The organism is Desulfovirgula thermocuniculi DSM 16036, assembly GCF_000429345.1.
Lineage (GTDB): Bacteria > Bacillota > Desulfotomaculia > Desulfotomaculales > Desulfovirgulaceae > Desulfovirgula > Desulfovirgula thermocuniculi.
Genome location: NZ_AUBR01000031.1, coordinates 1 through 40,907 on the forward strand (window position 1 = coordinate 1; position 40,907 = coordinate 40,907).

Sequence of the window (40,907 nt, forward strand, 5' to 3'; positions counted from 1 at the left end):
TAGCGGTGTCCACTCTGACTCCCGGGGAGAGGGTGGTCATTCCTCTGGCGGGGGTGCACGCGGTGGAGGGGAACCTGCGAGTGGTGCTCCTGCCCGACGAGCGGGCGGTGGAGGTCCACATAAGCTTTGAGCCGGCAGTCTTTCCCGCCGGGGATGGAGAGGCGGGCATAGACCTTGGCGTGACGGAGGTGTTCACCGACGACACGGGCAGGAAGTACCGGGCTGAGTACGGTAAAGCCCTTCAGAAAATGTCGGACTACATCCTGGACAAGGGCAGGAAGCGCCAGAAGCTCTGGGCGCTGTACCGCAGGAACCTGGAGCGGGACCCCGCCAGGGCGCGGCGCATAAGGAGGCACAACCTGGGCCTGGCCAAGCAGCGGAAGCGGCACCTGAGGTTCCGGCGCAGGTGCGAGAACGAAATCAACCGTGCTTTCAACGAATTTCTGAAGGCGCGCAGGCCCAGGGTGGTGGCCTATGAGGACCTATCGCGCCTGCGCGGTAAGGCCGGGAGCAGGGGGCTTTCCAGGATAGTGAGCCTCTGGATGCGGCGCATTACCGGGGAGAGATGGGAGTACAAAAGCTACGTCTATTCCGTGGAGGACCCCGGACCGGTGAACGCGGCCTACTCCAGCCTGACCTGCCCTGTGTGCGGGTGGGTGGACCCGCAAAATCGTGAGGGGGACACCTTCAGGTGCCGGAAGTGCGGGTTTACCGCTGGTGCCGACCAGGTGGCCGCGATGAACCTGAAGGCCAGGCTGCACGATGAGGAGATAACGCGGTACACGCCCAAGAACAGGGTGAAAGAGATTTTGTTGCGGCGCTATTACGGAAACAACGCGGTCTAGTTTTTGGGGTCCTAGTTTTTTTGGGGGCCGTAGTTGTTTTGCCCCGGGTGTCCCGGGGCGTGGGGGCCGGGAAGCGGCCCGGCGGGAGAAAGCGCCGCTGGAACGTGCGCTGGCTGGCTTGGGGCGCACGCGAAGGCGGGCTTTGACGATGAAGGACTGAAAGTCCCGAGCACCGCCGGGTGGCCCTTCTGGGGCGCGCGGCAAACGCCGCCCTGGGGATCTGGCAAGCAGTTCCCGGTCTTCCGGGTGGGAGCCTTTGCAGGCCGGGCGCTAGAACCACCCCGCCGTTTGGAAGCTTTTGGGCTCGCATGGAAAGACGGTGGCCTTTGTGTTGCCGGATGAAGTCTTTGCAGTCTGGGGTGACTGTTTCGGGCGGGACTCCAGAAGCCCGTGGTCCGCCTGCCCTGCCGGCCGGGCAGGCGGGAAATACCCGGCCTCTCGGAGAGCGTGAACTTTCAGGCCTGCTTTGCTATCAAGGTGCTACTGCCTGATAGAACCTGATAGCAAAAATGAAACAGAGAAGAGAGAGGAAGGTTAGAGTGGAACTGACCAGGAACGCAAACGACCCCTTGGAAATCCAGGTCGGCATTGCCGACTGCAAGGTGGCCAGGGAACCGGCGCGGCTGATCACCCTGGGGCTGGGCTCCTGCGTGGGGGTCAGCCTCTACGACCCCGTGGCCAAGATCGGGGGCCTCCTGCATTTCATGCTCCCCGACAGCACCCAGTTCAACAACGTCACCAAGCCGGCCAAGTTTGCCGACCTGGGCATACCGTACCTCATTGAAGAGCTCAGGAAGACGGGGGCGCTCCTGCCCAGGCTTCAGGCCAAACTGGTGGGGGGGGCGCAGATGTTTTCCGGGCTGGACAACAAGATGGTCCTCAACATCGGCCAGCGCAATGTGGAAAAGGCGCGGGAAATGCTAAAAAAATTTAACGTGCCCATCCTGGCCGAAGAGGTGGGAGGTAACCGCGGGCGCACCATGATCTTTGACACCGCCACCGGCCTGGTGAGCATACGCATGCTAGGGAGCAAGCTAAAGGTGATTTGAAAAATGGACTTCGCCCGCTTTAAAGAAGAGGTGGCCCGGGGTTTTCGCCTCGACCTCTCCAGCTACAAGGAAAACCAGCTGAAAAGGCGCCTCGACGCCTACCTCCTGCGCCTCGGCCTGCGCGACTACGGGGCGCTCTGGCAGAGGATCACGGAGGACCGCCGGGCCTACGAGGACTTTTTGGACTACCTGACCATCAACGTCTCGGAGTTCTTCCGCGACCCGGAAAAGTTCCGGGAGCTGGAAACCATCTACCTGCCGGAGCTTTTAAAGGAAAAGCAACAGCTGAAGATATGGAGCGCCGCCTGCGCCAACGGGGCCGAGCCGTACTCCGTGGCCATCATTTTAGACGAGCTCACCCCCGGCAGGGCACACCGCATCGAGGCCACGGACATCGACCCCTACATCCTGGACAAGGCCAGGGAAGGGCGCTACCCGCCGGAGGCCGTGCGCCATGTGGAGCCCCGTCGCCTGGCCCGCTACTTTACCCGGGAAGGTGGCACCTATGTTTTAAGCGAGGGCGTGCGCCGCCGGGTGCTCTTCCGCCGCCACGACCTGCTGGTCGACCCCTTCGGGCAGGGCTACGACCTCATTTTGTGCCGCAACGTGAGCATATACTTCACCCGGGAGGCCCAGGACAGGCTCAACGCCAGGCTGGCGCAGGCCCTGGCACCCAGGGGGATACTCTTCATCGGCGCCACGGAGATGATCTTCAACTACCAGCAGCTGGGGCTGGAAAGGTTACGCCCCTGCTTTTACCGGAAGACCGCAAGGGAGGGAGTTCGTTGAGCTACCGCCAGCTGGCCACACTGGAGCTGGACGCGCTGCGCGAGATCAGCAACGTGGGCCTGGGCAACGCGGTAACCTCTCTGGCCCAGCTGATTAACCGGCGGGTGAACATGCACGTACCCCGCAGCTACTTCTTGCCCCTGGAGGAGATGATCGCCCTGGTGGGGGGCTACGAGGAACTGGTGGGCTGCGTCAGCCTGCGGGTCCTGGGCGATGCCCCGGGGCTGGTGCTTTTTGTTTTTGACGAGGAGAGCACCTACAACCTGGTGGACATGCTCATGGGGCAGCCCGCGGGCACGACCAGGGTGCTGGACGAGATGGCCGAGTCGGCGGTGCGGGAAGTGGGCAACGTGCTCACGGGCTCCTTCATCAGCGCCATCAGCATGATGACCGGCCTCTACATGGTCACCACCGTGCCCATCTTTGCCTTTGACATGCTGGGGGCGGTGCTGAGTTCGCTCATGGTGGCCGCGGGAAGGGTGGAGGACCAGGTGCTGGTAATCGAGACGGAGCTTTTCCACGAAGAGGAAACGCCCGTCAGGGGGCACTTCTTCCTGCTCACCGAGCCGGGAGCCATAGACCGCTTGATGGCCGCCCTGGGCATTACCGTGGAAGAACAGACGGGGGGGAAATAACGTTGGGTAAAAGGGTTTTAGTAGTGGACGACGCCGCCTTTATGCGCATGATGATCAAGAACATCATCACCAAAAACGGCTACGAAGTGGCCGGGGAAGCGGAAAACGGCAAGCAGGCCGTGCAGCTTTACGCCGAGCTCAAGCCCGACGTGGTCACCATGGACATCACCATGCCGGAAATGAACGGCATCGAGGCGGTAAAGGCCATCCGGGCGCTGGACCCCAACGCCAACATCGTCATGGTCAGCGCCATGGGCCAGCAGGCCATGGTCATGGACGCCATCCAGGCCGGTGCCAAGGACTTTATCGTCAAGCCCTTCCAGCAGGACCGCCTCCTGCAGGCCTTAGAAAGAGTGCTCGCCCGCTCCCGCAAGGCCTGAGAAGGGGGCATGAACCTTGCAGGAAATTTTAAGCCAGGGGGAAATAGACGCGCTCCTGGCCGCCCTTTCGGCGGGCGAGCTTTCCCTGGTGGAGGCGGCGCCGAAAACGCCCGCGGCAAGGGTGAGGCCTTACGACTTCCGCCGGCCCAACAAGTTTTCGCGGGAGCACCTGCGCACCCTGGAGATGCTGCACCAGCAGTTTGCCCGGCTCCTCTCCACCTTCCTCTCCGGTTACCTGCGGGCGGCGGTGAACGTGGAGCTGGCCTCCGTAGGGCAGATGATCTTCGAGGAGTTCTCCCGCTCCATCCCCACCCCCACCGCCCTGACCATTTTCAGCTTGAAGCCTCTAGAGGGGTCGGCGCTGCTGGAAGCCGGCCCGCCGGTGGTCTTTGCCATGCTCGACCTCCTCTTTGGCGGCCCGGGAACTTCGGGGGAGCAGATGCGGGAATTCACCGACATCGAGCTTACCGTGGTGAAAAAGCTGGCCGGCTACATCCTGGACCACCTCGCCCAGGCCTGGCAGGATTTCCAGCCCGTGGAGCCCGAGGTGCAGGCCATCGAGACCAACCCCCGCATGCTCAGGCTCTACTCGCCCAACGAGGTGATGGCCCTGCTCACCTTTAACGTCTCCATCAACGAGGAGGACCGGGGCCTTTTAAACCTCTGCCTGCCCTACATCCTCATGGAGCCGGTGGTTTCCCAGCTCTCCATCCGCCAGCAGTTCAGCCGCCGCATGCCCGCGCCGCGCCCCGAGGACAAGCAGCGTTTGGGCTACTGGCTGGGCTTTTCCCGCGTGGAGCTAAAAGTCGTCCTGGGCGAGACGGTGATTACGCTAAACGAGCTGCTGCAGCTGCAGGAAGGGGACGTGCTGGTGCTGGAGCGCACCGTAAACCAGGATCTGGACATGTTCGTGGAGGACGAGCTCAAGTTCCGCGTGCAGGCCGGGCGGGTGGGGGACGCCCTGGCCGTGCAGGTGGTGGCGCTGGTCGGGGAGGAGGAAGAAGGTGCCTGAAAACGGTTTCTTAAGCCAGGAAGAAATAGACGCCCTCCTGCGCATGCGGGAGGAGCAGGGCGGGGAGCCGGTGGCGCCCGGAGGCGAAGCAGCCGCGACGGAGGCGGCGGCGCCGGGAGGGGAGGCGCCCCCGCTTCCGGAAGGAGAGCCCTGGGGGCTGACCGCCGGCTGCCGTCCGGCAGAAGACCTCACGCCGGAGGAAAAGGACGCCCTCGGAGAGATCGGCAACATCACCATGGGCTCGGCGGCCACCACGCTCTCCGAATTGCTCAACCAGCGGGTGACCATCACCAGCCCGCGGGTGATGACCTGCACGCAGGAAAACCTATTTGCCGCTTTCAAGGTGCCCTACGTTCTCATCCAGGTGGAGTTTACGGAGGGCTTAGAGGGCCTAAACGTGCTGGTCATCCAGTTAAAGGACGCCGCCATCATTGCCGACCTCATGATGGGCGGCGACGGCACGAAGGTTGCCGAGCAAATCACGGAGCTCGAGCTTTCGGCGGCCTCGGAGGCCATGAACCAGATGATCGGCACGGCCTCCACCTCGCTGGCCACCATGTTCGGGCGCGTGATCAACATCTCCCCGCCCAAGACGGTGGTACTGGAGGCCGAGGACGGCGCCAGGGGCTACCGCCTGCCCATCGGCGACCCCATCGTGGTCACGTCCTTTAAGATGACCATCGGGGAGCTGGTGGACACGGAAATCATGCAGATCATGAGCCTCAAGACGGCCAAAGAGGAGGCCGCCATGCTTTTGGGGCAGGTGGCCCCGGCGGGACCGCCGCCCGCAGCAGAAGAAGAGCCCGCCCCCGCGCCGGCGGCAGCCGCTCCTCCGCCGCAGGAGGAGGCGCCGGCAGCCGCGCCGGCTGCTGCGCCCGCGGCGGCGCGCCTAGCCTTAAGCGAGGAGGAGCTGAAAAAGCTCGAGCTTTTGCTGGACGTGCCGCTGAAGGTAAGCGTGGTCCTGGGGCGCACGCGGCGGCCCATCAAGGAGGTGCTGGGCCTCACCCCCGGGGCCATCGTGGAGCTTTCTTCCCTGGTGGACGAGCCGGTGGAGGTGCTGGTCAACGGCGTGCCGGTGGCCAAAGGGGAAGTGGTGGTGGTCAACGAGAACTTCGGCGTGCGCATCACCAGCATCATCAGCCCCGCCGAGCGCCTGGGGCAACTGGGCATGAGGCATTAGGTGGACATTTCAGGCGCATCAACGGGCTCGAAGTTCTGGGGGCCTGAAAAATTGCCGGTTTGCCGTGGAAAGGCCCTACCTCATGGAAAGGGGTTAGGATGAAAGCGGTAGCCGGGTGTGCTAAAATAAAGGCGTAATGGGTGGTTTGCTTAAAGAGGTGCTGGAACATGGCTGCCCTGCCGGAAATCAAGAAAAAGTTCCAAGAGGTCTTCCCCGAAAAGCAGGCCCAGGTACTATCGGAATTTGCGGACTTATACAACGACCTGGTAAAGGCCAGCGATTTTGTCGAGCTAAAGCAAATTGTCAAAGAGCTGGCCGAGGCGCAAAAGCAAAGCGAAGTAAGGCTGGGTCGCCTGGAAACGGCGGTAGCCGAGCTGGCCGAGGCGCAGAAGCGCACCGAACAGCGCGTTGAGGAGCTTGCCGAGGCCCAGAAGCGCACGGAGGAGCGCGTGGGTGGACTTGAGCGCGCTCTACAGGAGCTTGCCGAGGCCCAGAGGCTTGCCGACCAGCGCATGGCCGAGCTGGCTGAAGCCCAGAGGCTCGCCGACCAGCGCATGGCTGAGCTTGTCGAGGTGCAGAAGCGCACGGAGGAGCGCGTGGGGGGTCTCGAGCGCGCCCTGCAAGAGCTTGCCGAGGCTCAAAAGCGCACGGAGGAAGAGTTGCAAAAGCTTACTGCCGAGCACGCCGAAACCAGGCGCCAGCTGGGCGGTCTGGCCATGACCGTGGGGTACACCCTGGAAAATGAGGCCTACAAAGCCCTGCCCGCCCTTTTGCAGCAGGACTACGGTCTGGTGGTAGAAGGCCGCCTGAAGAGGGCCCATGTGCCCCTGGGCAACGGCGATTACCTGGAGGTAAACATCCTGGGCGACGGTACCCTGGGTGGGCGCAAAGTAAAGATCGTTGGGGAAAGCAAAGCCCAGCTCTCCAAAAACGATGTGGACCGCTTCCTTAAGCGCAAGCTGGGCAAGCTAAAAGGCGCCTTTCCGGAGGTTTTTCCCGTGCTGGTCACCCACATGACCACCTCCCCCGAGGTGGAAGAATATGCAAAGGAAAAGGGCATCGCCGTGTATTACTCCTACGAGTTTTAAGGTGTGGCAAAGTACAGAGAAAACCATAGCCTGGCGGGAAGGGAATTCGACCCCGAGGGCTTTGATCTGGAAGCAACCAACAGAGCGCTCGAGCCTTATAGGCGAAGAGATTTCTCTGAGAGGGGAAACCTTAAAGTGCCAAAATATGCCTATCACAGACCAAATCGCAACGATCCTTGCCTATGCGGCAGCGGTCTTAAGTTCAAGAAGTGTTGCTTTAAGCGCGTTGAGGAAGAAACGAACTCCCTCCGCATGGCTGCCGGCAAAGGTGCGCAAGGCTTTCCGCACTTGGTGGAAGCGTTGGGGCTGGCCCTTGGTACACGAAGCAGCGAGGTCCGCACTTCTTCAGTTACCGCCCAGGAGGTAGGCCAAGTTATTGAGAAACTTTACCGCAAGGTTGCCCAGGAGAGCGAAGAAAACTGCGCCGCCTACTTCCACTTTTGCGAGAAAACTTTTACTGAAATGCTTCGCCGTTACAGGTCCCTGCAATTTCTACGCTTTTCGGTCAAAGAAGTAAACGAGCTTTTACGTAATAAAGAAGTAAACGAGCTTTTACGTAATGAGGAGAATGAAAAAAACTCCTTTCTGGACGCCGCTGCGCAGAAGCTCTTTACCCGTAGTTTTGCCGAGGCAGCCGCTGACGCGCTCCTCTATGCTTTGCGCTGCGAGAAGTTGAGTAAAGAGGAAGCAGAACCGCTCATTGGCGTGCTTTACTTTATCCTCGAACTGGGAGATGTAAGGACTGTAGGCGAGGCGGTACTGCGCGCCACCCTTTCTGATGCGCAGGAATTTGCTGCAGGAATGGAAAGATTTTTCAAGGCGGAGGGCATTAAAGAAAAACAGGAAATCTTAACTGAGCTTGCCGCAAAAGTTCCCTTTGTGCTGCAGGAAGTCTCCCACTCCTTCTTGCAAAAGATAAGGCCGTATCTAAAGCAGCTTGCCGAAGGGAAAATTCCTTTTCCTCTGCCCCCCTACGGCTACCTTCACGCTATTCTCACCTTAAGAAAACTATACCGAATTCCCAGTGCCATTGTTAGGGGAAAAGAGATAAAGAAAAATATAGCCAGGGAAATGATGGTAAACCTAGAAAGCACTATGAGCGCAAGAACTCTTGAAAAAGATGCCAGGTGTTTTATGGATGCGCTGGGGGATACAATTGCAGCGTGGGTAAGTGATCCCGCCTTCAGTGGCGCACATAGTGAATTTCTCAGCGCCCTCTTATTCATCATCTTCATACCGGACTCGATTGTAAGTGACGCTCTTCTTAAATCACTTTATTTGTGTGCCATTAGCCAGTTGGTAGGTAGAGGTACTTTGTACCTGGAAGGCCTGGAGGAAAAGAAAGAAATCCCGCTTGCCGAGCTTTCACCCCACGATCTTGAGCAGTATGCCCTTTACCTGGAAAGTAAAGGAAACAAAGAAGCGGCAGCCTGCGTGCGGGAAGCTAAAGCGGCCCTCGAGGCAGAAGGATAAGGAATGCCTTGACTTCCCGAGAAAAAGCAGGTTCACACAAGGTATTACCAGAACCGGGGGTTTTACTTATGGCCAAAAAAGCAGCCGCCGCCCGAGCGGCGGCGCGTGCCGCCAAAACCGCCGCCACAACAAAGGCGCCTGCAAAGACCAAAGAAACCGCTGCCTACCCCTGGGCCTACCATGCCGCTTTCTGGAGCTTGGTGGCTCTTCTACTCTTCCCGCCCTTTTTCCGGGGGCTGTTTTTCCCCTTTGAGCAGGAGCTGGCCCTCATGGGTGCAGCAACAGTGTGCTGGTTAGCCTGGCTGTACAAGCACGAGCAGCGGGACTACCGCTTTTTATCCCACCCGCTAGATTATTTTACTCTCTTATTGCCACTGGCCTACCTTTTAGCTGCTTTCGGTGCAGTAAATACCGGCCTGGCCTTAGACGAGGTAACCAAGAACCTCCTCTACTTTCTCGCCTACTGGACCGCCGCGCAGCTGGTGCGGGACGAGCGCACCGCCGCGCAGCTCCTGCACGCAGTTTACCTTGCGGCCCTGGGCGTAGCCCTGGCCGGGCTCTTCACCGCTACTGGGATCATCTACATAAAAGACGGTTTTCTGGGAGGCCGCATTTATTCCTCCTTCCAGTACCCCAACGCCCTGGCCAGCTACCTGGCCCTGGCGGCTTTCCTGGGGCTCTTCTTCTGGGCGGAGTACGGGGACCGCGCCGTTAAGGAAGGCATCCGCGAGCGGGCTCTACTCAAAGCGCTGCCCCGCAGAATTCTGGACCTGCGGCCCTACGGGTACCTCTACGCACCGGCCAACTTCCTCCTTCTTGCCGTGCTCTTCGGCACCAAATCCCGCGGGGGCCTGCTCATCACCGGAGCAGTTTTTATCCTCTACGTGATCGGGCTTTCCTGGGAAAAGCGCCTGCCCGTGGTGCTCCACGCCCTGGTGGTCGGGGGCCTGGGTTACCTTTCTGTGCACAAGTTCATACTGGCCGCCGAAGCTAAGCAGTATGGCTTGGCGTGGCTCTGGGTCCTCGGCGGCCTGGTGCTGTCCCTGGTCTGGCAGTGGTTGTACGCTTTTCTTTCAGCGCGCTGCCTCAACACATGGCTTGTGGACAAGAAGCGCTCCGCTTTACTCCTACTGTCTTTGATGCTGGGCGGGCTTATTGCTTTCGCAGCGGTCCTGGCCACCCACCCGCAGGTCCTCCAAAAAGTCTTCAGCTTTGCCTACCTGCGCAACGCCTTTGAGCGCACTTACTTCATTAAAGATGCCCTGGCCATGTTTAAAGCGCGCCCCCTTTTGGGCTGGGGCGGCGGCGGCTGGGAAGAGGCCTACCGCGCCTACCAGGGGTACCTTTACAATTCCAACGAGGTGCACAGCCACTACTTCCAGGTGGCCGTAGAAACGGGTATGGTAGGACTTTTGGCCATCCTGGGCATATGGGTCTGTTTCCTTTTAACCGCCCACCGGGCCTACTGGGCCGCACCGGCCGGCAGCCTCCGCCGCGCCCTGGTCTGGTCCCTGACCGCCGGGGCTCTAGCGGTGGGCCTGCATGCCGCTGTGGACTTTGATCTTTCCCTTTCCGCCCTCACCCTGGCCCTGTGGGTTTCCTTTGCCTGCGTGAGGAACCTTGCGCCCGGGCAGCACGACGTCCCGGGCAAGGCGGAGCGCCGTTCGCCCCGTCCCGCCGTCTTAGCTGGTGCCTCGGCTGCCTGCGCGCTCATCTTTGCCTTTGCCTTTCTCCTGGCCTCCGCCAACAGCTACGCCCAAACGGCTGCGGAGCACTTCCGCCAGGAAAAATTTGCCGAGGGCCTTTCCGCCCTGCAAAAAGCGGCGGCCTACAACCCCTTTAACGCCGACCTGCACACCAATCTGGTCAGGGCATACCTCTCTGCAGGGCAGGTCGGGCCGGCCCTGGAGGAAGCCAAGAGGGCGGTTGAGCTAAGCCAGTACAGCGCCGCCCGCCGGGCGGACCTGGCGCGGGCTTACCTGGCCGCGGGGGATTACCGGCCCGCCGTTGAAGAAGCCCGCCGCGCCGTGGAACTGGCCCCCTGGCAGATCCGCTGGTACGAAAACCTGGCCCTGGTGCTGGCCGCAACGGGCCACGGTGAGCTGGAGGCAGGCAATAAAGAGGCGGCGCGCCAGTACCTGGAGGAGGCCCTCAAAGTGCCGCAGGCAATTGAGGCAAAAGTGGCGGCGCTGGGCGAGGAGGAAAAGAGGCTCTGGAAGGACTCCCCCATGCTTTCCGTTACCCCCGGCGTGCAGCTGGGTGTGGGCCAGGCCCAGTACCTGCTGGGCAGGTTTGCGGAGGCAGAAAAAAGCCTCTCTACCGCCCTGCAGGAGGAGCAGCTTAAAGGCGAAGCCACCCTCTGGCTGGCCCTGGTAAAAGAAAAGCAGGGCAGGTCCGAAGAAGCGCAAAAGTTCTTGCAGGAGGCGGAAAAAACAAACCGCGAGGCCAAGGCTATCTTTGCCAAGCTGCAAAAGATACCAACCTTGCCGTAAGTACTGTCGCACTCTTATGCCTTTTTGTGGTATACTCTTGCAAAAGCGGTTTGCTTAAGAGGTGCTAGAACATGGCTGCCCTACCGGAAATCAAGAAAAAGTTCCAGGAGGTCTTCCCCGAAAAAAGGCCGGCGATTATCTGGAGGTAAACATCCTGGGCGACGGTACCCTGGGCGGGCGCAGGGTAAAGATCGTCGGGGAAAGCAAAGCCCAGCTCTCCAAAAATGATGTGGATCGCTTCCTCAAGCGCAAGCTGGGCAAGCTAAAAGGCACCTTTCCGGAGGTTTTTGGGGCAAAGTGTGGCAACAGCTAAAGGAAATCTACGCCTACCGCGAAATGCTGCGTAACCTGGTGGCCAAGGAACTCCGGGCACGCTACAAGGGTTCAGTGCTCGGTTTTTTGTGGACTTTTTTTAACCCTCTTTTGATGCTCATTGTCTACAGCGTGGTTTTCTCCTTCGTCATGCGGGCGCAGATAGAAAACTACGCCATGTTTCTTTTTGTGGCCTTACTTCCCTGGAACTACCTCTCCGCTTCTGTCCTTCAGGGAGCGGCCAGCCTAGTGCAAAACGGCGCGCTGATAAAAAAAATTTACTTCCCGCGGGAGGTCCTGCCCCTTTCCATCGTGCTGACTAATTTGGTCAACTACTTATTGAGCCTCCTCATCCTCATCCCGGCGCTGCTGGCCTTTAAAATCAGGCTTACGGCAGCGCTCCTTGCCCTGCCGGCAGTGCTCCTGGTGCAGACCATGCTGGTGGCCTCGCTGGCTTTCCTGGTCGCGGTGGCCAACGTTTACTTCCGGGACCTGGAGCACATCGTGGGCATCCTCATGACCGTCTGGTTCTTTCTTACTCCCGTGCTCTACCCGGTAGACGTCATCCCGCCGGAAGCAAGGCCTTTTTTCAACCTCAACCCGGCAACTCCGTTAATGGAAGCCTACCGGGCTATTTTCTTTTACGGGCACTGGCCCGACTGGGTGGCCCTGGGAAAGCTGGCGGTGGCCCTGGCAATCCTGCTGGTGGCAAGCCTGTGGGTTTTCGATAAATTCAAGCGCAATATAGCCGAGGAAATATAGAAAGGGAGCACTAAATGATTGCCGTCGAAGTGGTGGACCTCTGGAAGAAATTCCGCATTTATCACGAGCGGGTTCTTTCTTTAAAAGAACGGGTCATTTTCTGGGGTCGGCAAAAAACCGAAGACTTCTGGGCCTTAAAAGGCGTGAACCTCACCGTGCCCAAGGGCACCACCGTGGGCCTCATCGGCCGGAACGGCTCCGGCAAGAGCACCCTTTTAAAAATCATCAGCCGTATCCTCTACCCCACAAAGGGGGAGGTGAGGGTAAACGGTAGGGTATCCACCCTCTTGGAGCTGGGCGCCGGCTTTCACCCGGACTTTACCGGCCGGGAAAACATCTTCTTAAACGCCTCCATTTTGGGCCTTACCCGCAAGGAGATAAAAGAGCGCCTGGACGAGATCATTGCCTTTGCGGAACTGGGCGACTTCATCGATAACCCCGTGCGCAACTACTCCTCCGGCATGTACATGAGATTGGGCTTTGCCGTGGCCGTGCACGTAAACCCGGACATCCTCCTCATTGACGAAGTGCTTGCGGTAGGCGACCTGGCCTTCCAGGAAAAGTGCCTGGCCAAGATCAGGGAACTGCAACACCGGGGGGCCACCATCATTCTGGTCACCCACGCCCCCAAACAGGTGGAGGAGCTGTGCGATTTGGCGATGTGGCTGGACCGGGGGGAAGTAAGGATGCAGGGGCCGGCCAAAGAGGTGGCGCGGGCGTATGCGGAGTTTGTGGGCGGTGCGGCGGGGTAATGTTACCTTTGTTGACGGCAAAAATAACGCTGCTATACGATAGTAACAACAGTAACAACCGTTCGTGGAGCTAGAAACAGCTTTCCCGGTACTAACAATCAGTCAACAGACCTATTGCTAAAAGACGCCACCTGATATAACCTAATATCAGGTGGTGTTTTTATGAAACTCTACACTATCAGGGAATTTGCCGAAAAGCTTGGTGTGAGCATCTCTACGCTCCGTGCGTGGGACCGGGAGGGCAAACTGGTTGCCCTGAGGACGCCCACCGGCAAGCGCAGGTACACCGAAGAGATGCTTTACCGCGCTCTGGGCCTGAAGAACCGCGAAGAGCCCAAGAAAGTCGTGCTATACGCCAGGGTATCTTCGGCTGGGCAAAAGCCGGACCTGGAGAACCAGTTGAACTACCTGAAGGAGTTTGCCGCGGGCAGAGGGATAACGGTGGACGAAATCCTCACCGACGTGGGTTCCGCCCTCAATTACCGGCGGAAAAACTTCCTGAAGCTCTGCGGCATGGTCACGCGCGGGGGAAGTCAAGACAGTGATCGTGGCCCACAAAGACCGCCTGGTGCGGTTCGGGTTCGAGTTTTTCGCGGAACTGTTTGCCAAGTTCGGCTGTGAGATACTGGTGGTCAACCGTGCGGAGGACGCGTCTCCGGCGCAGGAGCTGGCCGAAGACCTGGTGAGCATCGTGCAGCACTTTGCGGCCAGGCTTTACGGCCAGCGGACGTACAGGGCGCGAAAGCTGGTAAAAAAGGTCCGGGAGGCGCTTTTTGATGCAGCGGACGGTGAGGCAGAAAAGCCTGCCGCTGAACGACAGAAAGTGGGCCAGGCTGGTCGAAACCGCTGAGGCTTACGCCCGGCAGAAGGATGCCTTCCTGGTGGAGTACGCCCACATTAAGTACCTGCACTACCTGGGCGACAAGCGTACCCTGCGGGACGAGTTGGTCTCTGCCAGCTTTGCGAGCCCCTTCGGGTTGCAGGCCCGCATGTGGAAGCTGGCCTTGGAAGATGCCCTTTTCACCCTGGAGAGGCAGTGGGAGGCGGCCATAGAAACTGCAAGGGGCTTGGTTGCCCGCCACGAGGAACTCACCGATGAAGAAAAGCACTATGCCTTCTGGCTGTTGTACAGGCCTCGGAAGGGTGGCCGCGACTGGAAACGCATCCAGTCCATCTTCACCGGCGAGGATGTCACCGGTGAGCAGGTAAAGCTGGACGGAGCCGGGCGGCGCAGGGTAAGGAACTATTTGAGGCGCGTGCTCCGCCGCGTTCTCGGCAGGAGACCTAGGGTGAAGAAGGCCCGCAGCTTCGTGGTGGACCAGCAGATGTACCGGGTGTTTTTCACGGAGAAGCGGCAGTACATAGCGGTGTCCACTCTGACTCCCGGGGAGAGGGTGGTCATTCCTCTGGCGGGGGCGCATGCGGTGGAGGGGAACCTGCGGGTGGTGCTCCTGCCCGACGAGCGGGCGGTGGAAGTTCATATAAGCTGTGAGCCGGTAGTCTTTCCCGCCGGGAGTGAAGAGGCAGGCATAGACCTTGGCGTGACGGAGGTGTTCACCGACGACACGGGCAGGAAGTACCGGGCTGAGTACGGTGAAGCCCTTCAGGAAATGTCGGACTACATCCTGGACAAGGGCAGGAAGCGCCAGAAGCTCTGGGCGCTTTATCGCAGGAACCTGGAGCGGGACCCCGCCAGGGCGCGGCGCATGAGGAGGCACAACCTGGGCCTGGCCAAGCAGCGGAAGCGGCACCGGAGGCTCCGGCGCAGGTGCGAAAACGAAATCAACCGCGCCTTCAACGAGTTTCTGAAGGCGCGCAGGCCCAGGGTAGTGGCCTACGAGGATCTATCGCACTTGCAGGGCAAAGCGAAGAGCAAAGAATTGGCCCGGAAAATTTCCGGGTGGCGGAGGCACATCATTAAGGAACGCAGAGAGTATAAGTGGTTCGTGTTTTCCGTGGAGGACCCCGGTCCGGTGAACGCGGCCTATTCCAGCCAGACCTGCCCCGTGTGCGGGTGGGTGGACCCGCAGAACCGGAAGGGAGACATTTTTGAGTGCCGGGAGTGCGGATTTACCGCCGATGCCGACCAGGTGGCCGCGATGAACCTGAAGGCCAGGCTGCACGATGAGGAGATAACGCGGTACACGCCCAGGAGCAAGGTGAAGGAGATTTTGTTGCGTCGCTATTCCGAGAACAGCGCGGTCTAGTTTTTGGGGCCGCAGTTGTTTTGCTCCGGGTGTCCCGGAGCATGTGGGCCGGGAACCGACCCGGCGGGAGAAAGCACCGCTGGAACGTGCGCTGGCTGGCTGAGAGTGCACGCGAAGGCGGGCTTTGACGATGAAGGGTAGGAAACCCTGAGCACCGCCGGGTGGCTCTTCTGGGGTGCGCGGCAAACGCCGCTCTGGGGGGCTGGCAAGCGGTTTCCGGCCTTCCGGGTGGGAGCCCTTGCAGGCGGGGCGTCAGAACCACTCCGCCGTTTGGAAGCTCCGGGCTTGCATGGAAAGACGGTGGCCTTCGTGTTGCTGGATGAAGTCTTTGCGGTTCGGGGTGACTGTTTCGGGCGGGACTCCAGAAGCCCGCGGTCCGCTCATCCTGCCAGCCGGATGGGCGGGTTCAACCCGGCCTCTCGGAGAGCGTGAACTTTCGGCCTGCTTTGCTATCAAGGCACCATCATCTGATAGAACTTGATAGCAAAAATGAAACAGCTGTGCCACTATCCCGTGTGGTTGGACCGGGGGGAAGTGAGGATGCAGGAGCCGGCCAAAGAGGTGGCGCAAGCCTACGCGGCCTTTGTGGGTGGGATGGCGGGGTAACTCCAGAGATGTTGCCAGCTTACCGTTCAGAGAGAAGCAGCTTCAGCCTAAAGCCAAACCCTGCAAAACATGGAGGAATTTTCACAAGGAATGTCGAACGTTTCTAACGAAAAGCAAATAAAGAAGCTTTTGCGTACACGAATGGAGGAAGAGACTTGAACAGAAAAGCTTTAATTACAGGTATAACCGGCCAGGATGGAGCTTATCTAGCACAGTTTCTTTTAAGCAAGGGTTACAAGGTTTTTGGTTCCTTTCGGCGCGCCAGCACTTTAAACCTGGAGCGCTTGGATTATCTGGGCATTAGGGAGGAAGTGGAGCTTATTCCCCTTGACCTCCTCGATTTGGGGAACATCATTCGCGTCCTGGAAAAGGTGCAGCCCGACGAGGTATACAATTTGGCCGCGCAGAGTTTCGTCGCCGTATCGTTCGACCAGCCAGTGGCTACGGGAGAGGTAACAGGACTTGGAGCGGCCAGAATGCTTGAGGCGATCCGTATCGTCAACCCTAAAATAAAATTCTATCAAGCCTCTTCCAGCGAAATGTTTGGCAAGGTGCAGTCTGTGCCTCAGAATGAAAAAACTCCCTTTTACCCGCGTAGCCCGTATGCCGCAGCTAAGCTTTATGCGCACTGGATGACGGTAAACTACCGGGAAGCGTACGGCATTTTTGCCTGCTCAGGGATCCTTTTTAACCATGAGTCCCCTTTACGGGGGCTTGAGTTCGTGACCAGGAAGATTACGTATACAGTTGCCAGAATCAAACACGGGTTGGCCAATGAATTGCGCCTGGGAAACCTGAAGGCCAGGCGAGATTGGGGCTATGCTCCTGAATATGTAGAGGCTATGTGGCTGATGCTGCAGCAACCCGAGCCCGATGATTATGTAATTGCTACTGGTGAAACTCACAGCGTGCAAGAGTTCGCCCAAGAAGCCTTTGCCTGTGTTGGTTTGGACTGGAGGGACTACGTGGTGGAGGATCCTGCCTTTTACCGTCCGGCCGACGTGGAGCTTTTAGTGGGTGATGCAAACAAGGCGCGGGAAAAGCTCGGCTGGCGGCCGCGCACCACTTTTAAGGAGCTAGTGCGCTTGATGGTTGAAGCAGACTTGAAGAGGGTAGAAGACCAATGCGGGCGTTAATTACTGGCGCCGCCGGTTTTGCGGGTTATTATCTTGTAAAGCTCCTCTTGGAAAAAGGCTACACTGTGTGCGCTACTTACCACAGACAACAGCCTAAGGATCAACTCTTCCAAAAAGCCGATGTGAAACAAGTAGATATAACCGACAAGAAGGCTATACGGTCTCTTATCCATGAATTTGTTCCAGATGAAATATACCACCTGGCGGGCCTTGCCGTCACAATTGGCAAGGAACCAGAGGAATATTACTGGGTCAACTTCTGTGGCACCCTGAACCTTTTCGAGGCGGTGCGCGAAGCTGCGCCGCAGGCCCGGGTGCTATATGTCGGCTCGGCGGCTGCTTACGGCGCCGTCCACCCGGAGAAGCAGCCTATAACCGAGGGGCAATTCTTAGCACCGCTCAGCCACTATGCTGCCAGTAAAGCCGCTGCCGAGATGGCGGCTTGTGCCTATGCCGCCGAGGGGCTGCACATCATCAGAGCGCGCCCTTTTAATCATACTGGTCCCGGCCAAACTACCGATTACGTGTGCTCCCGGCTGGCTAAGAAGGTGGCAGAAATATCCTTGGGCTGCACCGAGCCAGTGATTACCGCTGGCAATCTGGACGCCGCTAGGGATTTCACCGACGTCCGGGATGTGGTGCGCGCATACTGGTTGCTTTTACAAAAAGGCCGCCCCGGAGAGGCTTACAATGTCTGCAGTGAGAGGGCCTATACTGTAAGGGAAACCGCCAACTTCTTGGCCGAAATTGCCGGAGTGGAGATCAACTTGTGTTCCTCTGAAGAGTTGCAGCGCAGGACCGACATCCCCCTGTTGCTCGGTTCTGCCACCAAGATCCGCCAGGAAACAGGTTGGGCGCCTCAGATTTCCTTTCGCCAGACGTTGGCTGACCTCTTGACCTGGTGGCGGGAGAAACTGTCATTCTAAGGCCACCTAACGTATTCTATTTTGTTTGCTTGAGGGGGAGCAACTGAAATGTTGCCGATAATCGACAAAGTAATCCTAATTTCCATTGACAACTTGCGCTACGACTGCGTGGGCTACCAGCCAGACAAAAGGGAACTTGAGAAGTATGGATTGTTGAAATATCTTGATACCCCCACTTTGGACGCCATAGCCGCAGAAAGCCTGTGCTTCACCAATTGCATCAGCACTAGCACCTATACCACTGCAGCCCACGCGTCGGTTTTCACCGGACTTTATCCTCCGCGCCATGGCGTGCGGGCTTTCTTTCACACCAAGCTCCATCCTGATGTAACCACTATGGCTGAAGTTTTCCGGCGAAATGGCTACCGCACCATTTGTGCGACTGATACTCCCGAGCTTTTTGTTCCTCTGGATATGGGAAGAGGCTTTGATCATTTGATTGTACGTAACGATGCCGAGGTACTTCGGCTTTTAGGCTCCTACCGAGGATATAAACTTTTTCTTTTTTGGCACACAATGGACGTGCACGAGCCATATTTCTTCTCAGAAGCTCCACCAACGCAAGCATATAACGATGACTATTTTAATCTCATGACAGACATTTATCGCTTCCACGGCTTGTCTAAGGTTGAGAGCAAGCAACCCTACACTTTATGGCAGAACTTTGTTCGAACCATAAATTGGAGCCGCGACCATCTCTTGCGGCTTTACGTAGGAGGTGTAAGAAAGTTTGATCGAGGGCGTTTGCGGTGTTTTGTCGATGCTCTTAAGGACGGGGGCTACTGGGATCAATCGCTGGTAGTCATCTTCTCAGATCATGGTGAGGGACGTTGTTTCTATCATGATCCAACCTATTTTGCTCACGGCGGAGAACTTTATGACGAAGTGCTTCGCGTTCCACTAATAATTAAGATTCCAGGTGAACCACACGGCGTGGTAGATAAATTGGTCTCTTTGGTAGATATTTTCCCCACTCTCGTAGAGGCTGCAGACCTTAAAGAAAAGCCTGTACTTTCTGATGGTGTTTCACTTATAAGAAGCGTGGCGAGAGAAACAGCTTACGCTGAAGTCTGGCAGGTGAAGGATGCAGAACGATTTCAAAGTGCGGCTTGGGAATTGGGCGAAGCTTATATTCGAAACCAAAATCAGCTTGCGGGGAACGGAAGGCTAATCGAAAGTACCAGGGAAAAATCGGCTGCCCTGTCAACCAAGGTAGCAAGTCACGAATGGCTGCTCCTCCAGCGTTGCCTGCGCACTTCAACGCACAAGTTTATTCTCACGGGCAAGCCTGAGGATTTCCAGGGCCCCGACTTGCCTGTACTTTCAGACGAGGACTATGTGGGCCTGCTTTACCGCAAGATATTGGCCCGATTCGAAGACGAAGAAGGGCTGGCGCAACACGTGCAGGCGCTACGTAAAGGCAACGTTTCCAGGCAGCAGTTGCTCAAAGAATTCCTGCGCTGTGAGGAATACCGGTCCAGGCCCCGTATTTACCTTTACGACCTGGAAGACGACCCGGGAGAAGAAAACCCTCTTTCTTTGGGGGACAACTTCTTTCTCCTGACGGAAGGCTGCCGGTTTCTCCAGGAAATCCTGGCGCTGGAAGCCAGAGCCGTTAAAACTGCACCGGTGTTCGCGGAAGAAAAAGAGAAAAACATGGTTCTGGTAACCTCTATCGGTAGTAAGAAAACTTTTTCGGTTTCCCACAACCTTAGCGAAGAGGAGAAAAAGAGCTTAGAAATCGTTCGCCAGGCATTTGAGCTGTTTGGCGAGAAAATGGCCGTGGCTTTCACAGGAGGGAAAGACTCCACCGTGCTTTTACACCTAGTACGGCGCGCCTTTAACGGCCACATACCTTTCCCGGTAGTAAACATAGACACTTCGGTTAAATTCCCCGAAGTTTGCGTTTTTCGGGATAGGCTGCAGCAGGAATGGAAGTTCGACCTGAGAATTTTTAGGAACGAAGAGGCTTTAAAGTGGCTAAAGATAGCGCAGAACCCGGAAGAGTGCTGCTACCACCTGAAGACTGTACCGATGAAGAAGGCTATTGAGGAGTTAGGCCTAAAGGCTCTTTTCACCGGAGTGCGCTGGGATGAAAACCCTGCCCGGGCAAACGAGGATTATTTCTCCAAAAGAAACGATCCACCCCACATACGCGTTCATCCTCTGCTACACTTCACCGAGCAAGACATCTGGAGTTACATCCGCAAGTATAAAGTTCCTTACTGCTCCCTTTACGATCAGGGTTACCGTAGCCTAGGCTGCAAGCCCTGCACCAAACCGGCCACCGAAGGTGGTCACGAGCGGGCGGGCCGCGCGCAAGACAAAGAGAGAATCATGCAGAGGCTGCGTGAACTTGGATACTTTTGAAAGGGGAGATAATCTTTAAGATGAGCTCCGAAGATCCGGTTATCCAGGCCATAAAACGGGACATTGAAGAGCTTCTGTCTGCCAAGAGGGCAGCCAACTCGGAGGCTTTCCGGGGATTTTTGCCGGAGAACGGGCTTGAGGAACAGTTGAGGCTCTCCCTGGAGCAGGTCTTAAGCCTGGCGACGGTAGATATCAACCGCGTCCCAGTGCGCTCTTTAAGGCCCTTCTGGGGCCCTCTTATTACCTTTTTCAAGCGGGCGGTGCGGAAAAGTACCTACTGGCTCTACCAGCCCCTTTTCCAGCAGATAACCAGTTTCAACAACACAGTTGTTGACCTCCTGTGGAAAATAACTTTGCACCTGGAGGAAGCGAGAAATTCATCGCTGGGAGAACAAGTAGAAGCATTAGTGACAAGGCTAGATAAGCTTGAAGAGCTGAAGAAGGTCTTCGAGCAGTGGGATACCAAGCTCGAGCAGGCGCTTACTGGAGTAGCCGCCGACAAAGCTGATCTTCAACGCGAGTTGATCGAGGCAAAGCAGCAGGTCCAGAATGCGCTTCAAGAACTAGCTTCTCTGCGTCGCCTGGTAGAGGATTACCGGGCGGAGGCAGTTTTCTTAAGGGCCAAGCTGGCCCTAGCCCTGCAGTACCAGCGCATGGGTAAATGGCCTTTGCCGCGGGAAGAAGAAGGCCCAGAGCGGGCACTCTCTCCACTTCAGGACCCCGAGGACACCACCTGGCTCTACCACGTCTTTGAGCAACAGTTCCGCGGCCCGGAGGAGTTAATCAAAGAAAGGCAGAGGGCGTACATACCCGATGTGCGCAAAGCTTACGAAACCTGCGGCGGCTACCTGCTGGACCTGGGTGCAGGTAGGGGCGAGTTTTTGGAACTCTGCCGCGAGGTGGGCATCCCGGCAAAAGGCGTGGACTCAAACGAGGCCATGGTCAGTCGATGCCGGGAAAAGGGCCTTGAGGTGGAAAGGGCGGATGCCATAGCTCACCTCCAGTCATTGCCAGATGAAAGCCTCTGTGCCGTTACCGCATTCCAGTTAGTTGAACACCTTACTCCCCAGGAACTCTGGCACCTGGTGCAGATGGCCCTGGTCAAGCTCAAGCCCGGCGGGGTGATAATCCTGGAGACGGTGAATCCGCACTCGCTGGTGGCGCTGCAGAATTTCTGGCTAGATCTTACTCACCAGCGCCCTATTCCTGCTCCGACTTTGCGCTTTTTGCTGGAAGTAGCGGGCTTCCGGCGGGTAGAGGTCAGGTTTAGCTCTCCTGTACCCGAGGGAGCGCGCTTGCAGGGCGACGAGCCGAATATTGCCAAGCTCAACGAGCCAGTCTTCGGGTACCAGGACTACGCGGTAGTGGGGTGGCGGTAGTGGTGGTTGAGAACTCTTCTGTAGCCATTCTTTTACCAAGCCTTTCTTCAGGAGACGCCATAGGGAACGATGTACTGGAAGAGTTTAAGCTCCTTAGGAAAAAAGGAATCGATGTGTATCTTTATGCCGAGCATTACGAGCCTCAGTTCGCTCCTCTGATGGCCAGTGTGGATCGAGTAAAAAGGGCGGGAGTGATAATTTACCACCACGGAATCGAGTGGTTAACAGGGGAGAAGATTCTTAACCAGCATGCGGGATCTTATCGGATTTTGCGCTATCACAATGTAACGCCACCCCAGTTCTTTGCCGGTTACAGCGCGGAACTAGAAAAGCTGGTGAAGCGCGGGAGGGAGCAAACTAGGCGTTTGACCAAGCTCTGTACCCATTTTTTCGCTGATTCCCAATACAACTGTAAGGAGCTGATTAACGAGGGAGCGCCCCTGGATAAATGCTGGGTGGTAGCTCCCTTTCACCAAGCCGATGAGCTACTTTCTTTACAGGCTGATATTAGAACACTAGAAAGCCTTCTGGCTGACAGCAGACCCATAATTCTTTTTGTAGGGAGGCAAGTCCCCAACAAGGGCTTGCACCATTTTGTCCGCGTAGCCCGTTCGTTGCTGGATTTATGCGGTGCTAAATTCCGGTTTATCTGGGTGGGCAACAGGGACCCCCGGCTTGCGAAGTACTACCGCGAGGTAGAGAGTTATTTGGCGGTAAACCGCCTCTTTGACCTGGTTATCTTTCCGGGAAAGGCCAGCCAAACGGAGCTTAAGGCCTTTTATTTGGCTGCGAGCGTCTTCTTGACCCTCAGCGAGCATGAGGGCTTCTGTGTGCCCATAGTTGAGGCCCAGGCTCTAGGAGTGCCGGTGGTGGCCCTGGGACGCGCCGCGGTGCCAGAGACAGCAGGGGAAAACCAGCTTGTTTTCGAAGAGCTGGATTATGAGCGCTTTGCCGCGGCCGTGGCGGTGCTCTTGGCCAATCCCGATTACCGGCTTCATCTCGCAAGTCATGGCAGAAATAACTACCATAGGCGCTTTGCGCGGCAGGTCCTGGAGGCCGCCTTCCTCGGGGCTCTGGGAGGAGTGTACTCCTCATGAAGCGAGTGGCTATAGTAGTTCAGCGGTTTGGCAGGGAGGTCCTAGGTGGAGCTGAAACTCTTGCAAGTGCTGCCGCTCAAGCTCTTAAAGATCATTGTGAAGTGAATGTTTTGACCTCTACTGCGAGAGATCATATCACCTGGGCAAGATATTATCGGGAAGGAGAGGTTGTTGAAGACGGCCTGAGGGTACTGCGCTTTCATCCGGATTTTGAAAGGCCGCACTACTTTCACGAGCTAAACAGGATATTTTTAAACGGGGTTAATCCCGAGCGCTTCTTTGAGCTTTCTCCTTTGCAGAAGAAAAGCTGGCGGGAGCGCTGTTTGAGGCTACCGGTAGGTTTTCAGGAAGAACTCATCCGGTGGCAGGGGCCCCTTTCTTCCAGCTTATTTCGGTATCTTTGGGATAACTGGCCCCTTTACGATGCTGTGATTTTCTTTACTTATCTATACCCAACCACCTATTTCGGGGTGGACTGTGTCGGCGATCCAAGAAGAGTCTTCCTTCATCCCACCCTGCACGATGAAGCCCATGCCTATCTCTTCATATGGCGCAAGTACTCCCGGTATAACCTCTTGTTTTTGACTCAGGAAGAGGCGGATTTGGCGCGGCGGCTCTGGGGCGAGGTGAAAGGAACGGTGGTGGGTTACGGTTTAAGCGACCAGAATGTAAGTAGCGGAAGAACTGCGCTTCAATACAAAACGAAGCAGGGCGATCAAAAGCCATACCTCCTCTATGCCGGGCGCATTGATCCTGCTAAAGGGGTATATATTCTGCTAGATTACTTTACCCGCTACAAGAACGAGCATCCTGAGAGCGCCCTAAAACTAAAGCTCATCGGCCTGGCAAGTCCAGGCTTCAAGATGGAGAAAAGTGCCGGGATTGAGCTTTGTGGCTTCGTTTCCGAAGAGGAAAAGCTCCGGCTCATGGCTGGCGCTTTGGCAGTGGTTCTGCCCAGTCCCTATGAGTCCCTTTCCATTGTGGTTTTGGAGGCCTTTATGATGGGTACTCCGGTAATTGTTAACGGGCATTGCCCGGTGCTGGCTGAGCACGTTGCCCGTTCCGGGGCCGGCTTCGCTTACCGCGACTATTGCGAATTTGTAGAGGCTGTTGAGGCCCTTCGTGGCAATGTAGCTTTGAGGAACGAGCTTGGAGAGAAGGGACGAGCTTATTTTCTGGAAAACTATGAATGGTCGCGCTACAGGGCGAGACTGTTGCAAGCTCTAAACCTGGACGGGAAGACTGGAAGTTAGAAAAATATGGATAGGGTAATCGGCATCGATGCCCGCTATGGCCTGCGGAAGAACCGGCGAGGAATAGGGAACTACATCTACCACCTGCTGTGCGAGTTCTGCTGGATGAGGCCAGCGGGGTTTAAGTTTATTCTTTACGCAGACGGCACAGCAGATCCTGGAGTGGTGGAGGAGTTCCGGCAAGACTCCTTTACTGTCCAAGTGCTTCCTGCTCCAAACCTGGTTTGGTGGGAGCAGGTGGCTCTGCCGCTGGCCGCGCGCCGTGATGAGGTGGACCTGCTGCACTGCACCAGCAACATCGCACCGGTCCTACTCAAGTCCTGCCGCCTTGTCACTACCATCCACGATGTAATCGAATTCCGCCGGCGGGAGTTTGGAGATACCAGACTTACCTTCCGCCACCGTTTAAGCCGCACCTACCGGATGGGTGTTTTGCCCCGGGTGGCACGCTTAAGCGACCTCATTATCACCGATTCGGAATTTTCCCGCCGCGACATTGCGACGGTGCTGAACGTGCAGCCAGAGAAAATAAAAACTATTTACATAGCGACCAGTCGGAGAAAAAGCGGGCGGAACCCGAAGTGGGCAGAACGATTGAAAGAGTTGGGCATAAACGGAGAATACATCTTTGCCCTCGGAGCAGTGGACCGGCGTAAAAACACAGCCCGACTCCTTGAAGCCTACCGCAGACTGCGGGCCGAAACGGGAACGCGAATCCAACTGGTAGTTGCAGGCATTGAGAAGCCAGATATCTTTGCTCCTTTGGCGGGGGAGGGAGTTTGGCTTTTTGGCTTCTTGCCGGACGAAGTGATCGGAGCCTTGTATGAACACGCCCTCTTTTTCGTTTATCCTTCGCTTTACGAGGGGTTTGGCCTGCCAATCCTGGAGGCAATGGCTAGCGGCACGCCGGTGCTTTGTTCGGCAACCACTGCGGTGGGCGAGATAGCCGGTGATGCTGCTCTCAAGTGCAATCCTGCTGATGTGGAAGATATAGCGGCCAAGATGAAAGTGCTCCTCGAAGACGCTGGCCTGAGGAAGCAATTAATCGAGCAAGGTTACCGACGGGCGGAAAAGTTTTCCTGGGAGCGCTGCGCTCGAGAGACGCTTCAAGTTTATCGTGAAGTTCTTGGAGGCTAAGCAAAAGTGCGCGTGGGCATAGACGTCGACATTCTGGGGCTTTCTAACACCTATACCGGCATACCCAACTACATCCGCTACTTAGTTGACGGTCTCACTAAACTTGAACCGAGTGCGCACCGGATCTTTTTGGTTTCGCGCCGGCCGGTATTTGCAAATGAAAGCCTTCCGGGACACTTTTCTCAGGCCGTGGCCCGCTGGCCGTTTAAGCGGGGATGGAACAGCTTGGCCCTTCCCTGCTCGGCTTGGCGCTTAAAACTGGATCTTCTCCACCTTCCGGCTTTCAGTACGCCGATCTTTGCCCCCTGTCCCCTGGTGGTTACCGTCCATGACCTGGCATATCTGGTATACCCTGATTGCTGCCAACAGGAGATAAGAGAATACTTGACCCGGAGAGTACCCTTTGCTCTAAAGAAAGCTTCGGCAGTCATTACTCCCACGGCGTCTGTGAAAAGGGAGATTGTAAAGTACTTCGGCCTTCCCGAAGAGAAAATCTTTCCCGTCTGGCACGGAGTAAGCCCAAAGTGCAAGGTCCTGGCACGGGATGTTGTGGCAAAGATAAGGTCTGAGTTGGCTCTGCCCGAGCCTTTTGTCCTATTCGTGGGTACGGTGGAGCCCAGAAAAAACCTCAGGAGATTGATTGAAGCTTACGGGCGCGCAGTAGCCCAGGGACTGGAGCATTCTCTGGTGATCGCGGGAATGCGTGGCTGGCTCTGCGAAGAGATATACGAACTCCCGCGCAGGCTGGGGCTGGAAAAGAAAGTCATCTTTTTAGGGTACGTGCCGGATGATCTGCTCCACGCGCTTTACAACGCTGCCGACTTGTTCATTTACCCTTCGCTCTACGAAGGCTTCGGTTTGCCGGTTCTGGAGGCCATGGCCTGCGGGACGCCGGTTATTGCTTCCAGGATTCCTTCTCTCTCCGAGGTGGTGGGGGAAGCAGCTATGCTGGTGGAGCCTCTTGATGCCGATGCCATAGCCTCTGCCATGCTTTTCCTGGCAGGAAATCACGAGGCGAGGCGAAGCTTGGCCCAGAAAGGGCTTGAGCGGGCGAGGGAGTTTTCGTGGGAGAAGACGGCACAGGAGACGATAAGGGTTTACGAGGCGGCGCTTGAGTTCGCGAGGCGGAGTGCACTTACATGAAGATCATCTTTCTTACTGCAGAACCTCCTTGGCCGCTCGACCAGGGAGACAAGCTTCGGAACTATCATCTACTTAAGGCGCTGGCGGCAGAGCATGAGGTGACCCTGGTGACCTTCTGCCCGCCGGGGGAAGAAAAGGGCTCCTGGCAGAGGGCGATAGCGCCTCTGTGCCGCGCGGTTTACCCGGTGCCGCTCGGCCAAAGACAGATGCTGCTAAATGTCCTGCGCTTGCCCCACCTGCCGGTGACAATGGCCGCGCGGGCTTCGGCCCGGGTGGTACGGCTGCTCCGGCAGCTCACCCAGGAGCAGGGGTTCGATGTGGCCTACGCCTGCCAGCTTAAAATGGCCGGATATCTCCGGCACTGCGCTTCCTGCAGGCGGGTAGCTGACCTTACGGATGTGGTAAGCCTTCTGCGCCGCCGGATGCTGCGCTTTGCGCCTTCGTGGCCGGCGAAAGTTTTCAACGGAGTGGAGACGCATCGCCTGGCCTTCTGGGAGAGATGGGTGGCGAGGTCAGCCGATTTGGTGCTTCTAGTGTCTCCGGTAGACGCGGCGGAGCTGGCCAGAATAGCTCCAGGGGCGCGCATTGCCGTCCTGCCCAACGGGGTGGATTTAGATTGCTTCCGGCCGCTTCCGGACCCCGGGAGGCCGGTTTTGTTTTTCTGGGGCCACCTGCGCTACCCACCCAACGCCGACGGCATCGTCTGGTTTTGCCAAGAAATCTTTCCTGCAGTACGTGAGGTTTTGCCGGACGCAGAGCTGCTGGTGGTGGGGAAGGAACCTCCTCCAGAGGTTGTGGCTTTGGGAAGTCTGCCCGGCGTGAAAGTGGTGGGATATGTTCCCGACCTGCGTCCATACTTGGCCCAGGCTTCGCTGGTGGTGGTTCCTCTTCGCTTTGGCACCGGCATCCGAAACAAGATCCTGGAGGCTTTTGCCGCAGGCCGGCCCGTGGTTTCGACTCCGCTCGGCTGCGAAGGACTGGAGGTCAGGCCCGGCGTACATCTGGAGGTTGTTGGCGATCCCCGGAGCTTTGCTGAAGCGGTAATTGATCTCTTGCGCAACCCTACCCGGCGGGCCTACCTGGCGGTCAACGCTCGGAAGGTGGTGGAGCAGATTTACAACTGGGAGGCCATCGGACGTAGATTAGGGGTGTTGGTGGAAGAATTGGGCGCTGGGGAGAAGTAGGTTACAGAAAAAAGATGCTCTTTAAAAGGAGTTTCTTTTCTGCCGGAGTATTAGGGATATCTTGGAGAGGATTTCTATAAAAGGGGGGAGCAATACCTGTGCTACCTACCCGCTGGCTTCAAAGGTTGACCTCAATAACCCTAGTGATTTTTATCTTAGGCTTTGTGTTCTATTGCCTTCCTAACGGTTATGCTCAGGCCTGGGCAGGCACGCCTTTGCAGGGGCTTGTGTCGCCAGCGGACGAAGGAGTTTTTACGGGGCCAAGTAATGCACCACCTCATCCGAAACTCTTAGAAAAGCTCAAAAAGGAAAACAGACTGTGGGAACTTGCTCGCGTAGAAAAGGCTATGCGGGAAGCCAAAATAAATGTTCCTTCCCGGGTCAAGCGGGGCGAACCTCCTCATGCCACTTCTGGGCAAGAAAGTCCTTTGGCGCTGGCCCCAGTAATTGCGCAGGCAAAAGTGCTGGCAGTCTTGGTCGATTTTAGCGATAAGCCTGGTGGCACGCCTAAAACCTATTTTGAAGACCTTTTGTTCGGGAGCCATCAGGGTACATTGCGGGATTACTACTTGGCCAATTCGTATGGCCAGTTTCGCCTGGAGGGTCGAGTGATTGGCGGCGGCGACCTTGGCTTGCCTGGGGTTTATATTCGGTTGCCTCAGCCAATCACCTATTATGCAAATAATAGCTATGGAATGGGTGCATATCCTCAGAACTCCCAAGGTCTGGTACGCGATGTGGTCAATATACTGAACAGCCGGGGATTTGACTGGTCGCCCTACCGTAGTCCTGACGGGAGAATACCCTATCTGATTATCATCCACGCTGGTCCGGGTGCGGAGATTACTGGTAACCCCAATGATCTTTGGTCGCATAAATGGGGATTAGGGCCTTATGCAGTAACTGTAAACACCTCTCAGGGACCGGCGACAATAAATGAATATATCATTGTACCAGAATTGGGAATACCAGATCCGAACTCTAGTAGTGGGTACGCGCCGACAACTGTGGGCGTGGTAGCTCACGAATTCGGTCATATTCTTGGCTTACCCGACCTTTATGATACCTCTTATAAAACTCAGGGTGTAGGTGCTTGGTCTCTGATGGATTTTGGCAGCTGGTTAGGTCCCCTTAAGAACGGATATTTCGATGGCTCGTGTCCGGCAGAACTTGACGCTTTTTCGAAGGTATTTCTTGGATGGGTGAATCCTAATGTCCCAAAGACAGGCATTTTGGACTTTAACTTTCCTCCAATAGAGCAAGCACCAGTGGTAACGAAACTTTTGCCCAGAGGTCAAGAAGCGGACGATTACTTCTTGGTAGAAAATCGGCAAAAGATCAGTTACGGTACTTACCTACCGGGCTCAGGACTTTTAGTCTGGCACGTGGATGGCAGTATTATGAGACCGGACAGCACATATTGGCAGCGGAATGTGGTAAACAGCGACCTTCCACCCCACCATGGTCTCGTTCTCATAGAGGCCGACGGTCAGTTTAACTTGCTAAAGTCGCCCAGCGACCCTGCTGCAAACCTTGGGGATGCCAGCGATCCTTTCCCTGGTTCTTTAAATAAAACGGAGTTTGGGCCATTCACAATGCCCTCCAGCGCTCGATTTGACGGTTCACCTTCCAACGTGGCCCTTAGCAATATCGCCGGCTCCAGCACGGGCATCGTGGCCGATGTCGCGGTTCGCAGCCATGATATTATCTGGATATCCGATGGAACTCCCCAGAAAGCAACTGCTGGCAAAGCTTACACGGTGTCGGTAACGATAGCTAATGCGGGTAGTTATAAATGGATTGCGGGTGGAGGTAATCCTTTCCGGCTGAGCTATCACGTAGTAGACTCTAAAGGTAACACCGTTGTTTGGGACGGCCTTCGCACTTCCCTTCCCGGAGATATATCTCCTGGTCAGCAGATAACCATTGCGGCGCAATTCCAGGCACCTATCCAGCCCGGGAACTATTTGCTGCAGTGGGATATGGTTCAGGAAGGCGTAACATGGTTCAGCAGTAGCGGCGCACCTACGAGAAATGTAGGAATATTCGTCCCAGAGTACGACCTAAGCTGGGGCCCTGACTCAACGCCTACCGAAATAGGGACTGAAACTATAATCGCGGTTCCCCTAACCATTACTAACACAGGCGGAATAACCTGGATGTCCAGGGGGAGCAACCCGGTAAGAGTGAGTTATCACTGGCTCGACTCGCAGGGGAGACCGGTGGTCTGGGATGGGTTAAGGACTGAGTTACCCCGGGACGTTGCTCCTGACGAGACGGTCAACGTAAACGCTTTACTTAAAACTCCCAGCCAACCTGGGACCTACGTCCTGCGCTGGGACCTGGTTCGTGAGGGTGTGACGTGGTTCAGCTGGGCGGGAGCAGCGCCAAGAGATGTTAGTGTAACAGTGAAAAGATCGTATGACTTGAGTTGGGGTACTGCGAGTGTGCCGGAAGTTATGGCTACCGGTAAATTGTATACGGTCAATATAAAGGTAGTAAATACTGGTGCCCAGACATGGGTAGCCGGAGGGAGCAACCCCTTTAGGTTGAGCTACCACTGGGTGGATGCAGCAGGGAACACCATCATCTTTGACGGGCTTCGCACTAACTTACCGACTGATGTTGCTCCAGGTCAGGAGATAAGCTTAACCGCAACGGTGCAGGCTCCCAGTAAGATAGGGAAGTACGTTCTTAAGTGGGATATGGTTCATGAAGGAGTAACCTGGTTTAGTAGTAAAGGTGTACCAACCAAAGACGCAGCGGTTACGGTGACCGATGATCTTGTCAAGTGGGGTACAGTGACGGTGCCTCAGAGAGCGGCTACTGGTGCTCAGTATCAAGCAACTGTAACCCTGGTTAATGATGGTTCGCTTGTTTGGCCGAAGGGTGGATCCAATCCGGTGAGGCTTTCTTATCACTGGCGCGATGCTTCGAGCAACCGAGTTGTAATCTGGGATGGTCTGCGCACGAAGCTACCCAAAGATGTTTTGCCAGGTGAACAAATAACCCTTACGGCTTTGCTAAAAACTCCTAGCTCCCCAGGAAGCTATTTCCTGGAGTGGGATCTGGTTCGTGAGGGGGTTACCTGGTTCAGCTGGAAGGGGTCTCCTGTGCTATCTGTTCCTGTAGAGATTCTACAGCCTTATGGAGTGCGCTGGATATCGGAGGATACTCCGGTCAAAATGACGGCGAAGAACTTATACCAGGTGACTGTTACGGTTTCAAACGAAGGAGGGGTTACGTGGGCAGCAGGAGGAGATAATCCCGTTCAATTGAGTTACCATTGGAAGGATGCTGGTGGCCGGGTTGTAACATGGGATGGCCTTCGTACTGCACTTCCTTCCGATGTCGCGCCCGGTCAGCAAGTTACTCTTCTGGCGACAGTAAAGGCGCCGGAAAGTGCTGGAAATTACAGGCTTGTTTGGGATATGGTCCATGAAGGCGTAACGTGGTTTGGCTGGCAGGGGGCTGCGGTTAAGGAAGTAGCAGTTTCTGTTCCAATGTATGAAGTTGAGTGGAAATCGCACAATACTCCTACTAGTGCAGTTGCGGGATATGTTTACCAGGTTAATCTAACTATAGCTAACACGGGAGGTTTTGCCTGGCCTGCATTGGGCGAAAAACCTGTAAAATTAAGCTATCACTGGCTTAACAGCTCGGGCAACGTCGTTGTTTGGGATGGATTGCGCACCGAGATACCTGCGGATGTTGCTCCAGGGCAAGAAGTAACTTTGTCGGCTCAGGTTAAAATGCCCGATAAGCCTGGCACGTACATTCTTAGGTGGGATCTAGTTCAGGAGGGAGTTACTTGGTTTTCTTGGAAAGGAGTTAAAACATTAGATGTTAGTGTTAACGTCATTGGCTGAAGTACGGGGCAATGTTTGTATAGCCTCATTAAAGTCTGCGTTATTGCCGGGGTGCACGGTATTAAACTATGGCTTAATCCTCGTTGAAGGGTGCTCCTGGAAAATTTGCAAAGACTGTTAATTGCTTACACTGTTCAAAAGATCTATGGAAGGAGATAAGTTGAAAGGATTAAGTTGAAAGGATTAAGTTGAAAGGATTTTGAGTACATAGGGGGCGAAGTATTTAATGAGGATTACACACTCGAAGTTAATCTTAGCACTGAGGCTGCGGTAGATCAGGACAAAGTACGTATCCGGCTCCCCGGAGGTTCAAGGTGAGCACCACCCAAACCATTGCCCGGGCTACAGCGGTGATTGCCGGGTTTACCCTGCTTTCCAAGGTGCTGGGCTTTGTGCGGGAAATGGCCCTGGCCTGGGTTTTCGGGGCCAGCGCGGCCACCGATGCCTACCTGGTGGCGTACACCGTACCCAACGTGGTTTTTGCCATCCTGGGCGGGGCGCTGACCGTGATGGTCGTGCCTCTCTTTGCCTCCTACGCTGCGGCGGGCAAAAAAGAGGAGGCCTGGCGGCTTTTTGCCGTTTTCTCCACTTTGCTGAGCGCGATCCTGCTGGCGGTGGTGCTGGTGGGATTGCCCTTAGCGCGGCAAATCGTGTGGCTGGTGGCCCCTGGTCTGCCGGAAGGAACGGCCCGGCTGGCGGCATCCATGCTGGCGGTCATGCTACCGGGGGTGCTGTTTTTAACCCCAGGAAGTCTTTATTCCGGGCTCTTAGTAATTGCTTTTACCCTGGCCGGCCTGAAGTATGGTATTGTGGCCGTAGGGACCCTATTGGGGAACACATATTGCCTTAGCTCCAAGCTACTTGTTGAAAAACGGTGGGGTATGGTGTAGACTAAAGCCAGAACCGGCAGAGGGTTGAGGTTTGGCATGGCGCGGGAGTTTGACCTGGTTATTAAAGCACTGGCGGAGCGGTATCCGGCCCACTTCGTGCAACTGGTGCGCGGGGTGCCGGTGGAAAAGGTTGAGCGTGTAGAGAAAGAAGCAGTGGCCGTGGAACGGGAATCGGATATACTGTTTAAAGTTACGGAAAATGGCTATGAGTATTTGATGCTCCTTGAGGTACAGGCCAGAGTCGACCGGGAAATGCCCCGGCGGTTGCTGGAGTACACGGCGATGCAGCACCGGGAGTTCAAAAAGCCGGTCTACCCGGTGTTGCTTAACCTTACGGGCCGGTTTCAGGAGGAGAGGTACTCTTTTGACTGCCTGGATCTTACTGTGGTAACGTTTAACTTTCGAACGATCAACCTGGCAGAGCTGCCTGGGGCACAATTGTTGCATCATGCTCCGGTGGGGGTTATACCGCTGGTGCCGTTAATGCAGCATGAAATTTCTCCCGAGGAGATACTAGCCCGTTGCGTAAAACGGATTGCGGAAGCTCCAGTTGAATGGCAGGCGGACTTGTATCTTGGGCTGCCGGTATTTTCGTCGCTCAAGTTTACCAGGGAAGTGATTTTGAAAGTGATTGAGGTGAGCAAGATGGAGACTTCCCCGCTGTTTGACGGTATTCGGGAAAAGTGGATTAATCAGGGGGTACAGCAAGGTATACAGCAAGGTATACAGCAAGGAATTCAGCAAGGTATACAGCAAGGAATACAGCAGGGGCTGCAGGATGCCATAATAGATGTTCTGGAGGAGAATATAGGCCGTTGCCCGAAAGGCCTAGTGGAAGAGTTGCGCGCCATAAGGGGTATTGAGACGTTAAAAGTGCTGCACCGCAGGGCGGTAAAAGCGAAAACGCTTGATGAATTTATGCAGGCCCTTAACGAGGTGGTGCGGAAGAGCAATTGAGCGAGCACGGGAAGCGGGCGGAACCGGCAGGCATAGAGCTGCCGGCGTTTTCTTTTGCGCGCTGGTAAAGATCGGCCAGGGGGTGGCACCGGCGGCATCCGGAGGGGTACGGGGATGATTGACCTGCACGTGCACATTTTAAAACGGCGCGGAGTTGGTTTTTTGCTTCTTTACACCCGTGGCAAAAAGGGTTATCCTTGAGGTAAAGGGTAAGGTTAATGCTTAGGTAGACTTAGAGGTGGAGCTCATGGAAAGGGTTGTGGGGATGGAACAATTGAGGCTAAGGCTGGGGGAATACGTGGACCGGGCTGAAAAGGGCGAGGTCATGATTATTTCCTCGCGTTCGAAACCCAGGGGTGTTCTTATAGGCTACCATTACTTTGAGGAACTAAAGAAGCTTGCCGAAAAGGCCAAACAATGGGAACTTAAGGCCATATTGGACGAGATGCGTCAGCGGGGTGAAAACGCGGGTCTCACTGAAGAGCACGTTTTAGCTGAGGTAGAGGAAGTGCGCAGGTGCGGGCGGTAGTAGATACCAGCGTTTTGGTTTCCGGGATGCTCAGCAGAAGAAGCTACCCTGCCAGGGTGCTTGATGCCTGGATTCTCAAGAGGTTTGAGCCTGTGGTAAGCCCTGAGCTGGTGAAAGAGTATATCAATGTCCCGACAAGAGCCAAATTTGCTGTTCTTGGCCCGGTAGAAAAGCGGCTACAAGTACTTGAAAGTCTTCTTTCATTACCCTGGGTAGTAATGGTGCACCCGGAGGAAAAGATAACAGCAGTAACCGAAGACCTTCAGGATAATGTGGTTTTAGAGTGCGCGGTATGCGGTAGGGCTTCCTGGGTGGTTACGGGCGATAAGCACCTGTTAGGCCTGAAGTCCTTTGAGGGCATCGCTATTGTAACCGCGGAGCAATTTGCCAAAGGAGTTCTGGATTTATGATCATTGACCTGGCCGCCGCGCACGTTCTGGCGTTAAACCATCGTCCGTATGGCCTGGAGTGCACCGGCGGCATGGAGCCAGCCTGCTGCTACGGGCTGCGCTGCGCCGTTACTAGGGTCTGCTTAAAAGTCTCAGGCCTTTTGAATTCTAGAGTGGTTGGTGAGGAAACGTGCGAGAAAAGAATGTTTTCGTGGTCATCCTGGCTGGTGGCTCCGGTGAACGGTTCTGGCCTCTTTCCCGCAAAGCAAGGCCCAAGCAGTTCCTGGCGCTGGTGGGAAACCGCACCATGCTGCAGCACACCGTGGACAGGCTTGCCGGTTTGGTGGATTCGCAGCGTACCTTTATCATCACCGGGCGGGCTTACCTGGAGCTGACCAAATCCCAGGTACCCCAGGTCCCGGAGGAAAACATCATTGCCGAGCCCGTGAGCCGCAACACCGCCGCTGCCGTGGGCCTGGCGGCAGAGCTTTTGACCCGGCAATGCCCCGGCGACGTGATGGTGGTCCTGCCGGCCGACCACTACATAGCCGACGTGGCCCGCTTTCAGGCGGTTCTCCGGGCGGCCATTGCCGCCGCGCGGGACGGGCAGTGGGCGGTTACCATCGGCATCACCCCCACCCGACCGGAAACCGGCTACGGCTACATCCGCCGGGGCGAGCTGCACAACGTTTTTATGGGCGTCCCCGCCTACCGCGCCCTGCGTTTCACCGAAAAGCCGAACCTAAAGCAAGCCCGGGAGTTTTTAGCTACCGGAGAGTACCTCTGGAACAGCGGCATGTTTATCTGGCGCATTGACCTAATTAGGCAACTGATTGCCCAGTTTCTACCTGAGCTTCACGAGGGTTTGCGTCAGCTGGCCGGAGTTCATGATGGCCAGCTGCCGGCTGCCATGGAGGCCGTCTACCCCCAGTTGCCCGACATTTCCGTAGACTACGGCATCATGGAGCGGGCAGCCAATGTTTTGGTCCTGCCCGGGGATTTTGGCTGGGACGACGTGGGCTCCTGGCCGGCTCTGGAAGGCTACCGGGAAAACGACGGCCGGGGCAACGTCCTGGAAGGCCGCGGCGTGCTCATGGATACGAGGAACACGCTGGTTTACGCCCCCCACAAGGTGGTGGCCACCCTGGGGGTGGAGAACCTCATCATTGCCGATGCCGGGGACAGCCTGCTGGTCTGCCACAAGGAGCGCGCCCAGGAAATCAAACGGCTCCTGGCGGAACTTCGCGCCGCCGGGTTCAGCGAGGTGTTATGATAGCCTATGCTTGACGTCAATCCCTACATCTTCCGCCAGTACGATATCAGGGGCGTTGCCGAGCGGGACCTGACGCCAGAAGTGGTGGAAGCGCTGGGGCGGGCTTTCGGTACCATGGTGCGGGAACGAGGCGCAAAAGAGGTCCTGGTGGGGCGGGACAACCGCACAAGCTCTCTGCGCTTGCGGGATGACCTGGTGCGCGGCCTGGTGGCAGCCGGCTGCCGGGTCCTGGACCTGGGCTTGGTGGTTACTCCCATCCTTTACTTTGCTCGCGAGCACTGGGGCATTGACGGGGGCGTAATGATTACGGGCAGCCACAACCCGCCGGAGGAAAACGGCTTTAAGCTGGCCCTGGGGGCGGGAACCATTCACGGGGAAGAGATACAGCGCTTGCGGCGGCTCATGGAAGGGGGGTCTTTTGCACTGGGTCGCGGGTCCGTGGAGGAAGCGGACGCGGTGAGCCCTTACCTGAAAATGCTCAAGGAAAAAATACGCCTGGGACCCCGTCCTTTAAAGGTAGCCGTTGACTGCGGCAACGGCACGGCCGGGATCTTTGCCCCCCGCATCCTGGAGGGATGGGGATGCCGGGTAATACCCCTGTACTGCGAGCCCGACGGCACTTTTCCCCACCACCAGCCCGACCCGGTGAAAACGGCTAACCTGCAGGACCTGCGCCGCATTGTGCTGGAGGAAGGCTGCGACCTGGGGGTAGGCTACGACGGGGACGCCGACCGCCTGGGGGTGGTGGACGAAAAGGGGGAAGTGGTCTGGGGGGACCGGCTAATGTGCCTTTTCTGGCGGGAGATCCTGCCCAGGCACCCGGGGGCCCCGGCCATTGTGGAGGTTAAGTGCTCCCAGGCCCTGGTGGAGGAAATCAGGCGCCTGGGGGGCAGGCCCGTTTTTTACAAAACCGGCCATTCGCTCATCAAAGCCAAGATGAGGGAGCTGGGGGCGGTCTTTACCGGCGAAATGTCCGGGCACATGTTTTTTGCCGACGAGTATTACGGCTTTGATGATGCCTTTTACGCTACCGGGAGGCTCCTGCGCATTTTGTCCCGCGCGGAGCTAACGCTGTCAGAGCTCATGGCGGACATACCGCGGTACTACTCCACTGCCGAAACCCGCATCCCCTGCCCCGATGAAGTCAAGTTTTCCGTGGTGGCAAGGTTGGTGGAGGCTTTTAAAGAGGAGTATGAAGTGGTGGACGTGGACGGCGCCCGGGTGCTCTTTGCGGAAGGCTGGGGGCTGGTGCGGGCCTCCAACACCCAGCCCGTGCTGGTGGCCCGCTGCGAAGGGAAAACGTCGGAGGCGTTAGCGCATATTTGCGAGGTGATGCGCGAGTACCTGGTGCGCGTAGGAGGGGTGGAGGATTTCTCCTGGGAGTTTTAGGGAAAAGGAGCCGAAAGGCACCTTGAGCAAAATCCTCTTCCTCGCCACCGTTTACACCCACCTGGCCGCCTTTCACATTCCTTTCATGCGGCTTTTGCGGGATAAGGGGTACGAGATACACGCGGCAGCCTCTCCCGCTGAGGGAGGAAAAGAAGAAATAGAAGCTGCCGGCGTGAAATGCTGGGACGTCCCTTTTGCCCGCTCGCCGTACAGCCTGCAAAATTTCAGGGCCGCATGGGCATTGAAGCGCCTGCTTGAAAGCCACCGCTTTGCCCTCATCCACGTGCACACGCCGGTGGCGGCTTTCTGGGGGAGGTGGCTTGCCAAAGCCACAGGGCAAGGGCCGGTCCTCTACACCGCCCACGGCTTTCATTTTTATAAAGGCGCCCCTTTGCGCAACTGGTTGATTTACTACACGGCTGAAAAACTGGCTTCCCCTTGGACGGACGGGCTCATCGTCATAAACGAGGAAGATTTTGACAATGCCCGCCGGCTCGGCTTTGCGCCGGAAAGGAACCTTTTTTACGTGCACGGAGTGGGGGTAGACCTGAAGCAGTACTCGCCCCTTGAAGCGGCGGAGGAATGCTTACGGGAAAGCCTCGGCCTTTCGAGTGCCGACGTAGTGGTCACGTGCGTGGCGGAAATGATCCCGCGTAAGAACCATTTAATGCTTCTTAATGCATGGGAAAATCTTGCGGTTAGGTGTCCGGAGTGCTGCCTCCTTTTGGTGGGGGCGGGCAAGCTCCTGCCGGCCCTGAAAAAGGAGGTGGAGAGAAAGAAAATACCCCGCGTGCATTTCCTCGGCTACCGCCGCGATGTACCCCGGATCCTTACGGAAAGTGACATTGTGGTTCTCACCTCAAAGCATGAAGGCCTACCGCGGGCCATCATGGAGGCCATGGCCGCAGGCAAGCCGGTGGTGGCGAGCAATGTGAGGGGAAACCGTGACCTGGTGGAACACGGTAGGACTGGCTTCCTGGTGGGGCTGGGGGATGTAGAGGGGCTGGCTGGGTATCTTGAGGTGCTGGCACGAGATGAGAGCTTGCGCTTAAGCCTTGGAGCCGCAGGCCGGGAGAAGATAAAAGAATACTCCCTGGACAAAGTCCTCGCGGAGATGGAGGCCATCTACAACCGGTACCTCTCCTAGGAATATCACCTTCTGCTTTCCTATACTTGCATTGATTTTACGTATTGTTTTGCGTATAATACCCCTAAGGGAGGTGCAGTTCATGCTGCAATTCGACCTCGATAGCCTGGTAAGCGCAACCGCGCTGTCCAGGTCGCCGGGGAAATACCTGGCCAAGTGCAAGGAGAAGCCCCTTTTGATACTTAAAAACAATGAAGTGGAAGGGGTGCTGCTGAGCACAGAGGCTTACAGAGAACTGTTGGAAGCTTATGAGCTTGTGCAGGATATGAGGCTTGCCCGCGAGATCTTCGAGCAGCCCACCGACAACCCTGAAGGTAAAGACGTGTTTGAGACTATGCGGGAAATCGATGAGCAGAAGGATGTATAGCGTTAAGCCGAAGAACGCTAACCGCTTCCGTCATGACTACGCAAGGCTCTCTCCCAAGGAACGTGAGAAGGTCCAATGTGCCTTAGAGCACTTGGCTGAAAACCCCCGACCCCCGGGATGCATTTGTCTGGAAAAGAACTATTACCGATTGCGCGTCGGAGATCTGCGCATCCTCTACCAAACATTTGACGCTGAAAAACTAATTCTTGTAGGTGCGGTTAGCAGGCGTAGCGAAAGGACTTACAAGGATTGGAAGCAATATTTAAAATAAAGAGGCTTTATTTTTGCCTGGGGGAGGTTTATTAGGTTGCGCGTGTTGGTAACCGGCGGGGCCGGATTTATTGGCTCCCATGTGGTGGACGCTTTAATAGCGCAGGGGCACGAGGTGGTGGTAGTTGATGACTTAAGCAGCGGCAAGGAAGAAAACCTCAGTCCTGCCTGCCGGTTTTACCGGCTGGACATCTGCTCGCCGGATCTGGAAAGGATTTTCCGGGAAGAAAAAATAGAGTTTGTGAACCATCATGCCGCCCAGATTGACGTGCGCCGCTCTGTGGCCAGCCCGGAGGAAGATGCTCGGGTGAACATCCAGGGGCTGCTAAACCTCCTCGCAAACTGCCTGCGCTTTGGCGTGAGAGGGGTTGTATTTGCTTCCTCCGGCGGAGTGGTGTACGGCGAGCCGGACGAGCTTCCGGTGAAAGAAACCCACCCCAAAGGGCCGCTTTCGCCCTACGGGGTGAGCAAGCTGGCCGCGGAGTACTACCTTTTTTATTTTGCCCGCGTGCACGGCCTGCCCTATGTCGCCCTGCGCTACGGCAACGTGTACGGGCCCCGGCAGGACCCCCACGGTGAGGCCGGGGTGGTGGCCATCTTTGGGCGAAAAATGCTCAGGGGGGAGACCCCCACCATCTACGGCAACGGGGAGCAGCTGCGGGATTACGTTTATATAGAGGATGTGGTGCGTGCCAATATCTTGGCCACGGAAAAGCTGCTGAATAAGGCGGGTCTCGCTTTTGCCGGGAGCATCGACGATTTTGCCTACAACATCGGCACGGGCCGGGGCACATCGGTGAATGAGCTTTTCCAGTTGCTGAAAAGGGCTACCGGCTACGAAGGCGCGGCGGTGCATAGGCCGGAGCGGGCGGGTGAGCTGCGGAGGATTTATCTAGATGCAGAAAAGGCGGCGCGGGAGTTGGGCTGGCAGCCGCAGGTGGGCCTGGAGGAAGGCCTTTTGCGCACCGTGGAGTATCTGAGGGAAGGTGCGGTGGAAGGCAGGAAAATCTAACTTTTATGTCGAAGAAAGCCAGCCAGGAGGACCCGGTTAAGGCGGAGTGGGAACGCAGTGCGCTGGACAAAGGTGGGCAAGGTACTGGGTGATCTCGCCTGCATCCACGCCGGTTACCTGGTGGCATTCCTGATCCGTTTCGGCGGCAGGCTGCCGGCGGAGAACTGGCAGGCTTATCTGAAGGCAGCGCCCTGGCTAACGATTATCGCGCTTTTGCTCCTCCAGGCATACGACCTCTTTTCTGGCCGGCGCAGGCGGTGGGCGGAAATATTTTCTTCCCTGGTTTGCGTTGTCGGGCTTCTTTTGCTGGCGGGTCTCTCCCTTTCCTACCTGCTGCAAACCTACGCCTTCCCCCGCTCCACCTTTTTCCTGGCGGCCGCAGCACAGCTAGTTTTTCTTGCCGCCTGGCGCCGTTTAGCGTGGGCGTGGTCTCTATATGTGCAGGGGCCCCTAACCCTGCTGGTTGTGGGCCCTCTTGAGGAGGCCACAGAGCGCACCCGGCAGCTGGAGGCCCACGGGTCCGCGCTCTTCCGGGTGGTGGGTATTCTAGGTGAGGGCTCATACGGAGAACTGCCGGAAACGCTGGAAAGGCTAAACCCCAAGGGCATCATTTTCTGTTCCTCCATACCGCGGGAAAAAAGAAACCGCATGATGGCGGAGGCCATGGGCAGGGGTATTTCCGTTTTTTTAATCCCCGGGGTAGATGATATTTTTTTGGCCTTTTCCTCCGCGGAGCAGCTAAACGGTATTCCCGTGTTCCGCATTTCTTCCTTTCAGGAGGTACCGGTGGGCGGTTGGAAGAGGCTTTTAGACATCGCCCTGGCCCTTTTGCTCCTCGTGCCGGCCCTGCCCGTTTTGCTCCTGGCTGCCCTGGCCATCAAGCTGGAGTCTCCTCGCGACCCGGTGTTCTACCTTCAGGAGAGGGTAGGGCAGGGAGGGAAAATATTCCGTCTTGTAAAGCTGCGCACCATGGTACCTGATGCGGAAAAGGACACGGGGCCGGTCCTGGCCTCGACTGATGACCCCCGCCTGACCAGGGTAGGCCGCATCCTGCGGGCCACGCGCCTCGACGAGCTGCCCCAGCTGTGGAACGTGCTTAAGGGGGACATGAGCTTTGTAGGGCCCCGCCCGGAGAGGCCCTTCTTCGTGGAGAAGCTGGAGAAAGAAATACCGGGGTATGGCCTTCGCCACTCCCTGCCGGTGGGCATTACGGGCCTGGCGCAGGTGGAGGGGAGCTACAGCACGCCGCCGGAAGACAAGCTCAGGTACGACCTCATGTACGGCAAGACCGCCTCGCCCCTGGTGGACCTGCGCATCATTTTGCGCACGCTGAGCGTCCTCATGCTGCGGGACAAGGCCAGCTGACGGCCCGGCGACGGCTAGTACGCGCGCATTACCGCCTCCCCTTCACTAGGATAAAGCAGGCAAAACGCGACCTTGAAACTGTCCGAAAGATGGCCCGGGAGGCCCTTTACAAAAACTCGCCAGAATGCCCCCGATTTTCAACCGGGGGATGAATGGCGGCTTGGTTTTTCTCTCCGGCCGTGCTATAATTTAAGCAGGCCGGAGGAGATGTTGAATGCAGACGGTAACCCTCAAAATAAAGCT

Annotated in this window: 35 protein-coding genes and 1 pseudogene; all 36 read left to right on the top strand. The window is 56.6% G+C overall.

Annotated elements, in window-relative coordinates; translation table 11 throughout:
• Nucleotides 1-845, top strand: an 845-nt coding sequence (locus tag G454_RS18405) for a zinc ribbon domain-containing protein (protein ID WP_035107501.1), incomplete at its 5' end; no start/stop codon positions are given.
• A 539-nt stretch (nucleotides 846-1,384) separates the two neighbouring features.
• Complete coding sequence (locus tag G454_RS0108605) at nucleotides 1,385-1,894, top strand: chemotaxis protein CheD (protein WP_027718301.1); 510 nt, start codon at nucleotides 1,385-1,387, stop codon at nucleotides 1,892-1,894.
• Nucleotides 1,895-1,897: 3 nt separating this feature from the next.
• Nucleotides 1,898-2,683 carry a CheR family methyltransferase gene (locus G454_RS0108610; RefSeq protein WP_027718302.1) on the top strand — a complete coding sequence of 262 codons (786 nt, stop codon included), beginning with the start codon at nucleotides 1,898-1,900 and terminating at the stop codon, nucleotides 2,681-2,683.
• Nucleotides 2,680-3,318 carry a chemotaxis protein CheC gene (locus G454_RS0108615; RefSeq protein ID WP_027718303.1) on the top strand — a complete coding sequence of 213 codons (639 nt, stop codon included), beginning with the start codon at nucleotides 2,680-2,682 and terminating at the stop codon, nucleotides 3,316-3,318. Before G454_RS0108610 ends, G454_RS0108615 begins: the two co-directional genes overlap by 4 nt.
• A gap of 2 nt (nucleotides 3,319-3,320) precedes the next feature.
• Entirely contained in the window at nucleotides 3,321-3,698 is a 378-nt protein-coding gene (locus G454_RS0108620; RefSeq protein ID WP_027718304.1) for a response regulator, read from the top strand.
• 16 nt (nucleotides 3,699-3,714) lie between these two features.
• Nucleotides 3,715-4,710, top strand: a complete 996-nt coding sequence (gene fliM, locus G454_RS0108625; RefSeq protein WP_027718305.1) for a flagellar motor switch protein FliM — start codon at nucleotides 3,715-3,717, stop codon at nucleotides 4,708-4,710.
• Nucleotides 4,703-5,890, top strand: coding sequence for a flagellar motor switch phosphatase FliY (fliY, locus tag G454_RS0108630; RefSeq protein WP_027718306.1), 1,188 nt, complete (start codon nucleotides 4,703-4,705; stop codon nucleotides 5,888-5,890). The genes fliM and fliY overlap by 8 nt, the downstream gene beginning before the upstream one ends.
• Nucleotides 5,891-6,057: 167 nt before the next feature.
• The gene (locus G454_RS18410) at nucleotides 6,058-6,978 is read left to right on the top strand and encodes a hypothetical protein (protein WP_051276117.1); all 921 of its coding nucleotides are present in this window, start codon (nucleotides 6,058-6,060) and stop codon (nucleotides 6,976-6,978) included.
• A gap of 3 nt (nucleotides 6,979-6,981) precedes the next feature.
• A complete protein-coding gene (locus tag G454_RS0108640) occupies nucleotides 6,982-8,451 on the top strand; it encodes an SEC-C metal-binding domain-containing protein (RefSeq protein WP_035107503.1) in 1,470 nt (489 codons plus the stop codon).
• 68 nt (nucleotides 8,452-8,519) lie between these two features.
• Complete coding sequence (locus G454_RS0108645) at nucleotides 8,520-10,943, top strand: tetratricopeptide repeat protein (RefSeq protein ID WP_027718308.1); 2,424 nt, start codon at nucleotides 8,520-8,522, stop codon at nucleotides 10,941-10,943.
• Nucleotides 10,944-11,004: 61 nt separating this feature from the next.
• Nucleotides 11,005-11,256 carry a hypothetical protein gene (locus G454_RS0108650; RefSeq protein WP_027718309.1) on the top strand — a complete coding sequence of 84 codons (252 nt, stop codon included), beginning with the start codon at nucleotides 11,005-11,007 and terminating at the stop codon, nucleotides 11,254-11,256.
• Entirely contained in the window at nucleotides 11,241-12,017 is a 777-nt protein-coding gene (locus G454_RS0108655; protein ID WP_027718310.1) for an ABC transporter permease, read from the top strand. Before G454_RS0108650 ends, G454_RS0108655 begins: the two co-directional genes overlap by 16 nt.
• 14 nt (nucleotides 12,018-12,031) lie before the next feature.
• Nucleotides 12,032-12,769: an ABC transporter ATP-binding protein gene (locus G454_RS18415; RefSeq protein ID WP_035107504.1), complete on the top strand. Its 738-nt coding sequence runs from the start codon at nucleotides 12,032-12,034 to the stop codon at nucleotides 12,767-12,769.
• Between the two features lie 162 nt (nucleotides 12,770-12,931).
• Nucleotides 12,932-13,619 (top strand): annotated as a pseudogene (locus G454_RS18420) (IS607 family transposase).
• The gene (locus G454_RS0108670; protein ID WP_035107505.1) at nucleotides 13,546-14,976 is read left to right on the top strand and encodes an RNA-guided endonuclease InsQ/TnpB family protein; all 1,431 of its coding nucleotides are present in this window, start codon (nucleotides 13,546-13,548) and stop codon (nucleotides 14,974-14,976) included. The pseudogene G454_RS18420 and the gene G454_RS0108670 overlap by 74 nt, the downstream one beginning before the upstream one ends.
• Nucleotides 14,977-15,737: 761 nt before the next feature.
• Complete coding sequence (gmd, locus tag G454_RS0108675) at nucleotides 15,738-16,718, top strand: GDP-mannose 4,6-dehydratase (RefSeq protein ID WP_027718312.1); 981 nt, start codon at nucleotides 15,738-15,740, stop codon at nucleotides 16,716-16,718.
• Nucleotides 16,706-17,644 carry a GDP-mannose 4,6-dehydratase gene (locus tag G454_RS0108680; RefSeq protein WP_027718313.1) on the top strand — a complete coding sequence of 313 codons (939 nt, stop codon included), beginning with the start codon at nucleotides 16,706-16,708 and terminating at the stop codon, nucleotides 17,642-17,644. Before gmd ends, G454_RS0108680 begins: the two co-directional genes overlap by 13 nt.
• A gap of 48 nt (nucleotides 17,645-17,692) precedes the next feature.
• The gene (locus G454_RS20890) at nucleotides 17,693-20,014 is read left to right on the top strand and encodes a phosphoadenosine phosphosulfate reductase domain-containing protein (RefSeq protein WP_084413386.1); all 2,322 of its coding nucleotides are present in this window, start codon (nucleotides 17,693-17,695) and stop codon (nucleotides 20,012-20,014) included.
• Nucleotides 20,015-20,034: 20 nt separating this feature from the next.
• On the top strand, nucleotides 20,035-21,393 hold the full coding sequence (locus tag G454_RS20375; protein ID WP_156896713.1) for a methyltransferase domain-containing protein: 1,359 nt from the start codon (nucleotides 20,035-20,037) through the stop codon (nucleotides 21,391-21,393).
• The gene (locus G454_RS0108695) at nucleotides 21,384-22,490 is read left to right on the top strand and encodes a glycosyltransferase family 4 protein (RefSeq protein WP_156896714.1); all 1,107 of its coding nucleotides are present in this window, start codon (nucleotides 21,384-21,386) and stop codon (nucleotides 22,488-22,490) included. Before G454_RS20375 ends, G454_RS0108695 begins: the two co-directional genes overlap by 10 nt.
• Nucleotides 22,487-23,743 carry a glycosyltransferase family 4 protein gene (locus G454_RS0108700; protein WP_027718316.1) on the top strand — a complete coding sequence of 419 codons (1,257 nt, stop codon included), beginning with the start codon at nucleotides 22,487-22,489 and terminating at the stop codon, nucleotides 23,741-23,743. Before G454_RS0108695 ends, G454_RS0108700 begins: the two co-directional genes overlap by 4 nt.
• Before the next feature lie 6 nt (nucleotides 23,744-23,749).
• Nucleotides 23,750-24,880 (top strand): glycosyltransferase family 4 protein, encoded by a 1,131-nt coding sequence (locus tag G454_RS0108705; RefSeq protein ID WP_027718317.1) that lies wholly within the window; start codon nucleotides 23,750-23,752, stop codon nucleotides 24,878-24,880.
• Between the two features lie 6 nt (nucleotides 24,881-24,886).
• Nucleotides 24,887-26,023 (top strand): glycosyltransferase family 4 protein, encoded by a 1,137-nt coding sequence (locus tag G454_RS0108710; protein WP_027718318.1) that lies wholly within the window; start codon nucleotides 24,887-24,889, stop codon nucleotides 26,021-26,023.
• Nucleotides 26,020-27,207: a glycosyltransferase family 4 protein gene (locus G454_RS20380; RefSeq protein WP_051276121.1), complete on the top strand. Its 1,188-nt coding sequence runs from the start codon at nucleotides 26,020-26,022 to the stop codon at nucleotides 27,205-27,207. The genes G454_RS0108710 and G454_RS20380 overlap by 4 nt, the downstream gene beginning before the upstream one ends.
• A 143-nt stretch (nucleotides 27,208-27,350) precedes the next feature.
• Nucleotides 27,351-31,076 (top strand): M6 family metalloprotease domain-containing protein, encoded by a 3,726-nt coding sequence (locus G454_RS20895; protein ID WP_156896715.1) that lies wholly within the window; start codon nucleotides 27,351-27,353, stop codon nucleotides 31,074-31,076.
• Between the two features lie 314 nt (nucleotides 31,077-31,390).
• The gene (locus G454_RS0108725) at nucleotides 31,391-31,966 is read left to right on the top strand and encodes a lipid II flippase MurJ (protein ID WP_027718320.1); all 576 of its coding nucleotides are present in this window, start codon (nucleotides 31,391-31,393) and stop codon (nucleotides 31,964-31,966) included.
• Nucleotides 31,967-32,002: 36 nt separating this feature from the next.
• Nucleotides 32,003-32,923 carry an RpnC/YadD family protein gene (locus tag G454_RS0108730; protein ID WP_027718321.1) on the top strand — a complete coding sequence of 307 codons (921 nt, stop codon included), beginning with the start codon at nucleotides 32,003-32,005 and terminating at the stop codon, nucleotides 32,921-32,923.
• A 247-nt stretch (nucleotides 32,924-33,170) separates the two neighbouring features.
• A complete protein-coding gene (locus G454_RS0108740) occupies nucleotides 33,171-33,452 on the top strand; it encodes a type II toxin-antitoxin system prevent-host-death family antitoxin (protein WP_027718322.1) in 282 nt (93 codons plus the stop codon).
• A complete protein-coding gene (locus tag G454_RS0108745; RefSeq protein WP_027718323.1) occupies nucleotides 33,440-33,862 on the top strand; it encodes a putative toxin-antitoxin system toxin component, PIN family in 423 nt (140 codons plus the stop codon). The genes G454_RS0108740 and G454_RS0108745 overlap by 13 nt, the downstream gene beginning before the upstream one ends.
• 169 nt (nucleotides 33,863-34,031) lie before the next feature.
• A complete protein-coding gene (locus G454_RS0108750; protein WP_027718324.1) occupies nucleotides 34,032-35,114 on the top strand; it encodes a mannose-1-phosphate guanylyltransferase in 1,083 nt (360 codons plus the stop codon).
• 6 nt (nucleotides 35,115-35,120) lie between these two features.
• Nucleotides 35,121-36,503 carry a phosphomannomutase/phosphoglucomutase gene (locus G454_RS0108755; RefSeq protein WP_027718325.1) on the top strand — a complete coding sequence of 461 codons (1,383 nt, stop codon included), beginning with the start codon at nucleotides 35,121-35,123 and terminating at the stop codon, nucleotides 36,501-36,503.
• Nucleotides 36,504-36,525: 22 nt separating this feature from the next.
• On the top strand, nucleotides 36,526-37,650 hold the full coding sequence (locus G454_RS0108760; protein ID WP_027718326.1) for a glycosyltransferase family 4 protein: 1,125 nt from the start codon (nucleotides 36,526-36,528) through the stop codon (nucleotides 37,648-37,650).
• Nucleotides 37,651-37,732: 82 nt separating this feature from the next.
• Nucleotides 37,733-38,017: a type II toxin-antitoxin system Phd/YefM family antitoxin gene (locus tag G454_RS0108765; RefSeq protein WP_027718327.1), complete on the top strand. Its 285-nt coding sequence runs from the start codon at nucleotides 37,733-37,735 to the stop codon at nucleotides 38,015-38,017.
• Complete coding sequence (locus tag G454_RS22885; protein ID WP_169719334.1) at nucleotides 38,010-38,288, top strand: type II toxin-antitoxin system RelE family toxin; 279 nt, start codon at nucleotides 38,010-38,012, stop codon at nucleotides 38,286-38,288. The genes G454_RS0108765 and G454_RS22885 overlap by 8 nt, the downstream gene beginning before the upstream one ends.
• Before the next feature lie 42 nt (nucleotides 38,289-38,330).
• On the top strand, nucleotides 38,331-39,299 hold the full coding sequence (locus tag G454_RS0108770) for an SDR family oxidoreductase (RefSeq protein ID WP_245574359.1): 969 nt from the start codon (nucleotides 38,331-38,333) through the stop codon (nucleotides 39,297-39,299).
• Between the two features lie 57 nt (nucleotides 39,300-39,356).
• A complete protein-coding gene (locus G454_RS0108775) occupies nucleotides 39,357-40,664 on the top strand; it encodes an exopolysaccharide biosynthesis polyprenyl glycosylphosphotransferase (protein WP_027718329.1) in 1,308 nt (435 codons plus the stop codon).
• Nucleotides 40,665-40,907 lie beyond the last annotated feature (243 nt).

Coding starts and splice junctions, on each gene's coding strand:
- G454_RS0108730 (WP_027718321.1), top strand. CDS start 32,003: ATGGCGCGGGAGTTTGACCTGGTTATTAAAGCACTGGCGGAGCGGTAT.
- G454_RS20375 (WP_156896713.1), top strand. CDS start 20,035: ATGAGCTCCGAAGATCCGGTTATCCAGGCCATAAAACGGGACATTGAA.
- G454_RS0108755 (WP_027718325.1), top strand. CDS start 35,121: ATGCTTGACGTCAATCCCTACATCTTCCGCCAGTACGATATCAGGGGC.
- G454_RS18415 (WP_035107504.1), top strand. CDS start 12,032: ATGATTGCCGTCGAAGTGGTGGACCTCTGGAAGAAATTCCGCATTTAT.
- G454_RS0108670 (WP_035107505.1), top strand. CDS start 13,546: ATGCAGCGGACGGTGAGGCAGAAAAGCCTGCCGCTGAACGACAGAAAG.
- G454_RS20380 (WP_051276121.1), top strand. CDS start 26,020: ATGAAGATCATCTTTCTTACTGCAGAACCTCCTTGGCCGCTCGACCAG.
- G454_RS0108645 (WP_027718308.1), top strand. CDS start 8,520: ATGGCCAAAAAAGCAGCCGCCGCCCGAGCGGCGGCGCGTGCCGCCAAA.
- G454_RS22885 (WP_169719334.1), top strand. CDS start 38,010: ATGTATAGCGTTAAGCCGAAGAACGCTAACCGCTTCCGTCATGACTAC.
- G454_RS0108740 (WP_027718322.1), top strand. CDS start 33,171: ATGGAAAGGGTTGTGGGGATGGAACAATTGAGGCTAAGGCTGGGGGAA.
- G454_RS0108700 (WP_027718316.1), top strand. CDS start 22,487: ATGAAGCGAGTGGCTATAGTAGTTCAGCGGTTTGGCAGGGAGGTCCTA.
- G454_RS0108765 (WP_027718327.1), top strand. CDS start 37,733: ATGCTGCAATTCGACCTCGATAGCCTGGTAAGCGCAACCGCGCTGTCC.
- G454_RS18410 (WP_051276117.1), top strand. CDS start 6,058: ATGGCTGCCCTGCCGGAAATCAAGAAAAAGTTCCAAGAGGTCTTCCCC.
- G454_RS0108610 (WP_027718302.1), top strand. CDS start 1,898: ATGGACTTCGCCCGCTTTAAAGAAGAGGTGGCCCGGGGTTTTCGCCTC.
- G454_RS0108705 (WP_027718317.1), top strand. CDS start 23,750: ATGGATAGGGTAATCGGCATCGATGCCCGCTATGGCCTGCGGAAGAAC.
- G454_RS0108680 (WP_027718313.1), top strand. CDS start 16,706: ATGCGGGCGTTAATTACTGGCGCCGCCGGTTTTGCGGGTTATTATCTT.
- G454_RS20890 (WP_084413386.1), top strand. CDS start 17,693: ATGTTGCCGATAATCGACAAAGTAATCCTAATTTCCATTGACAACTTG.